51 protein-coding genes and 2 pseudogenes (2 of these 53 only partly in view) are annotated in these 57,671 nt (G+C 36.9%); 17 read left to right on the plus strand and 36 right to left on the minus strand.

Annotated features, from left to right (window positions below; translation table 11 throughout):
* The 7 genes from TX86_RS23385 to TX86_RS23415 form a co-directional block, all read right to left on the minus strand.
* On the minus strand, positions 1-1,352 hold the 5' portion of the coding sequence (locus tag TX86_RS23385) for a protoporphyrinogen oxidase (RefSeq protein WP_042352618.1). 49 nt of this gene lie to the left of the window's left edge; 1,352 of the gene's 1,401 nt are visible here — the first part of the coding sequence; it begins with the start codon at positions 1,350-1,352; its stop codon lies off the left edge, out of view.
* A gap of 199 nt (positions 1,353-1,551) precedes the next feature.
* Positions 1,552-3,039: an aldehyde dehydrogenase family protein gene (locus TX86_RS23390; RefSeq protein ID WP_042352619.1), complete on the minus strand. Its 1,488-nt coding sequence runs from the start codon at positions 3,037-3,039 to the stop codon at positions 1,552-1,554.
* Positions 3,040-3,067: 28 nt separating this feature from the next.
* Entirely contained in the window at positions 3,068-4,033 is a 966-nt protein-coding gene (locus TX86_RS23395) for a PDR/VanB family oxidoreductase (RefSeq protein WP_042352621.1), read from the minus strand.
* 42 nt (positions 4,034-4,075) lie between these two features.
* Positions 4,076-4,582, minus strand: coding sequence for a hypothetical protein (locus TX86_RS23400; protein WP_042352623.1), 507 nt, complete (start codon positions 4,580-4,582; stop codon positions 4,076-4,078).
* 27 nt (positions 4,583-4,609) lie between these two features.
* Positions 4,610-5,566 carry a heme-dependent oxidative N-demethylase family protein gene (locus tag TX86_RS23405; RefSeq protein WP_042352624.1) on the minus strand — a complete coding sequence of 319 codons (957 nt, stop codon included), beginning with the start codon at positions 5,564-5,566 and terminating at the stop codon, positions 4,610-4,612.
* Between the two features lie 66 nt (positions 5,567-5,632).
* Positions 5,633-7,054: a purine-cytosine permease family protein gene (locus TX86_RS23410; protein WP_042352626.1), complete on the minus strand. Its 1,422-nt coding sequence runs from the start codon at positions 7,052-7,054 to the stop codon at positions 5,633-5,635.
* An 84-nt stretch (positions 7,055-7,138) separates the two neighbouring features.
* On the minus strand, positions 7,139-7,339 hold the full coding sequence (locus TX86_RS23415; protein ID WP_042352627.1) for a hypothetical protein: 201 nt from the start codon (positions 7,337-7,339) through the stop codon (positions 7,139-7,141).
* Positions 7,340-7,495: 156 nt separating this feature from the next.
* Between TX86_RS23415 and TX86_RS23420 the strand changes: the two genes are divergently transcribed.
* On the plus strand, positions 7,496-9,406 hold the full coding sequence (locus tag TX86_RS23420) for a sigma-54 interaction domain-containing protein (RefSeq protein WP_439096882.1): 1,911 nt from the start codon (positions 7,496-7,498) through the stop codon (positions 9,404-9,406).
* A 142-nt stretch (positions 9,407-9,548) separates the two neighbouring features.
* Here TX86_RS23420 and TX86_RS23425 read toward each other — a convergent pair whose 3' ends face one another.
* Positions 9,549-9,995 carry a MarR family winged helix-turn-helix transcriptional regulator gene (locus TX86_RS23425; protein ID WP_042352629.1) on the minus strand — a complete coding sequence of 149 codons (447 nt, stop codon included), beginning with the start codon at positions 9,993-9,995 and terminating at the stop codon, positions 9,549-9,551.
* A 348-nt stretch (positions 9,996-10,343) separates the two neighbouring features.
* On the opposite strand from TX86_RS23425, the gene TX86_RS23430 reads away from it, so the two are divergent.
* Positions 10,344-10,970, plus strand: a complete 627-nt coding sequence (locus TX86_RS23430; RefSeq protein WP_042352630.1) for an FMN-dependent NADH-azoreductase — start codon at positions 10,344-10,346, stop codon at positions 10,968-10,970.
* A gap of 110 nt (positions 10,971-11,080) precedes the next feature.
* On the opposite strand, the gene TX86_RS23435 is transcribed toward TX86_RS23430, so the two are convergent.
* From TX86_RS23435 to TX86_RS23460, 6 genes are all read right to left on the minus strand, one after another.
* Positions 11,081-12,013 (minus strand): DUF7916 family protein, encoded by a 933-nt coding sequence (locus tag TX86_RS23435; protein WP_042352632.1) that lies wholly within the window; start codon positions 12,011-12,013, stop codon positions 11,081-11,083.
* 247 nt (positions 12,014-12,260) lie between these two features.
* Positions 12,261-12,968 (minus strand): ABC transporter ATP-binding protein, encoded by a 708-nt coding sequence (locus TX86_RS23440; RefSeq protein WP_042352710.1) that lies wholly within the window; start codon positions 12,966-12,968, stop codon positions 12,261-12,263.
* A 24-nt stretch (positions 12,969-12,992) separates the two neighbouring features.
* Complete coding sequence (locus TX86_RS23445; protein WP_042352635.1) at positions 12,993-13,769, minus strand: ABC transporter ATP-binding protein; 777 nt, start codon at positions 13,767-13,769, stop codon at positions 12,993-12,995.
* A 12-nt stretch (positions 13,770-13,781) separates the two neighbouring features.
* Complete coding sequence (locus TX86_RS23450) at positions 13,782-15,062, minus strand: branched-chain amino acid ABC transporter permease (protein ID WP_042352637.1); 1,281 nt, start codon at positions 15,060-15,062, stop codon at positions 13,782-13,784.
* 9 nt (positions 15,063-15,071) lie between these two features.
* Positions 15,072-16,058 carry a branched-chain amino acid ABC transporter permease gene (locus TX86_RS23455; protein WP_042352639.1) on the minus strand — a complete coding sequence of 329 codons (987 nt, stop codon included), beginning with the start codon at positions 16,056-16,058 and terminating at the stop codon, positions 15,072-15,074.
* A 149-nt stretch (positions 16,059-16,207) separates the two neighbouring features.
* A complete protein-coding gene (locus TX86_RS23460; RefSeq protein ID WP_042352641.1) occupies positions 16,208-17,413 on the minus strand; it encodes a branched-chain amino acid ABC transporter substrate-binding protein in 1,206 nt (401 codons plus the stop codon).
* Between the two features lie 321 nt (positions 17,414-17,734).
* Between TX86_RS23460 and TX86_RS23465 the strand changes: the two genes are divergently transcribed.
* A complete protein-coding gene (locus tag TX86_RS23465) occupies positions 17,735-18,058 on the plus strand; it encodes a MerR family transcriptional regulator (RefSeq protein ID WP_042352643.1) in 324 nt (107 codons plus the stop codon).
* Positions 18,059-18,263: 205 nt separating this feature from the next.
* Here the strand turns inward: TX86_RS23465 and mbcS are convergent, their stop codons facing one another.
* Positions 18,264-19,826, minus strand: coding sequence for an acyl-CoA synthetase MbcS (mbcS, locus tag TX86_RS23470; RefSeq protein WP_042352645.1), 1,563 nt, complete (start codon positions 19,824-19,826; stop codon positions 18,264-18,266).
* A gap of 660 nt (positions 19,827-20,486) precedes the next feature.
* Between mbcS and TX86_RS23475 the strand changes: the two genes are divergently transcribed.
* Positions 20,487-21,221, plus strand: a complete 735-nt coding sequence (locus tag TX86_RS23475) for an SDR family NAD(P)-dependent oxidoreductase (RefSeq protein WP_042352647.1) — start codon at positions 20,487-20,489, stop codon at positions 21,219-21,221.
* Positions 21,222-21,506: 285 nt separating this feature from the next.
* On the plus strand, positions 21,507-22,412 hold the full coding sequence (locus tag TX86_RS23480) for an AEC family transporter (protein WP_081707818.1): 906 nt from the start codon (positions 21,507-21,509) through the stop codon (positions 22,410-22,412).
* Between the two features lie 44 nt (positions 22,413-22,456).
* Here the strand turns inward: TX86_RS23480 and TX86_RS23485 are convergent, their stop codons facing one another.
* Complete coding sequence (locus TX86_RS23485; RefSeq protein WP_052343875.1) at positions 22,457-24,907, minus strand: excinuclease ABC subunit UvrA; 2,451 nt, start codon at positions 24,905-24,907, stop codon at positions 22,457-22,459.
* A gap of 180 nt (positions 24,908-25,087) precedes the next feature.
* Here TX86_RS23485 and TX86_RS23490 point away from each other — a divergent pair, with 180 nt between their 5' ends.
* Genes TX86_RS23490 through TX86_RS23500 form a run of 3 tightly spaced genes read left to right on the plus strand, consistent with a single transcriptional unit; the run spans position 25,088 to position 27,251 of the window.
* The gene (locus tag TX86_RS23490) at positions 25,088-25,753 is read left to right on the plus strand and encodes an ABC transporter ATP-binding protein (RefSeq protein WP_268258271.1); all 666 of its coding nucleotides are present in this window, start codon (positions 25,088-25,090) and stop codon (positions 25,751-25,753) included.
* Positions 25,750-26,487 (plus strand): ABC transporter permease, encoded by a 738-nt coding sequence (locus TX86_RS23495; protein WP_042352649.1) that lies wholly within the window; start codon positions 25,750-25,752, stop codon positions 26,485-26,487. The genes TX86_RS23490 and TX86_RS23495 overlap by 4 nt, the downstream gene beginning before the upstream one ends.
* An 11-nt stretch (positions 26,488-26,498) precedes the next feature.
* Positions 26,499-27,251, plus strand: a complete 753-nt coding sequence (locus TX86_RS23500) for a MerR family transcriptional regulator (RefSeq protein WP_042352651.1) — start codon at positions 26,499-26,501, stop codon at positions 27,249-27,251.
* A 42-nt stretch (positions 27,252-27,293) separates the two neighbouring features.
* On the opposite strand, the gene nspC is transcribed toward TX86_RS23500, so the two are convergent.
* The 6 genes from nspC to speD are packed head-to-tail and all read right to left on the minus strand — an operon-like array spanning position 27,294 to position 33,579.
* Entirely contained in the window at positions 27,294-28,421 is a 1,128-nt protein-coding gene (gene nspC / locus TX86_RS23505) for a carboxynorspermidine decarboxylase (RefSeq protein WP_042352653.1), read from the minus strand.
* Entirely contained in the window at positions 28,421-29,620 is a 1,200-nt protein-coding gene (locus tag TX86_RS23510; protein WP_042352654.1) for a saccharopine dehydrogenase family protein, read from the minus strand. The genes nspC and TX86_RS23510 overlap by 1 nt, the downstream gene beginning before the upstream one ends.
* A 21-nt stretch (positions 29,621-29,641) precedes the next feature.
* Positions 29,642-30,499, minus strand: coding sequence for an agmatinase (gene speB / locus TX86_RS23515; protein ID WP_042352655.1), 858 nt, complete (start codon positions 30,497-30,499; stop codon positions 29,642-29,644).
* Positions 30,489-31,340 carry a polyamine aminopropyltransferase gene (speE, locus tag TX86_RS23520; RefSeq protein WP_042352656.1) on the minus strand — a complete coding sequence of 284 codons (852 nt, stop codon included), beginning with the start codon at positions 31,338-31,340 and terminating at the stop codon, positions 30,489-30,491. Before speE ends, speB begins: the two co-directional genes overlap by 11 nt.
* A 4-nt stretch (positions 31,341-31,344) precedes the next feature.
* Positions 31,345-32,817: an aminotransferase class I/II-fold pyridoxal phosphate-dependent enzyme gene (locus TX86_RS23525; protein WP_042352658.1), complete on the minus strand. Its 1,473-nt coding sequence runs from the start codon at positions 32,815-32,817 to the stop codon at positions 31,345-31,347.
* On the minus strand, positions 32,818-33,579 hold the full coding sequence (gene speD / locus TX86_RS23530; RefSeq protein WP_230203712.1) for an adenosylmethionine decarboxylase: 762 nt from the start codon (positions 33,577-33,579) through the stop codon (positions 32,818-32,820).
* 685 nt (positions 33,580-34,264) lie between these two features.
* Between speD and TX86_RS23535 the strand changes: the two genes are divergently transcribed.
* Genes TX86_RS23535 through TX86_RS23555 form a run of 5 tightly spaced genes read left to right on the plus strand, consistent with a single transcriptional unit; the run spans position 34,265 to position 40,151 of the window.
* Positions 34,265-35,338, plus strand: coding sequence for a putative 2-aminoethylphosphonate ABC transporter substrate-binding protein (locus TX86_RS23535; protein ID WP_042352661.1), 1,074 nt, complete (start codon positions 34,265-34,267; stop codon positions 35,336-35,338).
* Positions 35,339-35,370: 32 nt separating this feature from the next.
* Positions 35,371-36,384, plus strand: coding sequence for an ATP-binding cassette domain-containing protein (locus tag TX86_RS23540; protein ID WP_042352662.1), 1,014 nt, complete (start codon positions 35,371-35,373; stop codon positions 36,382-36,384).
* 1 nt (position 36,385) lies between these two features.
* Positions 36,386-38,134, plus strand: a complete 1,749-nt coding sequence (locus TX86_RS23545) for a putative 2-aminoethylphosphonate ABC transporter permease subunit (protein ID WP_042352663.1) — start codon at positions 36,386-36,388, stop codon at positions 38,132-38,134.
* Between the two features lie 36 nt (positions 38,135-38,170).
* A complete protein-coding gene (locus tag TX86_RS23550; protein ID WP_042352664.1) occupies positions 38,171-39,361 on the plus strand; it encodes a saccharopine dehydrogenase family protein in 1,191 nt (396 codons plus the stop codon).
* Positions 39,362-39,380: 19 nt separating this feature from the next.
* Entirely contained in the window at positions 39,381-40,151 is a 771-nt protein-coding gene (locus TX86_RS23555; RefSeq protein WP_042352665.1) for a DeoR/GlpR family DNA-binding transcription regulator, read from the plus strand.
* Positions 40,152-40,266: 115 nt separating this feature from the next.
* On the opposite strand, the gene TX86_RS23560 is transcribed toward TX86_RS23555, so the two are convergent.
* The 5 genes from TX86_RS23560 to TX86_RS23580 all read right to left on the minus strand — a co-directional run bounded on the left by TX86_RS23560 (position 40,267) and on the right by TX86_RS23580 (position 44,343).
* A complete protein-coding gene (locus TX86_RS23560) occupies positions 40,267-41,145 on the minus strand; it encodes an EamA family transporter (RefSeq protein ID WP_042352667.1) in 879 nt (292 codons plus the stop codon).
* Between the two features lie 169 nt (positions 41,146-41,314).
* Entirely contained in the window at positions 41,315-41,614 is a 300-nt protein-coding gene (locus tag TX86_RS23565) for a hypothetical protein (protein ID WP_042352668.1), read from the minus strand.
* Between the two features lie 104 nt (positions 41,615-41,718).
* Complete coding sequence (locus tag TX86_RS23570; RefSeq protein ID WP_042352669.1) at positions 41,719-42,402, minus strand: DUF554 domain-containing protein; 684 nt, start codon at positions 42,400-42,402, stop codon at positions 41,719-41,721.
* 50 nt (positions 42,403-42,452) lie between these two features.
* The gene (locus tag TX86_RS23575; RefSeq protein ID WP_042352671.1) at positions 42,453-43,283 is read right to left on the minus strand and encodes a MerR family transcriptional regulator; all 831 of its coding nucleotides are present in this window, start codon (positions 43,281-43,283) and stop codon (positions 42,453-42,455) included.
* A 58-nt stretch (positions 43,284-43,341) separates the two neighbouring features.
* Entirely contained in the window at positions 43,342-44,343 is a 1,002-nt protein-coding gene (locus tag TX86_RS23580) for a zinc-dependent alcohol dehydrogenase family protein (protein ID WP_042352673.1), read from the minus strand.
* Between the two features lie 319 nt (positions 44,344-44,662).
* On the opposite strand from TX86_RS23580, the gene TX86_RS23585 reads away from it, so the two are divergent.
* Positions 44,663-46,042 (plus strand): catalase, encoded by a 1,380-nt coding sequence (locus tag TX86_RS23585; protein ID WP_042352674.1) that lies wholly within the window; start codon positions 44,663-44,665, stop codon positions 46,040-46,042.
* Positions 46,043-46,211: 169 nt separating this feature from the next.
* Positions 46,212-46,460: a hypothetical protein gene (locus TX86_RS23590; protein ID WP_042352675.1), complete on the plus strand. Its 249-nt coding sequence runs from the start codon at positions 46,212-46,214 to the stop codon at positions 46,458-46,460.
* Between the two features lie 341 nt (positions 46,461-46,801).
* On the opposite strand, the gene TX86_RS26905 is transcribed toward TX86_RS23590, so the two are convergent.
* From TX86_RS26905 to TX86_RS23605, 3 genes are all read right to left on the minus strand, one after another.
* On the minus strand, positions 46,802-46,978 hold the full coding sequence (locus TX86_RS26905) for a hypothetical protein (protein WP_154663220.1): 177 nt from the start codon (positions 46,976-46,978) through the stop codon (positions 46,802-46,804).
* 30 nt (positions 46,979-47,008) lie between these two features.
* Positions 47,009-47,212 carry a hypothetical protein gene (locus tag TX86_RS26910; RefSeq protein ID WP_154663221.1) on the minus strand — a complete coding sequence of 68 codons (204 nt, stop codon included), beginning with the start codon at positions 47,210-47,212 and terminating at the stop codon, positions 47,009-47,011.
* Positions 47,213-47,632: 420 nt separating this feature from the next.
* Positions 47,633-48,802: an MFS transporter gene (locus TX86_RS23605; protein ID WP_042352678.1), complete on the minus strand. Its 1,170-nt coding sequence runs from the start codon at positions 48,800-48,802 to the stop codon at positions 47,633-47,635.
* Between the two features lie 155 nt (positions 48,803-48,957).
* On the opposite strand from TX86_RS23605, the gene TX86_RS23610 reads away from it, so the two are divergent.
* On the plus strand, positions 48,958-49,716 hold the full coding sequence (locus tag TX86_RS23610; protein ID WP_042352679.1) for a TrmB family transcriptional regulator: 759 nt from the start codon (positions 48,958-48,960) through the stop codon (positions 49,714-49,716).
* A 107-nt stretch (positions 49,717-49,823) separates the two neighbouring features.
* Here the strand turns inward: TX86_RS23610 and TX86_RS27360 are convergent.
* Positions 49,824-50,115: pseudogene (locus TX86_RS27360) on the minus strand (IS3 family transposase); the annotation flags it as partial.
* Positions 50,116-50,176: 61 nt separating this feature from the next.
* Between TX86_RS27360 and mtnN the strand changes: the two are divergent.
* Positions 50,177-50,549 (plus strand): annotated as a pseudogene (gene mtnN, locus TX86_RS23615) (5'-methylthioadenosine/S-adenosylhomocysteine nucleosidase); the annotation flags it as partial.
* A 488-nt stretch (positions 50,550-51,037) separates the two neighbouring features.
* Here mtnN and glmS read toward each other — a convergent pair.
* The 5 genes from glmS to TX86_RS23640 all read right to left on the minus strand — a co-directional run.
* Positions 51,038-52,843: a glutamine--fructose-6-phosphate transaminase (isomerizing) gene (glmS, locus tag TX86_RS23620; protein WP_042352680.1), complete on the minus strand. Its 1,806-nt coding sequence runs from the start codon at positions 52,841-52,843 to the stop codon at positions 51,038-51,040.
* A gap of 524 nt (positions 52,844-53,367) precedes the next feature.
* Positions 53,368-54,714 carry a phosphoglucosamine mutase gene (gene glmM, locus TX86_RS23625; protein WP_042352681.1) on the minus strand — a complete coding sequence of 449 codons (1,347 nt, stop codon included), beginning with the start codon at positions 54,712-54,714 and terminating at the stop codon, positions 53,368-53,370.
* 167 nt (positions 54,715-54,881) lie between these two features.
* On the minus strand, positions 54,882-56,204 hold the full coding sequence (locus tag TX86_RS23630; RefSeq protein WP_042352682.1) for a CdaR family protein: 1,323 nt from the start codon (positions 56,202-56,204) through the stop codon (positions 54,882-54,884).
* The gene (cdaA, locus tag TX86_RS23635; protein WP_042352684.1) at positions 56,197-57,018 is read right to left on the minus strand and encodes a diadenylate cyclase CdaA; all 822 of its coding nucleotides are present in this window, start codon (positions 57,016-57,018) and stop codon (positions 56,197-56,199) included. The genes TX86_RS23630 and cdaA overlap by 8 nt, the downstream gene beginning before the upstream one ends.
* Before the next feature lie 160 nt (positions 57,019-57,178).
* Positions 57,179-57,671 carry the 3' portion of a zf-HC2 domain-containing protein gene (locus TX86_RS23640; RefSeq protein ID WP_042352685.1) on the minus strand. Its footprint extends 146 nt past the window's final position, so the window shows 493 of its 639 coding nt (coding positions 147-639); the start codon falls outside the window, past its right edge; its stop codon occupies positions 57,179-57,181.

Genomic DNA, 57,671 nt, shown 5'->3' on the forward strand with positions numbered 1-57,671 from the left:
ATACCATTTGTTATACATGATGGAATTCCCACACCATAGTAAGAACATCCAGCAAGAATAATATGTGGATAAATTGTGGATAGCTTTTCATTTAAAGACTGTATCGCATCTCCATGATCCAAATTATATGTTGGCATTAATTCCGTCCACTTCGTTACTTCTACTGTTTTCGGTTTTTCTGTAATACCAAAGCTTTTCTCCATATCTTTTAACGCTATTTGAACTAATTCTTCTTCAGTCATTTGATTTAGTTCGTCAAAATTAGGAAGAATGTTTTTATAGAAAAGACGCACTAATAGCTGACGGTTACTTGACGTATGCGTCCATTTGCGACTCGTCCACGTACAGGCATTACAAAGTAAATCCCCTTTACCAGAATTAATAAAACCTGTGCCCTCCTTTGGTAGTCTACTATCAGGAACATCGAAACCCATATACATTGTGATAACAGATGAATTCTGTAACTTATTAAAGGATGAGTTAAGTTCCTCATGATGCAAAACTTCTTGTGCTACATTAAACGGCGTACTTAACACAACATAATCAGCTTCAATTGTTTCATGATTCACAAACGATACATCATAATGCTCCTGATTTCTTTCCACACTATCTGTTTCTACACCTTTTAAAATTGTAACATCTGTTAGTTCTTGTTCAAGTCGATCAATAATTGTGGATAAGCCATTTTTAAAAGAAAGAAACTTTTTATTATTTGCTGTTGGAGCTGGCTTATGATGCTTACCTAAACCGCGAATGATACTACCGTACTTATTTTTGTAATCCAGAAGATAAGGAAGAGTAGATGAAATAAGTAAATCTTCTAATTTCCCTGAATAAACACCCGATAAAATAGGTGCAATTTGATTTTCGACATATTCTTTTCCTAGAAATGCCTCTAAGAACTCTCCAATTGAACTATCCTTCGTAAAGGTTTTATTGCGTGTTATTAAGTCTTTATGCGCTTCCAGCTTCCCTTTATATGACACGAGCGGACTTTTCATCAACGCTTCCATGCTTGTAGGTATACCAAAAACAGTATCTTCCGGCACTTGCATTAATGTATTGTGAAGATAAATATATGATTTTCCTGTTGCGTTATATACGACTTCATCCGTTAGCTTTAACTCCTCAATGAAAGGCATCACATTATCTTTATTCGCAACGATGGAATCCGCACCGGTTTCCATAATAAACTCTCCCTGATTTATAGTAGCGATTTTCCCCCCTAACTTCTCATTCTTCTCAACTAGAATCAACTTAATATCTAAGTTTTGCTCTCGTTTAATCTTTTGTAAATAATACATGGTTGATAAGCCGGTAATTCCACCACCAATAACCATAACTGTCTTCATAATATTCACTTCCCCATAAAGTTAAATCATATATTCATACACAATAGCTTATTAGTTTATTATAAATAAAAGCCGAAGGTCCTGTCGTCCCTCGGCTTTTATTTTTTCATGAAGATTTTGGATGACTGGACACAAACGCCCAAAAAGAGCTTGTATTCTAGTTTTACAAAAAAATCATTCTATTTAGTTAGTACTCTACTTATGATTGGAAATAACCTACTGGTCCAACTTCTAAATTAACGTTGATTTGTTTCACTTCTTGGAATTCATCTAAGCCGAATGTTCCTAAGTTACGACCAACACCTGATTGCTTGTAACCACCCCAAGGTGCTTCATTGTATGTCGGACCAAATGCATTAATCCATGTGATACCTGCTTTTAATTTCTTGATGACACGCATACCTCTTGCCCCATCATTTGTGAATACACCAGCTGCAAGACCATAAACAGTACCGTTAGCTAGGGCAATAGCCTCTTCTTCTGTGCTGAACTTTTGGATGACAACTACAGGTCCGAAGATTTCTTCCTGAACGATTCGCATGTCAGATGTTACATTTGTGAATACAGTTGGCTCAACGAAATATCCGTTTTCTAAACCGCCAGTTGTAATTCTGTTACCACCACAAGCTAATGTAGCACCTTCTTCTTTACCAATTTCGATGTAGCTAAGTACTTTCTCCATATGCTGTTGACTAACTAAAGGTCCTATTTCTGTACCTTCTGCATTTCCAAAGCCTACTTTAATTTTCTTCGCTCGCTCTACAAATCTTTCCACATACTTGTCATAGATTGTATCTTGAACAAGAATACGTGATCCTGCAGAACACACTTGACCAGTACCATAGAAGATACCGAATAATCCATGATCGACAACTGTTTCAAGGTCTGTATCATCAAAGACAATATTAGGTGATTTTCCACCTAGCTCTAGTGATACTTTCTTCACTGTGTCTGCTGCTGTTTTCATAATATGCTTACCAGTTTTTGTTCCGCCTGTGAATGAGATTAAGTCTACATCTGCACTTTCAACAATTGCGTTACCTACTTCTGCACCTGTTCCTGTTACCATATTTACTACACCTTTAGGGATGCCTACTTCCTCAAGGATTGCAATTAATTTTTGTGGTGTAACTGGTGTTACTTCAGATGGCTTGAATACGATTGTATTTCCAGCCGCTAATGCAGGAGCGATTTTCCATACGCTCATTAATAATGGGAAGTTCCAAGGAACAATCAATCCACAAACCCCAACTGGTTCACGAACAACCATTGCCTGCATTGGGTCACCAACATGGTATGTTTGGCCATCTGGAGCTTTAATTAAACCTGCATAATAGCGGAAACAAGCTGCCGCATCTGCTACGTCAAAACCAGCTTCTGTTAATGTTTTTCCGTTATCTTGTGTTTCTAACGGAACTAACTCATCTTGGTATTCTTCAATTTTGTCAGCGATTTTTAATAAATATGTTGATCTTTCTTGTGCAGAGATTCCAGACCATACACCTGAATCAAATGCTTTACGTGCTGCGTCAACCGCTTCCTTAACATCTGCTACTGTACCTTGCGGAAGTTGTGCAAATACTTCTCCGCTTGCAGGATTAATAACAGGAATTGTTGTTCTGTCTCCAGATGCTACCCATTCACCGTTAATATACATTTTCAAATCAATTGTTGTAGTCGTCGTCATTTCCTCTTCCTCCTATTGCTTCATTTTTTTAGATGTTTAAAACAAGCTTGCCTTCTTTGGCTCTAGAACAACAAGTTAGAATAGAATTAAGATCTTTACGCTCTTCATCGCGATAGAAAGAATCTCGGTGATCTACTTCACCATCAACGACCTCTAATTCGCAACTACCACAGCCTCCGATTTTACATGAATAAGGTGCATCTATACCTTCTTTCAATAATGTTTCTAAAAGCGTTGCACCTTCAGGAACTTGAATTTCCTTTTTGCTACTTGCTAGCTCTACTACGAAAGGATTTCGAGGTCCTTCTTCTGCTGCAGCAAATAATTCGAAGTGGATGGCTGGTATTGGATAACCATATCCTTCAGCGGCTTCACGATATTCATTTACCATCGATACAGGTCCGCAGAAGTATACATGTGATCCGATTCGATGCTCTGCCATAGATGCAGATGTCATTCGTGAAGACCCTTCTTCCTGTGAAAAATAGAAGGTGCACACTCCAGGATAATTTTCATTGATATAATCATAGTACGCACAAAGTTCTTTTGATTTAGCCGCATAATGTAATTCAAATGACTTACCTTCAGCTTTTAAATCAGCCATCATTGTTAAGAACGGTGTAATTCCTATACCAGCTGCATAAAATACATGATGTTTTGCTTCATAACTTAGTGGAAAATGATTCTTCGGAAAACTAACTTCTAAATGATCACCTTCATTTACATTGTCATGCCAGAAAATCGATCCGCCTTTCGATTGCTCATCTCTACGAATGGAAATAGCATATTGCGATCGATCAACAGGATTACTCACTAATGAATAATGACGTTCGATAACTTCGTTGCCGTTAGCAACAAACGTTGTAATATGTGATCCTCCAGTGAAAGCAGGTAAAGGCTTGCCGTCTACTGGTCGGAATTCAAATCGTTTAATAGTTTCTGTTACGGGTACGATTTTTTCTACGCACACTTTGATGTTTCCTGCAACTCTCATTCTCAGCATCTCCTAACCTATCTGATGTCTTGTCCTAAAGAATTACTCTTCTATAGGAATAAATGGATATCCAATATAGCCTTTTCTTACTTTTGAAAAGAAAGGACCAACTTCTAAATGCGCATGACACTGTGCACATTGAACTTCTTTCTCATCTTTAATCGAAGACAATGTGAAACATTTCATACAATAAATATGGCGTTCTTTCTCTCCATCTACAGCAAGCTGAATTTCTTCCTCTGAGTAGCCTACTTCGATTGCTAACGGGAAGATGATTTTTGCATTTTCCCAAGTAGATGCAATATAAAGCTGTGTCCCCATTTTTTGCTGCGCTAACACTTCTTTCGCTTTTGCTTCATCTGCCTTACCGTTCATAATAAATAATTCATAAGGCACTTCTTGGTTAATTTCACTTTGAAATCTTCCAACCGCTTCATTCATAGCAGAATCTGTAATAATTAAGCATTTTCTCTTTCTTTCCACCTTCGAGAATTGCTCTACAATACTTTCAGAACCATCGTATAGTACAGGACTTTTATATGTTGCCATTATGTTATCCTCCTCTTCAGTAGCTGCTTATTGTTTAGCTCCTTCAGCTATATTTTTTAAATATTCAACCGACTGAGGTAAGAAAGGCGCAATTCCTTTATATTCAGCCATCGCTTCAGGAATATCTTGTAAAACGCTATACGTTAAATCAAACCACTCTTGTCTTTTTTGTAAATCTTCTAAAGGCAAGAACTGAGTATTTAAAACGAATAATATGGTATTGCTACGTGGCATACGATAGAACTTTTGCTCTTCTACACGAAGGTGAACAAGCTCTCCTGCATTTTCAGGTGTTACCTTATAACGCTCCGGTCCCCAAATATCCATTGTTTCGTAGTTTACATCCCAACGGTCAGCCATTAGATTCCAGTTAATTCTTGTCCAAGGCTCACCTGGGTTAATACTTAATAAGAACTTGCGAATTCTAGCAATAAGATCCACTCCTGTACGTGAAACAAATGGTACTGGGGCATGGATTTCATCATATGACATACCTACATTCCAGTGAGCAGAGAATAGCGCCGCATAGGCAACCTGACCACATTCTAAGAAGAAATTATCATCTCTATGCACCATACAGATAAAGTCATTATGGAAATGTCTACCAATAAAATCTAGTGGTTCATGTGGAATACTACTTTCATCGCCAAATACAAAAGTCTCTTTTTCATTTAAAATATGATTTTCAAAAACCCAGTTATCTCCGTCTTTTTGCACACTGAAATCATTCGGATATTTATCAACAGCCATATCCACTAGCATTTCAAGAATCTCCCACTGCATTTCCATCGTATGTGGGAACGATTGAAAACGAACATCTGGCTCTGTATCTAGCATCTCGCGTTTTCTTTTAATTTGATCCTTATATTCAGGTGTAATTTCAATACAATTTATATCAGTTAATTTTTTAAGATCGTTGGAATAACGATAACTACCTTCTGTAAATGGAAATGGAAATTGATCTAAATTCGTAGATTTAAACATGATGATTCCTCCCTTAATAAACGTTTATGGTTACTATTTTTATTAATAAACTATTTCTCATATCAATTAGATTGCTTTTTTCACTATTTCAGTTGTACTATCCTTCTTTTCACGGTCTACGTTAAAAGAGAAGATATATTTCGATGACACATAGAAACTAATCGCGGAGGCGAAATAAGATGGAATTCCCGCTGTTGTAAAGTCAAACATGCCACTTGCAGAACCTGTAATTGGGTTATAAAGACACCAATAGACGACTGTACCAATAATGAAAGCGACAACAGCAGATGGATTAACGCCACGCCAATATCGATATTTCCCCTTTGTATCATATAAATCCCTTAATGAAATATTCTGCTTCTTTACAAAGAAGAAATCTGCAATTACTATTCCACCAATGACTGACATAATATATGAAATAATAGTGATGAATGAATTGAAAGCATCGTAGAAAGCAGAGCTTAACAATAAGAATACAGTTGGAACTGTTGTACACATCGCAAATAGCCAAGATTTCTTTGGCACAACTGTTTTAAAACTAATGACTTGTGAATACATCAAAAAGATTGTTGCTGTAAGATTACCGAGCGTCAATAGAATAAGACCAATCAATCCCACCCAAGGACCGCCGATAGCAAACATCCAATCTGTTGGGTCAAGTGAAGCCACTACTAACGCCGTTAGAGCACCTAAAATTGCCGCTATGTTAACAAACACACCGTAGCTTAAAAAACCTGCTTTAAATGCTGCCTTCTCATTTTTTGCAAGACGGCTGTATTGACCAAAATACGGAAGCCAAGAAAAACCTAACCCAATATTTAATTCAAGCGCTGTTGCCATTGAGCGAGCTAGTTCATCACTAGGTTCAGCTGGGTTTAAAGCAAAGATTTTATCTAAGCCTTGCCCAAATACTAAAATAGCTATTAATCCAACCATTACTAGTAAAATTGCTGGAACACCAATCATATTAAACTTTTTAATAAATACAGGTCCTCTAAATGTTACAAGGAAAGCTATTACGAATAGGAAAATCGCAAAGAAAGGAGCTCCTGTTGTTCTTGAAGTAAAGAATTCTGCGAAGTTAAAGAATGACGAGACTTCAACAAGGGCTTGCCCAGCCATAAATAAAGCAACAGACATATAGCCAATTGTCAAAACCATAAAAACATAATAAAAAATAGTGGAGCCTAAATATCCTAATGAACTACGAAATCCAATAAACGTATCAATGCCATAGCGAGCAAAATAAATAACAATCGGTACGATTAGCATAATCGGAATTGCATTTCCAAATAAGATTGCAGCAATTGATTCTTTCGCATCTACTAACATTCCAGTATTTCCACCAACTAATAAGCAAAAACAGGATACTCCAATACCGACTTGTATGAGAATTAAATCCCATAAACCAAAAACACGATCTGCTTTTTTAGCTGGAAGAAATCCAAAAGCAACATCTTTTGAAATAGATAATTGTTCTTTACTCACATATTGCCCCCCTAACCCCTATTAAGTTCTTGTAAACATTGTAAACTTAAGCCAAAAAATGTTATGATTCTTCTTATAAGTGTTTTACAAAATAACTGATGCTAGAAATAGAATAATGGCACCAACAATGATGATTGAACCCGTAGCATCCTTTAATTTGATTCTTTCAATTCTTGAATTACCATTTTCAAATTCTTGAATACGGCTATTAAGGTCACTGTACATACTTTTAATTAATGCATTGTCAGAGTTTACATGTTCTTCTAGTAAATTGTGCTCACTCATCGCCTTCACCTCCTAAAGGATCGTCACGTAAATATATTGCAATTATCGTGCCAAATGATTTTTCCTATTATAACAGGGATAAAGCATAATAATAAATTTAATATTCGAAATTTTATTTCATTTTTGAATTTTCACAAAACACGAATAAAGAAGGATGTGGAAATATTGCACAATCTTAATCAGCATTCTACTTCTTATGAGAAATTACAGAAGAACATTCAAGTATTACAAAATGTACTTCTATCTATTTATGATCAAATCACCATCACAGATTTAACAGGTCTCATCATTGGACAAGTCGGAGATATTGCGGAATTATGGGATACTCTAAATACCAATCTTAAGGGTCAAAATTTATTAGATCTTGAACAAAAAACATTTTTTGGTGAGTCATCGATTCTTTCAATCATGAAATCAAAGCAAAGAAGTTCACTTACAAAAACTTCGTGGCAAGGTAGAAACATACTCGTAACTGGCTTTCCAATTATCGATAATCAAACTGTAAGCCATTACGTATGGGCATATAAAAATATTTCAGAAGAAATTCCACACACCCCTGAACTAGAGTCATTGAATTATTCGAACATCATGAATACTTTATCAACAACACTCATTGTTCAAAGTCCGATTATGCTAGAAGTATTAGATAAAATCGAAATGGTGTCACAGGTTTCCTCTACAGTTCTTCTATTAGGAGAATCAGGAGTCGGAAAGGAGATGTTTGCTAGAGCGATTCACGAATTAAGTCATCGTCACTCAAAGCCTTTTATCGCAGTAAATTGTGGAGCAATTCCTGAGAGTCTACTAGAAAGTGAGTTATTTGGCTACGAAGAGGGAGCTTTTACAGGCTCAAGAAAAACAGGCTCACAAGGTAAGTTCGAATTAGCGAATAACGGCATACTCTTTCTCGATGAAATTGGAGAAATGCCTCTTAACTTGCAGGTGAAATTATTACGCGTTCTTCAGGACCGTGAAATTACTCCTTTAGGTGGGACTAAAGCTAAGAAAATTGATATTCAAGTCATTGCAGCTACAAATAAGTCTTTGCTACAACTCGTTAAAAAAGGTTCTTTCCGAGAGGATCTCTATTACCGCTTAAATGTCGTACCCATCGTTATACCAACCTTGAGAGAGCGCATTGAAGAAATTCCATACCTCGTGAATCACTTCCTTCAAAAATATAACAACTTATACAACCGAAATATTCAAATTACGCCAGATGCCATCGATTTATTGTCCATTTACCCTTGGCCTGGAAATGTTCGTGAGCTTGAGAATATTATGGAACGATTTGTCGTTACAAGTAGGAAGAAAACGATTGATTCATCCCTTATCCATCATACATTGCATGAGAAAACAAAGATGGTTAGTAAACCACCGATTATTGAGAACTTGATGCCTTTACAAGAAGCACTGGACCTTGTTGAAGAACAATTAATTTCAATGGCAATGGACCAATATAAATCAGTAAAGTTAGCTGCGAAGGTTTTGGAGGTTAGTCAGCCAACAATGAGCCGAAAGTACAAAAAAATCCGTGAGAAAACTGAGCAAACAAATCTCTCACCATCTAACAAAAGAAAAATACTAGAGGAACAATTAAATAAACAATTACGATCTATCGCAATTGTTACAGCAGCCGTTATTCAACCGGATGAAATTATTCAATTAATAGCTGACAACTCTCCAACCAATCCGATTTATCAAAAGCTACAAAAGAAACTGACTTTGATTCGAGAGCAAGAAGGCATTATAGAATGGGTATATATCTTTGAAGTTCGCGACAATAAAATGACGATTAATCTTTGTGCAGATGAAGATTTTGTTTTAAAACCTGGAGAGGTATACGATGGACCACCTGAAATTATGGATGTAGCATTTGCCGCTATGCGGGGAAAAGTAGGTGTCACACCATTATATAAAGATGCCTACGGTGAATGGAAAACTAGTTTTGCACCCGTATTCGATGTAAATGGAATTGTAGTGGCTATTATCGGCTATGACTATAGCAAATCGTATATATCATCAGAAATGCAAAAACTAGAAAAGCTATTGAACATTCATATTTAAATGAAAAATTATTCACACTCATAAAAATGATAAGTGTACTCACGAAACCCTTATTGAAAATTTAAAGGCGACCCCAAAAATGATCAAAAATCACTTTTAGGACCGCCTCTTTTTTACTAAACTAATTCGTTGCCTTTTGAAATTATGATTCTTTCTCAAAGTGACTCTCCGAATTTTTCGCCATCTTACTCAACAATTGTAAAGCCATTCTTTGCTCCTCACATGTTAAATTTTTTGTTAAAATTTGCGTCCAAGACATGAGAATGGATTTTAGAATTGGTTCAAAAGTATGTGCTTTTTCGGTCAAATAAATTTTCTTAACTCTTTTATTCACACTGAAAGTTTTCCGTTCAATATAACCGCTTTCTTCTAATTTACAGATTGCTCTTGCCGTTGTCCCTTTGTCCATCTTCAATAAGCAAGCAAGATCATCTTGAGACAGTCCTTCGTTTTGATACAATGCTGCTAAAAACTGATATTGTCCCGCTCCAATATTATATTCCTTCAATTGTTCACTCATATAATTACTACTATATCTATTTAGCAACGAAATCCAGCGTCCAACAGATTCTTCACTACATTCATGCATTCAATTTCTTCCTTCCCACTAGACTATATTTCAAGATTCACCGACTACCATCAATAACTTCTATAGCGTATCAATTTTCCAATCTATGAACAATAAAAACAAACTGAAAGCATATTGTTTGATTTAATGAAACAAACTTTATATTATTTAGTTGCAACAACAACAAAATTTAAAAACATAAGAAAAAAATATAAATTTAGTCAATTGCTTTTTATTGCATCAACAACAACTTTATATTTTTATCTCATTTAAACTAGCTCTAAGACACCCACTTGTATGTGGCATTGAGAGTCTTAGCACTAGGGAGAACAGAATCTTTACATCATCGTATTAACAGGGGGAACACATATGTCAAAAGTATTATTTATTAAAGCAAACAATCGTCCACTTGAACAAGCAGTAAGCGTAAAGCTATATCACGCTTTTGTTGATCGTTATAAAGAAATAAATCCAAGTCATGACATCACGGAACTTGATTTATTCGCTGAAAATCTACCATACTATGACAACACAATGATTACTGCTATGTATAAACTTGCAAACGGCTTCGAACTTACAGCTGAAGAAAAACAAGCGAACGATACTCAAGTGAAATATTTAAATCAATTCCTTGATGCAGAAAAGGTAGTCTTTGCATTCCCATTATGGAATAAAACGATTCCTGCCGTTTTACACACTTATATTGATTATTTAAATGTAGCAGGTAAAACGTTCAAATACACTGCAGAAGGTCCTGTTGGTCTAGCTCCAGATAAAAAAGTAGCCATCTTAAACGCTAGAGGCGCAGATTTCTCTATAGAGCCAGCAGCATCTGAAGAAATGGCTGTTACATTAATAGAAAAAACAATGCTACAATTCGGTATCAAAGATGTAACATCCGTTATTGTCGAAGGACATAATCAATACCCAGATCAAGCAGAAGTACTTATTTCTACAGGAGTTGCCAAAGCGCAAAAAGCTGCAGAAACATTTTAATCCCAAAAAGGGCTGTCTATTACAGACAGCCCTTTTACATTTTTCGCCATTCGAAATCGATGGTAAACACGAATGCCCCACCGATCAAATTTCACATTATTATTATCATTTTATCGCAATGCCGAAGCTGCCATGCGAATATATGTATGTCTCTTACCTCGAATTGCTATCGATAATGCTTGGATGTTTTCTGGAATAGCCATCCCCGAAAATCCTGAATCTCCAATATGAACCATATCTACCCCTGCTCTTTTTGCACTAAGTGCAATGGTACGAATAGTTTCTATATCCGCTCCTTCTTGGCTTGTCCCAATAGCTGCTAACGCAAGTGCGCCTTTGCTTTTCACAAGCTGAACAGCTTCTGCAAGTGTTCGTTCTCTTACACCAGGAACTGTACCCGGTGCTGGAAGTAGTACAATATCTGCACCCGCTTCAACAAATTGCTCGATTGCAGTTAAGTCCAATACCTTTCCTGTAGTACCCGCACTATGCATTTTCCCTGCTATAATTAATCCTTGGAAATGCTGTTTCGCCAATTGAATTGCGTGAGAAATTGCCTCATTCGTTACACCTGTTTTAGGATTTCCTGTTAAACAAATAAAGTCACAACCAAGCTCTTTCGCTTTAGCTAATGATTGAGCAGTAGCTGTTCGACCTTCAGGAAGTGAGTATAATTCTTCTGTTGCTTCAGCAGCCAAGTCTACTGGCTCAAGATTAATGCCCACTGGAAGACCTGTCAGCTTCTGAATGGTTTTAATCACAGAATCGTCCGCTGTCTCATCTTGTTCAGTTGGATGTAAAACATTATAAGATTTGATACCTTTTACATATGGATGAAACACATCAAAAATATTCAATAATATAAAATCTGCACCAAAAGCTTTCATCATTTCGGGATTAGACACTTCAGGAAATAGCGGCTGTGAGCTAACGATTGTTTCTGCCATAACCGTTCTTCCTTCAGAAGCTAATATAGCTTGCTTTAACTCGTCTTTTCCCATACGACGAAAATCTGACCCTCTGCAATCTAAAATCCTTTTCATTATGTAAACACGCCTTTCTTATAAATGCTTCCATTATTATAATTAACACAGATTTAGCTTTTATAGATAAAAAAACTATATAAAAATATTAAATTCTGGTGACATAACAAAATAGAACTCGACAAAAGAAAAACCGTCACTGGTCCTTTTTGCTTGATGCCTTTACTTCAAAGCAAAAAGAAGACACTTGGCAGGTGTAAGGTTAGACAGTAAGACTTTGCCCAGTTCTATCCATGCTTATTGACAATTATGCTAAGTACGCATCTCTAATTTCACTATTCTCAATTAACTCCGTACCTGTTCCACTCAGCACAATTTCTCCGTTTTGAATCACATAGCCTCGATGAGCAATACTTAACGCTTGGTATGCATTCTGTTCTACTAGCAGAATCGTAATGCCTTCTTCGTTTAACTCTTTTATGATTTCAAAAATCTGCTCTACAATGATAGGTGCAAGCCCCATAGATGGCTCATCGAGCATTAATAAATCAGGTTTCATCATTAATGCACGCCCAATGGCTAGCATTTGTTGCTCACCACCACTCATCGTCCCTCCCTTTTGCTCAAGTCTGTCTTTTAGCTTAGGAAAATATTTAAATACTAGCTCCATTCGCTCATCAATCACACTTTTTTTCTTAACAGAGAAAGCGCCCATTAGTAGATTTTCCTTCACTGTTAATCGTGAGAAAATCCGTCTCCCCTCTGGAACATGTGACATACCTAAGAGAGATGTTTCATGAGCTGGCTTTTTTGTAATATCATTTTTCTTGAACAATATATTACCTTGCTTAGCTTTAACTAAGCCACTAATTGTTTTCAGTGTCGTCGACTTACCAGCGCCGTTGCTTCCGATTAATGTAACAACTTCACCTGGTTCAACTGTTAAACTAATTCCTTTCAAGGCTTGTATGCCTCCATAATAGGTTTCAATATTTTCCACTTCTAGAATAGGCATCGTCCGCATCGTCCGCATCCCCCTTTACATTGCATGAATGGCTCCTGAACCTAAATAGGCTTCAATTACTTTTGGATTTGTGCGAATGTCTTCTGGATTTCCTTCTGCGATTTTCACGCCATGGTCAAGCACAACGATATGTTCCGAAATCTCCATAACAAGCTTCATATCATGTTCTATTAAAAGAATGGTTACATCAAATTCATGTTTCATTTTTTTAATAATATCCGTCAATTCCTTCGTTTCTTTTGGATTCATCCCCGCCGCAGGTTCATCTAGCAATATCAACTTAGGCTTCGTCGCTAATGCACGCGCTATTTCAAGCTTTCTTTGTGCACCATAGCTTAAATTACATGCTTTTTCATTTAAAAGTGATGCAAGATCAAAATACTCAAGCAAACGATAGGCGAGTCTTTCTGCCTCCAACTCTTCTTTTTTCGTTTTGCGTAAATTCATGAGAATACTAAATAAACCCGCTTGTAAATGTGTATGCATACCTACTAGCACATTTTCAATTACAGACATCTCAGCAAATAAACGAATGTTTTGAAACGTTCTAGCAATCCCTCTTTTTGATACTTCATGAGGCTTTAAACGTACAAGGGATTTTCCCTCTAGAGCAATCCCACCAGAAGTCGGCTGGTAAACACCTGTAATCATATTAAAGAAAGTAGTTTTCCCAGCTCCATTTGGTCCAATGACTGCTGTAATCGACCCTTTCTCTACATTCATCGTTACATCTTGATTCGCTGTTAATCCTCCAAATGTTTTCGTTAAGTTCGTTACTTCTAATAGTGACATGAAAGACACCTCCTATAACGGCATATTTTCCTGACTATTCGACACAGGTACTTGTTCATTTCGCTGACCTTTTAATTCTGCTTCATTAAAGACTTTATTTTTCGCCGGAATTAACCCTTTCGGTCGATACAGGGCAAATATAATGAGTAAAGCACCGAATATGAAGCGCTGCATCTTCGCTGGTGATAGCGCATCTGGAATCGTTAATACACCATCTAAACTGAGTTGATTCACCCAATTTGTTAATTCGGTTAATACTTGCAAGTTTAGAATAGTCATAACTGCCGCACCAAGAATGACACCAGGAACACTACCCATTCCACCTAGAATAACCATAACTAGAATTGTGATGGATTCAAGCAATGTGAAACTAGTTGGATCAACAAAGGCCTGTTTCGCAGCAAAGACAACGCCCATCATGCCTGAAAATGATGCACCAATTGCAAAAGCCATCAGCTTCGTTCTCACCAGTGGTATGCCCATGGATTGAGCCGCAATTTCATTTTCTCTTACCGCTTTCCATGAACGTCCTATTTTAGAATGTTCAAATCTACGAACTGTAAAAATCGTAAAGATTAAAATGACCAACACAACAAAATAAAACTGATTGGGAAAAGTAAATTCGAGACCAAATAATTTTGGAGCCGTAACCGATGGAATCCCCATTGCTCCGCCCGTTATATTAACGGGACGATCTAAATTATTAAAAATAATGCGGATAATCTCACCAAATCCAAGCGTTACAATTGCTAAGTAATCACCTTTTACACGCAATACAGGTATACCAAGCAAAACACCGAATAAAGCAGCTACTAAACAACCAATCACTAAGAAAATCCAAAAACTATTTCCATCTAACGGATAAGTCCCAAATGGCATAAAGTTTGCTGCTTGTGGAGTTGCAAATATACTATACGTATAAGCACCAACCGCAAAGAAAGCAACAAACCCTAAATCAAGAAGCCCTGCCATACCAACAACAATGTTCAGACCTAAAGCCATCGTGACATAAATCCCTACCATAGTGGCAACTTCCATATACGATTGGTAAGCAGCCCCGCCACTCGAAGCAAAAGGAATAAGAATAAATAATAATCCTCCACCGACCAACCATTTCACTAAATTTGATAGTTTCATATAATAAAGTAATAACAATGAAGAAAGTAATAATAGAAAGGAGATAACCGATTTCTGTGACAAATAAAGCGAGGTAGATGTTATTGCTACAAACAAAATAAATAGAATTACCTGTGCATTTTTATTTTGCAAAAATAAAGACCATTTCTTCTTCATAGACATCACCTATACTTTCTCAGCCACAGGTTTGCCTAACAAACCTTCTGGTCTAAAAATCAGTACAATTATCAAAATGGCAAAAGCAAATACATCTTTATATTCCGCACCGAAAACGCCACCTGTTAGTAAAGAAAGATTAGCAGAAGCGAACATTTCCATTAATCCCAAAATCAATCCCCCAAGCATGGCACCACGTATATTACCAATCCCTCCAAGAACCGCAGCTGTAAAAGCTTTCAATCCTAGAATAAAACCAATATACGGATCAACCGTTCCATATTGAACAGCAAACAACACACCTGTTGCTCCACCTAATGCTGAACCAACAAAAAACGTAATAGAAATAACTTTATTCACATTTACTGACATTAATGCAGCTGTATCACGATCAAGAGCAACGGCTCTCATAGCCATTCCCCATTTTGTTCTATTAACAAAGTAATCTAACGCAATCATCAAAATGACAGCTGTAACTAACACGATGATAAAGGATGACTTTATACTTGCATTATCAAAGACAGATAAAACAGCAGACGCTTCAATCTTAATTTGAGAGGTAAACAATGATGGACCCGTTACAATATAATTCCCTTTTGTTAATTCAGCGATAAAACGTACCAAGTCTTGAAGAAGAAAAGAAATACCGATTGCAGTAATGAGCGGTATTAATTTAGGAGCATTCCGAAGTGGTCGATAAGCAACTCTTTCAATTCCCATTCCAAGTAACCCCGTTAAAACAGCAGTAACAAGTAAAACAAAAATTAACATGACTATTGTAGGTAATGCTGATACCCAACCAATCCCGGTTAGAATAAGTAATAATGCCGTACCGATAAATGCGCCAGACATGAAGATCTCACCATGAGCAAAATTGATTAATTCTAGTATTCCATAAACCATTGTATAACCAAGGGCAATAACAGCATATACCGTTCCAAGTGTAAGTCCATCTATTAAAACTTGTGGTAAACTTTGCAATATCTCTTGAAACATTCCATCCTCTCCTTACACATTTCTTTATCCCGTTCAAACTAGCGCTAAGACCTCGATTGATTCAACTTTTGCCCTACTAAGCAAAGTTTCATTTTATAAGAAAAAGGAGTTGGTATACTCTTCAACACCAACACCTTTTTTCCAACCATTTATTTTCGACTAACTTCTCCTTCAAATACTGCTGGATAGCTTACTTTGTCAAATTTATAGAGATAAATCTTCGCATGCTCATTATCTCCTTTATCATTGAATGAAACTTCAGTAAGTGCTCCTTTATAATCTGAAATTGAACGAACAGCTTCTGCTACCTTTTCTTTTTCAGGTATTTTTCCACCATTGTCAGCAATTGATTTTTCAATACCTGCAAGGAGAGCGCCCATTGAGTCATAACCATAAATAGAGAAAGATTCTGGTTTCTTTTTAAACTTCGATTCATATGTCTTTACGAATTGTTGAGCTGTTTCTGTTTTCGAACTGTCACCCGCTACAGACGTAATAAATGTATTCTTAACCGCTTCTCCTGCAATATCAACAAGACCTGACGAATCCATTCCATCGCCACCCATGATCGGTACATCAATACCTTTCTCGCGAGCCTGCTTAATAATTAATCCGCCTTCTGCATATAGACCGCCAAAATAAAGTAAATCTGGTTTCTTAGAAAGTACTTGGTTAATAACACCATTAAAATCTTTTTCACCAATCGTAATACCTTCATATCCTACAATCGTTGCTCCTTGGTCTTCAGCAGCTTTCTTAAATGCATCTGCCAGACCTGAGCCATAAGCTGTTTTATCTTGAATAATAAAGATTTTCTTCGCTCCTAATTTTGTAATCGCATATTCTGCACCAGCAGGACCTTGGAAATCATCGCGGCCACAAATGCGGTTCACTGTTTTCAGACCACGCTCGGTTACTTCAACAGCTGTATTAGCTGGCGATACCATTGGTATTTTGTATTTCTCGTATACTTCCGATGATGGAATTGCAACACCTGAATTAAAGTGACCTACAACCCCATACACTTCTTTATCTGCTCCAATTAAGTTGGCGTTAGAAACACCTTTCTTAGGATCGCCTTGATCGTCATACGGTTGCAGCTGCAACTTATACCCTAACTTCTCAAACTTTGCTTTTTCCTCTTCCAATTTCAACTGAGCACCAAGCTTGATTGCCTCACCTATATTGGCACTTCCGCCAGAAAGCGGTGATTGCGTTGCAATTTTAATGACATTACTACCGCTTCCACTATCTTTGTCTTCTTCTTTTGACGTACTAGTGGATGAGCATCCTGCCATTAATCCGATGGCTAAAGAGCTCGATAATAAGAAAGAAAATGCCTTTTTCCACTTCATAGAAATCCCCCTAAAATTTTTTTAGTAGTTTCCTTACTCTCGTTGTCAAAGCCAGATTTATTTCAGTATATTGTTTAATAGGTAAAAGGACAGCATCCTTGTAAGATGTTCTAACATACTTTTTATATTTCGAGTTTTTCCGCTATTTTCACCGCAAAAAATGTCAATAAATATAACATTATTTTACGTTTTTTTAGTTGTACAACCTCCAAAAAGAACTGTAAAATAAAGTAAAACTCCCATTAATGAGTTCTTTTTACATACTAGACGAAATTTTAACGTGGTAAATAAAACTGTAAGATAAAAGAGGTGGACACTTCCATGTCATGGATTGATGGCTCTTACAAAGATAAGAAGGTTATGTCGATAGGAACTGTAAAAGAATTAACGGGGTTATCGGAAAGACAAATTCGTTACTATGAAGAAAGAAAACTAATCTTCCCCGAACGATCAAAGACCGGAATTAGAAAGTATTCATTTATAGATATTGAACTACTTGTTATGATTTCAAACAAAATTGAAGAAGGCGTTTGGACAAATGAAATAAAAAAAGAATTAAAGTATCGAGATCAACAGCCGTTAACGAATAAAGAAATCCGCAACTCCATGTTAAAAGGACAACTCAATGTACAATTCAATGTATAACACTCCTACTATTATTCTCCTAACAATCTTTCTCTAGAGTAAACATACTTATTTTTATATCCTCTTAGACTATAAACACAAACTATTCTCCACCCTATATAGAAGCAGCCAAAATATCATAAAAAAACGTTCAACAGGTGATTGTTCGTCACATGCTGAACGTTTTTTACTGCTATTGCTCATCCTATAACATCGATACTCAGAATTAAATCTCTCTTAATTCTACACGACGAATTTTCCCTGATGATGTTTTTGGAAGCTCATCGATAAATTCAATACTTCTCGGATATTTATATGGCGCCGTTAATTTCTTAACATGCTTTTGGAGCGTTGAAATTAACTGTTTATCAAAGCGATTAACACCTTCTTTTAACACTACAAATGCCTTGACGATATGTCCGCGTACTTCATCTGGACTTGCCACTACTGCACATTCCTTTACGGTAGGATGTTTGATTAAAGCATCCTCAACTTCAAATGGTCCAATTGTATAACCAGAGCTTATAATAATATCATCGCTACGTCCTTCAAACCAAAAATACCCTTCATCATCTTTTTTTGCTTGATCGCCCGTTATATAATAATCCCCTCTAAATTGCATAGCCGTTCTTTCTGGGTCTTTATAATACTGTTTAAAAAGAGCTGGTGAACTAACATGAACAGCTATATCGCCAACTTCTCCTATTTCACAAACCTCATTGTTTTCATTTAATATTTCTACGATATTACCTGGAGTTGGTTTGCCCATTGAACCAGGCTTTATCTCCATACCTTTCGTAACACCAATCAATAATGTACTTTCTGTTTGCCCATAGCCATCTCGTACTGTTACATTGAAATGTTTTCGGAAAATATCCATCACTTCTCTATTCAAAGGTTCTCCTGCCGAAACAGCACTATGAAGCTTCTCTAAACAGTATTGGTCCAAATTCTCTTCCTTTGCCATTAAGCGATATTCTGTTGGTGTACAGCATAATACATTGATTTGATATTTTTGTAAAAGCTCTAGAAACTTCTTCGGATTAAATCTACCATTATAAACAAATCCCGTTGCTCCCGTTCCTAACACGGATAGAAATGGACTCCAAACCCATTTCTGCCATCCAGGCGCTGCGGTTGCCCATACAAGATCTTGCTCTCCAATACAAAGCCAATTGACAGCCGCTGTTCTCAAATGCGCATACGCCCATGCGTGTGTATGAACAGCCGCTTTCGGTTTGCCAGTTGTTCCAGATGTATAAGAAAGAAATGCCATATCATCTCTCATTGTTTCCACGACTTTCATTTCTTCACTAGCAGGTAGCATTGCTTCTTCTAAAGATATCCATCCATCTTTACTTCCACCTATGCTATATTTCAATAAGCCTTGAGCTTCTGGTATCGCATCTATCTCTTCTAAAAAATCCGCATAACAAATAACAGCTTTTACATTGCCGTGAACCACACGATACTGTAAATCTGTTGCCTTTAACATTTCTGAGCATGGAATAATAACTAAACCCGCTTTTAATGCTGCTATATATACTTGATACGCCATAATCACTCTCGGAACAATGATCATGATTGCGTCTCCTTTATGTAAACCCATTTCACAAAATACATTTCCTAATTTGTTTGAAGCTTTTATCAATGCATCATATGTTATTTCTTTCGTTTCACCAGCTTCATTTTCCCACTTAATTGCTACTTTGTTCAATTGATTAGAGTGCTTCTCGATTTCATTAACCAAATTGTAATGCAACGGTGCTATTAATTCTTCTCTTTTCATCCTTTTGCCTCCTAAGTATTCCCCGAGCAGTTGAAAAATTCCGTCTTTTCAAACTGTGAATTAACGTAGATGTAAACAAATAGATTACAAGAACATTAACACTTGTCTTTAGTAACTGGTCTTAATTATAGGTTATAAATCTATAATTAACAATAAAAAATACTTTTCATTATATATGGTTTCAAAATTTTTTCATATTTTAACGAAGCCAAACATTTCTTTCATCTTCCCCAACATACGCTTTGCTCACGTTCATACATATAAGTAAAATTGACTACACTCCAATACCAATATAAACAAAAACTATTTTATCAAAATAGCATAACTCTTCTTGAACAATGATATCACCAATCTCTGATATGCTTAAATAAAAAGTAAAAAATAGCAATTACCTCCTAAATTACTACTCTAGCCAATTATCTAAGTAACTAAACTAGTAATTACTTGTTATTTTACAAGAATATTCAGATTATGTTTTTTTCGAGTCAGATTTCTTTCTTTTTTCCTACATTAGATTTAGACTAAAAGTAGGGATACAAAGGGAGATTCACTAATAGTATTCGATGGGAAAAGCAGTTTTAACCTATTATAGCCTCTTATAAAGGCGCTATATTAAGTTTTTACAATATTCAAAAAGTATAACAAAGGGGATGTTTTTAAATGGGTCGTTTAGAAAATAAAGTTGCTATTATTACTGGTGGAGCATCAGGGATGGGTGCTGCCATGGCTAAATTATTTGCTGGTGAAGGCGCAACAGTTATCGCTGCAGATATTAACGAAGCAAACTTAGCAAAAATCGCTGAATTAGACAACGTTGAAGGGATGAAATTAGACGTTTCTAATGATGAAAACTGGGCTGAGTTAACAAAAGCGGTTGTAGATAAATATGGTCGCATCGATATCCTAATCAACAATGCTGGTATCTCATCTGAAAAAACACCAGATCAAATCACTGATGCTGATTGGGCATTGTTACACAAAATCAATTCATATGGTCCATTCTTGGGCATCAAACATGTTTCTAAATATATGAAAGAAGCTGGTCACGGTTCTATCGTAAATACTTCTTCATACACTGCTATTATTGGATCCGGTTTCAACCACTATTCTGCATCTAAAGGTTCATTACGTGCAATCGCTCGTGCAGCTGCTGCAGAATTAGGTAAATTCAATATTCGTGTAAACACTGTATTCCCAGGTGTAATCGAAACACCAATGACTGCAAACCTTACACAATATAAAGAAGCAATGGCAATGCTAGTACGTGCTACTCCAATGCAACGTCTAGGTAAACCAGAAGAAGTAGCAAATGCTATTCTATTCTTAGCTTCAGACGAAGCATCATACATTACTGGTGGCGAACTAGTAATCGATGGTGGATATTCAGCACAATAATCTCTTTACCAAACAAGGCATCCCAAACGTAATTTCAATTACGTTTGGGATGCCTTTTACTCTGTATAGCCCCTTTTTGATAATCGAAGCACAGTTCAAAACATAGCCACTTAAACTGATTCCATTCTCTCATTATTAATTATAGAAAACACCGTTTTTCCTTTACATTTTCCCTCTCAAGCTCTAAAACTATAAAAATATACTTTTTTTGTTAAAATAAGCACTAAAGGAAAGATATACCTTCCTATATACAAGATACATTTACTGGATGGGAGATGAATCGTCTTGTCGTTATTAATGGTTGTATTACCGGCTTTCATGATATTTTTTGCTGGATTTATCGGACAAAAACTAATTGGTTTTGATATTCGGTCAGTTTCGAAAGTCGCATTATATATTATGTCGCCCTTTTTAGCATTTCGGACATTTTATGTAAATGAATTAACAATGGAATATTTCTATATCATTTTATTTTGCTTAGCTCTTTGTTTCGCTCTAATGTTCGTTGTATGGATTACAGCTCACTTCACTAAAGCATCTAAACAACAAATGTCCGCTATGATGCTTGGAGGAGCCTTCATGAATAGTGGTAACTACGGAGCACCAATCGTGCTATTTGCACTCGGTAAGGTTGGCTTTGATTATGCGGTTATCATGATGGTCTTTCAATCTTTTCTTATGAATACTATCGGGCTCTTTTTCGCTTCACTTGGCGGTGAAGAAGAAGCATCCGCCAAAGAATCCTTTAGTCGAGTCATTCGGATGCCCGTTATCCATGGAGCAATCGCAGGTATTCTCTTGCAATTATTATCTATTCAAATTCCGAAGCCTTTTATGGAAGCTGTCTCTCTAATTGCAGATGCCTCCATTCCAACTGTCATGCTCGTGCTTGGTATGCAATTAGCGGTCATCGCTAATAAGCGGGTTGCCTACCGCTATGTCTCTTGGGTTACTCTTATTCGGATGATTGCTTCACCAGTTATTGCTATTTTGATTGTGTCACTTATGCCAATATCAACGCTTTTAAAAGATGTATTAATCATCCAAGCAGCTATGCCAGCTGCAGCTAACACGACCATGTTTGCCATTCAATATGGAACAGAACCAGATTTGGTTTCCTTTACAACATTGATTACAACGCTACTAAGTATCGTTACCATTCCTATTGTGTTGTTTTACTTGGGCGTGTAAACAAGTGGAGCGGTCTCGTTATACGAGACCGCTCCTTATATTACTCAAATCATCCATTCACTTTTCAATAATTGCCCTGTTGCAGAGACCTCCGACATCGCTACCTCACATGGCGGTCCAAAAGCAATCACTTCTCCACCACGTTCACCGCCTTCTGGACCCAAATCAATGACCCAATCACTTTGTGCAATCCACCCTAAATGATGCTCAACGGTAATCACGGTATGACCTTGATGAACGAGCTCTCTTATACAACCTAGAAGAACATCTACATCTTGTGGGTGAAGTCCCGTCGTTGGTTCATCCAATAAGTACAGCGTGTGACCTTTCGTGTTCATGCTCAGCTCTTTCGCGATTTTAATACGTTGTGCCTCGCCTCCTGATAACGTTGGCGCTGGTTGTCCAAGTGGTAAATAACCTAGACCGACATTGTGCAATACTTGTAGCTTTGATGTAATCGCCTTTTGTCCTTTAAATAAAACAAGCGCTTCATCAACCGACATTTGCAGCACTTCATAAATATTGACACCCTTATACTGAACTTGTAAAACATGTTGCTGATATCGCTGTCCATTACACGTAGAACATGTTGTTTGCACATCTGGCATAAAGTGCATAACTGTCGTAATCGTTCCTGCTCCTTCACATGTTTCACAGCGTCCCCCAGCTACATTAAAAGAAAAATCCTTGGCAGTCGCATGGTATCCTACTTGCTTCGCAATTTTTCCATATAACATACGTATTGGTGTAAATACATCCGTATACGTGGCTGCATTCGATCGTGAATTCTTTCCAATTGGAGATTGTTCAATCATTTGAATGCTATCAAATTGTTCTAATCCTGTAATAGCGGTAGCATTTCTTTTCTTCGCAAGTACGTCAAATATTAAAGATGATTTGCCCGAACCTGAAACACCTGTAACTGTCGTCAAAGCATGAGAAGGAATGACTGCGTCAACTGCTTTTAAGTTATGACTTGTTGCACCTTGAATATGAATTGCTCCTGTCATTGTAGGTTTCGCTTCATTTACTTTCAGTGATTGTAATAAATATGGTCGTATGAGCGAATCATCATTTGCAAGTAAATCTTCTACTGTACTAGAAGTAATCACATGCCCTCCATCTTTTCCTGCCTGTGGTCCAATTTCAATAACCCAATCTGCTTGTTTAATCACATCAACATCATGCTCAATGACAATCACTGTATTGCCTAAATCACGAATTTTACGTAAGGATGCTACTAATTCATTAGTATCCTTTGAATGTAACCCCGTTGTTGGCTCATCTAAAATGTACAATACACCCGTTAAGCCTGATTGTAGCAATGAAGCTAAACGGAAGCGCTGAAATTCACCACCAGATAATGTAGAAACTACTCGATCTAATGTTAAATAACCTAATCGAATTGATAATAGCTTTTGTACCGTACTTTTTAACTCTTCAATAAGGGGCTGAACCTTTGACACTTCAAGTGTATTTGCCCATCTCCCCAATTGTTCAATCGAAAACTTCGATACTTCTCCAAGCTTTTTACCCGCTACTTCTACCGAACGGCTAACAGCATTCAGCTTCTCCCCTTCACACACTGAACAAACAAATAAATGAAAGTATTTCTCTAATTTGGCTCGTTTCGTGGATGATTCACCACTTTCCACGAAACGGCGGGTAATATTCGGTATTAACCCTTCAAAACGACCTTTTATAACGGTCTTTGCTGGCGCCACTTCTGGATAATACTTCGCGAATCGCTCATCAAGCGCTCCATATAATAAGAAGGCTTGCGCTTCTTGTGACCACATCTCAACAGGCTGTTCAAAATCATATCGAAAGCCATATAATTTACTCGCATGTTTGAACACTTCTCTATTTCGACTCACATAATGAAAATCCCATTCAAAAACAGAGCCATCTTCAACACTCTTCGACATATCTATAAGCTGTGTAACATCGACTTCATAGTTCTCACCAAGCCCTTTACACGCTTCACATGCTCCTTGCGGTTTATTGAAAGAGAAATATGGCAATGTTAAATTGCGCACTGGTTGATGACAATGCTGACATTCTATCATTTCATCTAATGTATCTTCACTTGCAGGTGTCCATTCTCCACAATGAGAACATTGCCGCATTCCTGCTTTTGTAAAAATCAATCGTAAATAGGAATATAAATCCGTCATCGTTCCGACCGTTGAGCGCGGATTTTTATTGTTATTTATCTGTGAAACACTAATTGCTGGAGATATTCCTGTCATTTTATCGTACTTCGGTTTTTCGAATTCTTCATTTAAAAGTCCAATCGACTCCATATATTGACGCTGACATTCCTTTTGTAACGTATCGAAAATGAGAGACGACTTCCCTGACCCTGATACGCCTGTTACAACAACTAGCTTATTTTTTGGAATGGCTACTGTAATGTTTTTTAAATTATTTTCATAGGCATTGATGATTTCAATTGTACCGTTCATTGTTTCCGCCTCACTTTCCTCTTTCATTGTAACAACCAACTATAAGGTTGGTGTGCAAGTGGAGGGTTTAAAAAAGAATCCTACCCTCCACTTAGACACCACTCTTCTATTCAGCTGCTATACTGTGAATCTAACACGAAGAAAGAAGGTGGATTTATCATTTTATCAGTCAAAAACCTTTCTGTCACATATGGCAATAAACAAGCCGTGAAAGGTTTATCATTCACTGTTAAGCAAGGAGAAGTGTTCGGTTTATTAGGTGCAAATGGTGCTGGAAAGTCAACGAGTATAACAGCCATTTTAGGTATTGAAAAGAGTACAAGCGAGGAGCTTCTTTTATTAGGTCAATCACCTTTTATCAATCGAAAGCAAGTTTTCGAGCAAGTAGGTGTACAATTCCAAGAAACAAATTTCCCCGATAAAATGACAGTCGAGGAAGCTTGTGTCCAATGGAAATCACTCTATAGGCAGCCTACCGATTATAAACCTTTGTTAACAACATTCGGTTTACAAGACAAAACGAACCAACTCATTAAATCCTTATCTGGTGGCGAGAAACAACGGCTTGCTGTTTTATTGGCACTCTTACCTAATCCAAAGCTCGTTTTTCTTGATGAGCTCACAACTGGGCTTGATACAAAAGCACGAAAAATGCTATGGAAGCAATTACTTCTCATGAAAGAAAAAGGATTATCCATCATCTTAACCTCTCATTACATGGATGAAGTAGAAGCGCTCTGTGACTATTTACTAATCTTAAAAAACGGTGAAACGATTGTGAACGGAACCATAGAAGACGTCATTCAAAAAAGTGGACAAAGCTCTTTAGAAGCAGCATATTTACATTTCGTTGGTGAGGAGGAATGGATATGAGTTTATTTTGGACGATGCTAAAAATCGAAGGAAAATTAGTATGGAGAGGTTTAGATATTCTCATCTTCGGCATACTTTTTCCAATTATACTTTCTGTACTATTTGGCTATCTTATGAGCAACAATCCAACTGATAATGGAACATCTATGTTTGAATTATCATATCCTGCTGTTGTTACAATCGGTGTTTTGGCGACGGGTGTCATGGGTGTCCCTTTAACGATTGCCTATTATCGTAATCGTGGCATTTTAAAACGATTTCAAGTTACTCCAGCATCACCTTTACACATTTTATTAGCACAAGGCTTTATACAGTTTGTAGCAGCTATTGTTTCATTAATTGGAGTGACGCTCGTCTATACAGGATTGTTCAATTATGACATGCAAGGTTCTTGGGCATTATTCCTATGTGCTTATTTATTCGTATTAATCGCTATGTACAGTATCGGGATTTTGATTGGAAGTATCGTTCCAGATCAAAAGTCAGCTAATCTTTGGAGTTCTATTGTCTATTTCTCCATGCTACTGTTTTCCGGAGCGACCATTCCATATGAAATCATGCCAATCTTTGTTCAAAAAATCATGGATTTACTCCCGCTATCACAGGGTATCCATTTAATGAAACAACAATCAATAGGAGAGCCTATTAGTAGTTCTCTTTTTGCTGTCACTGTTTTGAGTATTTGCATTATAGTAGGATTAGGATTAGCAAAGAAATTCTTCAAATGGAAGTAGAGGATTAATGAATGTATTTAACAACCGAAGTTGCTAAGCAAGTAAACATTCATCCAAATACAGTTAGACTTTACGAGGAATGGGGCTACATTTCCCCTGCACCTCGTTCTTCTAGTGGCTATCGTATGTTTTCGGATGTTCATTTATTTCAGCTCCAAGTGATTCGAACGGCTTTTCGCTGTGAAATTTGCCTGGGAAATATTCGTGCAAAAGCACGTGCCATCATTCGAGCGAGTGGCAACGAAGATTTTGATTTAGCTTACCAGCTTTCTAAGAGCTACTTAACTCATTTACAGAAAGAATATGCTCATGCCTTAGAAGCAATTGCTATTGTAGAAGAGTGGCTTGATGGTAGAGTAGTAACTTCTACCCAAACATACTCTAGAAAAGAAGCAGCACGAGCATTGGAAGTAACTCCTGAAGTGGTTCGAAACTGGGAAAGAAACGGCTTATTAATAGTCCCTCGCCTTGCCAATGGTTATCGAGCTTATACCGAGAATGAAATTAACACTATGAAAATCATCCGAACGTTACGAACGGCACACTATTCAATGAGTGCGATTCTTCGACTATTAAATAAGACTGAGCAATCGAAGATTTTAAACGTGAAAGACGTATTAGATACACCTGGTGATCATGAGGATATTATTAGCGTGACCGACCGACTCACACATTCGCTTGAAGAAGGCATTGAATCTGCTCATGAATTAATTCGACTTTTGAAACCTAAATCAAAAGAAAGCATGGATATACGTAAAGACTAATAACTACCTTTACGTCTCATCCATGCTTTTTTTATATACTACCTATGATAATCGCTCTTTAAAATCTTGGTAACCGAACGAGCGAACGATACGACAGTCACCACTTTTGTCTTTAATTGCAATGGCTGGTAACGCCATGCCATTAAAAGTATTATTCTTCACCATTGAGTAAATCGCCATATCACCGAAAACAAGACGATCACCACTCTCTAACGGTTTATCGAAGGAATAGTCACCAATCACATCACCAGTTAAACAAGTCGGACCACCTAATCGGTACGTATATGGTTTCTCATTCACTTCGCAAGAGCCAAGCAATGGTGGGAGATAAGGTACTTCTAACACATCTGGCATATGGCAAGAAGCAGATGTATCTACAATGGCAATATCCATTTCGTTTTGTAATGTATCTAACACTGTCGTTACAAGGAAGCCAGCATTTAAAGCAATAGCTTCACCTGGTTCAAGATACACAACCAATCCGTATGTCTCTTGCATACGTTTGATGCACGCTTCAAGCAACGGGATATCATAGCCTTCTTTCGTAATATGATGACCGCCACCTAAGTTAATCCACTCCAGCTCGTGAAGATACTGTCCAAATTTCTCTTCCACAGCATCAAGCGTTGTGGCTAGTGCATCAGCACCTTGCTCGCACAATGTATGAAAATGCAAACCAGAGATCATATGAAGCATGTCAGGACGGAAATGTTTTAACGTGACACCAAATCGTGAGCCTGCCACACAAGGGTCATACATACCATGACCAACTTGCGTCGAGCATTCAGGATTAATGCGCACACCAATGCTTTTACCCGCTTGCTGTGCTTTCTCGCCAAACTTCTCTAGCTGTGAGAAGGAATTAAACACAATATGATCAGAAATAGCCAGGATTTCATCAATTTCATCCTCACGGTAGGCTGGGGAAAAGACATGATTTTCTTTCCCCATTTCCTCATAGCCAAGGCGAGCCTCATATAACCCGCTAGCTGCCGTTCCGCTCAAATACTTGCTGATAAGTGGATAAGTTGCATACATTGAAAAAGCTTTTTGCGCTAGAAGAATCTTACACCCTGTACGTTCCATGACTCCGTTTAAGATTTTTAGATTCTTTTCTAGCAGTTCCTCATCCACTACATAGCAAGGAGTCGGTAATTCCTCGAATCCCATTAATCGACAAGCTCCGGATCAAAGCTTTCTTTCCATGGTAATCCCCATTTATTCAATGCTTCCATGAATGGATCCGGATCGAATTCTTCAATATTATATACGCCTGCTCTATTCCATTGTCCTGTCATAACCATCATTGCACCAATCATAGCTGGTACACCAGTTGTGTAAGAAATAGCTTGTGAGCCCACTTCTTTAAAGCACTCTTCATGGTCACACACATTATATACATAATATGTTTTGTCTTGACCATCTTTCTTACCACGGAAAATACAGCCGATATTTGTTTTCCCTTTCGTACGTGGTCCAAGAGAAGCTGGATCAGGTAATACTGCTTTCAAAAATTGAAGTGGAATGATTTCTTTTCCTTCATACATGATTGGTTCGATAGATGTCATTCCTACATTTTCAAGACATTTCAAGTGCGTTAAATAGCTTTGACCAAATGTCATGAAGAAACGAATTTGTTTTAAACCAGGAACGTTTACTGCAAGTGATTCAAGCTCTTCATGGTATAACAAGTACATATCCTTCTCGCCAACTTCAGGGAAATTATATACGCGCTTAATTTCCATTGGTTGTGTTTCTATCCACTCGCCTTCTTTCCAGTAACGACCGTTCGCAGATACTTCACGAATATTGATTTCAGGATTGAAATTCGTAGCGAAAGGATAGCCATGATCACCTGCGTTACAGTCTAAAATATCGATATATTCAATTTCATCAAAATAATGCTTTAACGCATATGCAGAGAATACACCCGTTACTCCTGGGTCAAAGCCACTTCCTAAAAGTGCCGTGATGCCAGCTTCTTCAAAACGCTCGCGGTATTCCCATTGCCATTTATACTCGAATTTCGCTGTATCTTCTGGCTCATAGTTTGCTGTATCCATATAATGAGTCTTCGTTGCTAGACATGCGTCCATGATTGTAAGGTCTTGATATGGTAACGCAAGATTCATAACAATATCAGGTTTTACTTCTTCAATTAACGCAATAAGCTCATCCACATTATCTGCATCAACTTGCGCTGTTGTAATCTTAGTATTACCACCGTCAAGCTTTGCTTTTAAAGCATCACATTTTGATTTAGTACGACTTGCAATGCAGATTTCTTCAAATACTTCACTGTTTTGTACACATTTATGAATAGCTACAGAAGCTACTCCCCCACAACCAATAATAAGCGCTTTTCCCATAATTCTATCTCCTATCTCAAATTATTTATTTAGAGCCAACAAAAATTCTCTAACAACCTTACAAGCAGTAGCTGTTGAAATCCCGCTAGCATCGTATGTTGGTGACAATTCATTCACATCACAACCAACTACATTCGCGTTACCACACACAGTGAAAATCGCATCAATCAATTCTGGAAAAGTAACACCACCAGCTTCCGGTGTACCCGTTCCTGGAAAAACAGATGGATCGAGTACATCAAGGTCTATCGTCACATATACAGGCTTATCACCAATTTCTTTTACGATGTTTTGGAGCCCTTCAAAGTTGAATTTATTCGTAAACACATGACCATCGTCACTCCATTCAAATTCAGAGCGATCACCAGAACGTATACCAAATTGGAAGATACGTCCGTCACCAAGAATATCGTGACAGCGACGAATTACAGATGCATGTGATAACTTTTCACCTAGATAATCATCACGTAAATCTGTATGTGCATCGAATTGAATAATATGCAAATCTGGAAATTTCTTCGCTATTGCACGAACAGTTCCAAGCGTCACAAGATGCTCGCCACCTATCATGAAAGGTAACTTTCCATCTTCTAAAATTTTGCTAGTGCACTCTTCAATATCACCAAGTACCCTCTCAGGATTTCCAAAGCAAAGCTCTAGGTCACCACTGTCAAAAACAGAGATATCCATTAAATCTTTATTTTGATAAGGACTATATGTTTCCAATCCAAAAGATTCAGAACGAATCGCTGAAGGACCGAAGCGTGTTCCTGGACGGAAAGATGTCGTTCCATCGAACGGAGCACCGAACAAGACGATATTGGCATCTTCATATGCCACCTCACATCCTATGAACGTTTGGACATTTTTATTCAACATCACGCAACAACTCCTCTACGTAAGTAGGTAAGGAAAACGCACCCATGTGCAGCTTCGGATTATAATAACGAGTCTTAATTCCGAGCTTATTCCATGCCTCATTTCTCAAATCATGTTTAGGATGATACTTCTTAGACGCAAATCCAAACAACCAATGTCCTGATGGATAGGTCGGAATATGTGCCTGATACACATAGCTAATCGGAAAACTTTCAACAATTCGCTTATGTGCTCGTTGCATAGCTGCAACATCCTCTGTATAAAAAGGACTTTCATGCTGATTCACCATAATGCCATCCTCATGGAGTGCTTTAAAACAACTACCATAAAACTCCTTTGTGAATAATCCTTCACCTGGACCAAACGGGTCGGTTGAATCAACGATGATTAAATCATATTTATTTTCACAAGAACGGATGAACTTCACGCCATCCTCGTAATAAATGTGTACTCGCGGATCATCGAAGCTACAAGCCGTCTGTGGCAAATGTGTTTTACATACATCAATGACCATTGCATCGATTTCCACTAAGTCAATATGCTCCACTTGTGAATATTGCGTTAGCTCTCGGACAACACCACCATCGCCTGCACCAATAATCAGTACGTTGCGCGGATTTGGATGTACCGCCATCGGTACGTGTGTAATCATCTCATGATAGATGAACTCATCCTTTTCGGTAAGCATCATGTAACCGTCCAAGGTCAAGAAACGTCCAAACTCTTGCGATTCAAACACATCAATACGTTGGAAATCACTTTGAGCACTATAAAGTTGTTTATCGACCTTAATGGATAATTTCACATTAGGTGTATGGCATTCGCTAAACCATAATTCCATCTTGTCACACTCCCTTTATTACATTTAGCCTTTCAATATCCAGGTCTTCTGGTCCTGTCATTGAGCAGCCTTTTTCTTTGGCATATTCGATATAAGTAATAATGTCCTCTGTAATTCGTTCACCTGGTGCAAGAATTGGAATTCCTGGCGGATAGCACATGACAAACTCGCTACATACCCTTCCTACCGTCTCACGAATCGGCAATGATTCCTTTTCGGCATAAAATGCGAACTGTGGTGTCGTAACCACCTCAGGGTCAATATACTCCTGTGTGACAAGACTGGATTTATCTATGCCAAATCGACGGCGAATTTCTGCGAGCGCACTAATTAAACGTTCCACATCTTGTTTACGATCCCCCACTGATACGTAAGCAAGAATATTGCCAATGTCCCCAAACTCAATTTGAATATCATATTCATCACGCAAAAGGTCATATACCTCAATTCCTGCTAGACCAATGTCTAGCGTATGAACCGAAAGCTTCGTCACATCAAAGTCATAAATACTATCGCCATTGATTAGCTCTTTTGAAAAAGCATAATAATCACCAATTTTATTAATTTCACTACGCACATACTCCGCTAGTTCTTTTACTTCCCTGAATATTCGCTCTCCATTTAATGCAAGATTGCGACGAGAAAGATCAAGACTAGAAAGCAATAAATACGAAGCACTAGTCGTCTGCGTTAAATTAACAATTTGTCGTGCATAACCCACATTTACAGCAGGTCCCATTAGCATAAAAGAGCTTTGTGTTAAGCTACCTCCCGATTTATGCATGCTCACAGCAGCCATATCCGCTCCTGCTTCCATCGCAGATACTGGAAGATCTTTTCCAAAAGACAAATGCGTCCCATGCGCTTCATCAACTAAAATGAGCATGTTGTGCTTATGAGCTAGCTGTACAATACTTCGCAAATCGGAACAAATCCCATAATAAGTTGGATTATTCACTAAAATCGCCTTAGACTCAGGGTTTTCTTTAATCGCTTTTTCCACCTGACTCAGCGACATCCCAAGTGCAATCCCAAGTCGTTTATCCATCTCTGGATTCACGTACACTGGTTCTGCTCCACAAAGTACGAGTGCATTAATCACACTGCGGTGAACGTTGCGTGGGAGAATGATTTTATCTCCTTGTTTACAAGCAGTTTGTACCATAGCCTGCACGGCCGATGTTGTACCATTGACCATAAAGAAAGCATTTGCCGCTCCAAAAGCCTGTGCCGCTAATTGTTCTGCTTCTCTAATAACTGATACGGGATGGCAAAGATTATCTAAAGGTTTCATAGAGTTAACGTCTATGCTGACACATCGCTCGCCTAAAAAAGCCGCTAATTCTGGATTGCCCCTTCCTCGTTTATGACCTGGAACATCGAAGGGTACAACTCTTTTTTTCTTAAACTGTTCCAAAGCTTCATAAATGGGCGCGCTTTTTTGAGAAGAACAATATGGTGTATCTTTTGTATCCAATTAGTAAACCTCCATTCCACTGAATATTTCGATCATTTCACGCCGCAAACTGTTACTAATATCAAGTCGCGTTTGAGGAGCTAACTCATATACATCCGTGTTAAAAAGATAGTTTTGCAGATCAATTTCCTTGATTAGCATTTTCGTATGAAATATGTTGGACTGATAAACATTTACATCCATAGCATCGTAGCGTTTTAATGTATTGGTATCAATGTAATCCTGAATAGAGGTAATCTTATGGTCCATATACAGCTTTTTACCTTCAACATTGCGAGTAAAGCCACGTACTCGATAATCCATTGTAATAATATCTGAATCAAAACTACCAATCAGGTAATCTAAGGTCGAAAGAGGTGTAATCTCTCCACATGTCGCCACATCAATATCTACTCGAAAAGTAGCAAGACTGTTAGCAGGATGGTATTCAGGGTACGTATGGACTGTTACATGACTTTTATCCAAATGTCCCAGTACCGTATCACTTTTGATAGATGGTATCTTTTCTTCTGCAATCAAGCACGTCACACTTGCACCTTGTGGATCATAATCCTGTTTAGCGATATTTAATACTTGGGCTCCTATCATCTCGGTGACATGTATCAATATATCGGTCAATCGGTCTGAATTGTATTGCTCATCAATATACTCAATGTAGTTCTTTTGCTCGCGGGGAGTTTTTGCATAACATACATCGTATATATTAAAGCTCAATGATTTCGTTAAATTATTAAAGCCGTAAAGTTTAAGCTTGTTCTCCACGTCCCATCCCACCTCAAAAATGACAATAAAAAAAGCAAGTAAATGTCGCATAAATAGCGCATCACTTGCTTGTTAGATATAAAGGCATAATTAAAAAACATAACGTAATAAACTAGACACTCGTTTTGTAAAGATCTCAAAGGATCATAACGACGTCTAATGACAGAAAGCTTTTCAATATCCAAATATACCTGAATAGGTTTCCTAGAGTCTATATAGCAAATAATTACTTTTACTACTCTTATTGACCGTTTCACAAGTTGATGTGCGCTTGCACGCATCGGTTATAAAGTAACCAACTTATAAAATTTGAGCTTCTAACTCAATCAATAAGGCAACGAAGTTGCCAATCGGCATTTGACCCGGCTGTCCGTATGGCCTTGACTTCCCATTTTGGTGGGTAAGTGGTCAAAAACTTATTTGCTTGGAAAGACCCTTATCTGAACATTTGCTTTCCAAAAATAATTTCTTAGATATATTAACAGCTTAAGGAAAAATTGGCAATAAAAAATTATAAATTAATTTAATTTTTTGTTTTTTCTTAACAACCTCCCGCTTCTTATTTCGATATATACATATTTTTAAAATTTTCTTAATATTCATTTACATCCCCTTAATACCACATCAATAATTTGGTTTTATATTGAACTTATAAGAAAAAAATTATAAAAAACGGGGGAAAACCATGAAAAGCCACATTACTAAAACATGTGTTGCATTATCAGCAGCCTTCATGTTAGCTGCTTGCAGTCAAGAAACAGACAAAGCTTCCACAAAAGAAAACAGTTCAAACAAACTATCAGGAGAACTAACCATTTACACAGCCATAGAAGAAGAATTAATTCCACAGTATTTGGAATCATTCGAGAAAGAATATCCAAATATCGACTTAAACATTGTCAGAGATTCTACAGGAATCATCACTGCTAAATTACTTGCTGAAGGCAAGAATACGGAAGCTGATGTTGTTTGGGGAACAGCTGCATCTAGCTTACTAGCACTAGATAAGAAAGATATGCTGGAAGGCTATACCCCAAAGGACAGCGAGAAAATACTTCCTCAGTATAAAGACAGCTCACAACCTGAGAAATGGGTTGGTAACACAGCTTTTATGACCGGAGTCATAGTCAATACTAAAGAGTTAGAGAAAAAAGGACTCGACATCCCTAAAACATACGAGGATTTATTAAAACCTGAATATAAAGGACTTATTGTAATGCCTCACCCTGCTTCCTCAGGAACTGGATTCTTAACCGTTTCCGCTTGGTTGCAAATGATGGGTGAAGAAAAAGGCTGGGCGTATATGGATCAATTACATAAGAACGTTGGAACATACACACATTCTGGCTCCAAACCTACCAAACTAGCGGCAGCTGGTGAATATCCAATCGGTATTTCACTCGTTTACACAGGAGTGAAGCAAAAAGAAGAAGGTGCTCCAATTGAAGTCATCCTGCCAGAAGAAGGTCTTGGTTGGGAAGTAGAAGCGAATGCTTTAATTAAAAAAGAAAACCATGAAAGTGACGAGCTAGCAAAAGTATTCCTCGATTGGGCTATAACAGATGACGTTATGAAGAAGTATTACGAAGCAAATGGTTTCTCTACCATGAAAAATAACTTTGAGAAACTGGCAAATTTCCCAGATGTAGCGGACAAAATGTACGTAAATAATGACTTTACATGGGCTGCTGAATCTCGAAATAGCATTCTAGAAAAATGGGAAAATAAATACGGAAAAAAAGCAGAACCGAAAGAATAAAATTCTACTCTCTCGAAAAGGAGTGCTTAACATTGGCTGATCCTTATTTAAAAATTAACTGCATCCACAAACAGTTTGGTTCATTTACCGCTTTACAGGACATTTCAATTGATATTCACAAAAATGAATTTGTTTGTTTACTAGGACCAAGCGGATGTGGAAAAACAACGTTACTTCGCATTGTTGCTGGATTAGAAGAAGCTACGTCAGGAAATATTTTATTAAATGGACAAGACATTTCGAAATTGCCACCAGCTAAACGCAACTTCGGGATTGTCTTTCAATCATATGCCCTTTTTCCGAATTTGACAGCGCTGCAAAATATCGAATTTGGACTAAAAGCTCGAAAAAGAAGCAAAAAAGAAGCAAAAGAAATTGCATTAGAAACACTTGCGCTCGTCGACTTATTGCATCATAAAGATAAATATCCCGCTCAGCTGTCTGGTGGTCAGCAACAAAGAGTTGCTCTTGCGCGAGCTATTTCACTATCACCTGATTTTTTATTACTAGATGAACCACTTTCAGCTCTAGACGCGAAGGTACGTGAAAAACTACGTCGTGAAATTCGAACAATTCAAGAAAAGCTTCAAATCACAACGATTATGGTTACTCACGACCAGGATGAAGCTTTATCAATGGCTGATAAAATTGTCGTCATGAATAACGCTGAAGTTATGCAAGTTGGAACGCCACAAGAAGTGTATCAAACACCTGCAAATCCATTCATTGCAGATTTTATTGGGTCTATAAACTTTTGGGAAGATGCGCAAACACTCAAAACTCAGCGTGCCATTCGTCCAGAACATATACGATTATCAAATCAAGAAGGTATTTTTGCAAAAGTAGAAGAAATGGAGTTTCGCGGTCCCATTTATCGAATCCAATTCAAGATTTTAGATCAATCATCTGATTTATACGGTAAATGCATTAAAGTAGATGTTTCTATTCAAGAGGTGCATACCTTTAATCTCTCTAGAGATGCGACCATCTATATCTCATTACTAGCAGAAAGAATCCTTACTTATAAGGAACAGGTGGTTGTTTAATATGGAAGTCATTCGTAAGACAAATCGCGTGGGATTCATGAACAGAATAAATCAAGAAACATGGCTTCAACGTGCTCTTTTACTCTCTATTATTCTCGTTTTCCTTGCCATATTAGTCTTACCGCTAGCCACATTATTTATAAAAGCCTTTCAAAATGAAGAAGGTGTATGGATTGGTTTAGCAAACTTTATCCAATACTTTTCAACACCTTCTTTAGTTCAATCGTTGCAAAATACGCTATTTGTCTCATCCATGACCACGTTCATTTCTGTGACAATGGCATTCACTTATGCTTATTGTTTAATACGGACCAATATAAAAGGAAAAATGTTTTTTCACTTTGTCGCACTCTTACCTTTATTTGCTCCAACGATGATGCATGGGATTGCACTTATGTATTTGTTCGGCAATCAAGGGCTTATTACAACAGGTTTTTTTGGTTCCCTTCCTGGCTTTCACGTGGAGCTATACGGGCCTGTTGGAATTATTATGGCAGAGGTAATTTATACATTCCCACAAGCCTTTTTAATTATGCTTATTGCATTAAAAGGATCGGATTACAGATTGTATGAAGCAGCAAACACATTAGGTGTTCACAAAGTAAAGCAGTTCACATCCATAACCCTACCTAATGTGAAATATGGTTTAATTAGCGCCATTTTTGTTGTATTTTCACTCAGCTTCACAGATTATGGAGCTCCAAAAGTAGTTGGAGGACAATACAATGTTCTAGCTACCGACGTATACAAGCAAGTAATTGGTCAACAAAAAATGGAGATGGGCGCTACGGTAGGAATTATTCTTATCATACCCGCACTAGTAGCCTTCCTCGTCGATCAAATCGCGCAACGGAAGCAAGGAAGTCTCATCTCTTCCAAATCAGTACCTTATCGCATTAAGAAGAATCATAGAAGAGATGTGTTTTCCTTTGCCTTTTGTTTCATGGTAGCAGCCAGTGTTCTAGCGATATTCGCAGCGGTTATTTTAGCTGCTAGCGTAAAAGTATGGCCATACGATATGGGTCTAACGTGGAAACACTTCGAATTAAAAAGCTACACAGGTGATGGATTAACAGCTTACAAAAATAGTTTACTAGCTGCAGCTCTAACTGCGATATTTGGAACGATTTTTACGTTCATATCTGCGTATGGCATTGAAAAGATTAGAAAAATGGTTGGTATAAGAAAGCTAGGAAACTTATTCTCCATCCTACCACTTGCCGTACCCGGTCTTGTTATCGGTCTAAGTTATGTGTTCTTTTTTAGCCAGCCTGAATGGAATCTATTTGGATGGACTCTTTCCAATCCATTGAATTTCTTATACGGCACCGTCGCTATTATCGTCATTGCGAATATTTTACATTTTTATTCCGTCGCTTATGTAACAGCTACAACGGCGCTCAAAAAGCTAGATCGCGAATTCGAGTTTGTATCAGAATCCATGGGAATTCCTTTCTATAAAACGTTTTGGAAAATCACATTACCTATGTGTTTGCCCGCTGTTTTAGAAATGACGATGTACTTCTTTGTTAATTCAATGGTTACGATATCAGCCGTCATTTTCTTATACACCGCTGATTTTAAACTGGCTGCAATCTCAATTGTAAATATGGATGATGCGGGCAACTTAGCCTCCGCTGCAGCAATGAGTGTATTAGTGATTGCTACAAATATTGTTGTAAGAATGTTGTATGAATGGGTAACAAAAATTCTCCTTAAGAAATATGGAAAGTGGCAAAGTAACTCTTAAAAATAGATGAATCTCAACTAAAAGGAGCGAATAACAATGAAAGTATTTTGTTTAGGTGGAGCAGGTAAAATTTGTCGTGAAGCAATTTTAGATTTAGTAAAATACTCTTCTTTCGAACAAATTACCGTAGGAGATTTTAATGAAGAAGAAGGTCGTAAAGTAGTCGAATGGTTAAATGATCCTCGCGTAGATTTTATAAAAGTAAATGTATTTAACCATGAAGAAACAGTCAAGCAAATGCGTGGATACGATATCGTTATGGATGGAACGACGATTACATTAAACGGGTATTCAACAGCTTGTATTGCGGAAGCTGGCTGTCATGGTATTAACTTGAATGGCTTTGGGGAAGAAGACCGCTCACATGATGTGTTCATAGAACATGGAAAAACATGCTTACCAGGCTTCGGCATGACTCCTGGCTTAACGCAAATGATGGCGATGCATGCTGCGAACCAATTAGATACCATTCATTCAGTGCGTGTAAGTCATGGTTCTTATCGTCCAATTGCCTTTTCTAAATCTATCACCGAAACAACAACTTACGAATATGATCCCACACTACCGACTCGTGTGGTGTATGAAAAAGGCGAGTTTATCCAAGTCCCGCCTTTCGCTCGTCCAAGGGAAATTCAATTACCAGAACCATATGGCAAAGCTGTTCAATATATCATTCCCCACTCGGAAACAAAAACGCTTGCTAAAGCATTGCACAATAAAGATGTGCAGCTTATCGAAGTTCGTGGAACATGGCCGCAAGAAAACATGGAACTTGTTCGCGCTCTTTATAATTATGGTTTCTTAAAAAACGAAGAAATCATGATTAACGGGCAACCAATTGGTATCATGGATTGCATTAGCGAATATTTGTACCAATGTGACAAAGGTCAAACAACCGAGCTGTATGGATACGCTCTTCATGTCGAAGTAACAGGAACAAAAGATGGTAACCATTATCATCACACATTAACACATACACATCCTGCTTCAGATGGCTCCGTAGAAGGGTGGGAAGGATTACGAGCGTATACGCGAAATGTCGGTATACCAATGGCAATTGCAACTGAGATAATCGCCAAAGGATTGGTAGAAAATCAAGGTGTCATCATTCCAGAAGAAGCATTCCTTGATCCACAAGTTATTTTTACAGAACTAGCTAAACGTGATATATTTGTCCAAGAAAAAATCGAAAAATTACAAACTTTAGAAGATTTCATATTAGCTTAACACACAAGGGGCAAAGATTATGTCAGTATTGGCTGAAGAACGAAAACGGATTATCATTGAAATGATTGCAAGAAAAGGCAAAGTAAAAGTAAATGATTTAGCGCAAAACTTTGAAGTTTCTACAGAGACCATCCGTCGTTATTTAGAGGATTTAGAAAGTGAAAATAAACTCAAAAAAGTTTATGGCGGTGCAATCAAAGTTAAAGTAGATGAAGAACCACCTATGTTCGAACGCAATATTCTACGAATCGAAGAAAAAAAACGAATTGGCACAAAAGCCGTCTCCTTTATTCAAAAAGACGATATTATTTTTATAGATGAAGGCAGTACAACCATTCAGATGGCTCATTCATTAACCCACTTATCAAATGTGACGGTTATTACCAATTCATTTCCTTTCGTTGCATTACTAATGAAATATGAGAACAACAGCCTTTTTACAGGAGACATTATTTTTCTAGGTGGTCATGTAAATAGTAACCATTTTCGTGCATCAGGCTCTTTAGCCGAACAAATGGCAAAAGATTTCTACGTAAACAAAGCCTTTATTTCCATAGACGGTATTCACCCTGACTTAGGCATCACAAGCTTTGATTTAGAAAAATGTATGCTATCGAAAATGTTCATGCAAAACTGTGACAAAGCCTATATCCTTACTGATTATTCTAAGTTACATATAAAAGCAACGTGTAAGATTGGGACACTAACAGACCAAAACACTTTCATTATTTCGGATGTCCCTCAACCAGTAGAATGGAATAATTGTAACTTAAATTGGATTTCATGTTAAAAAGACAGGCAAGTTCATAACGATGAACTTGCCTGTCTTTTATTCTATTAATAAACTACTTCTATCAATCAGCAGATCTTTTGATGTAATAGAAATATTCACATCAAAGTCCTTATTATATATTACTAGTTCTCTTCTTACGCTTAACTTGAGGTAGTTGTGGCAATATTAGAGCCATAAGTATTAGAAGCACGCCCATCCACTGAACGCCAGATACGTCTTCTTTCAGCACAAACATCGATAACAGAATAACAACTGGTAACTCAGCGGCCCCTAATATAGTAGCCAAGCCCGTACCGATTTTCGGAACGCCAGCAGCAAATAAGATCGGAGGTATAACCAACCCGAAAAAGCCAAGGAGTATACCATATTTCGCAAGACCCGTTACAGTTTCTATATGTAATAGAAAGGTAGGTGGAAAAACAATAGCAACTGCTATTAAAGCACCCGTCCCGATGTAATAACCCTTCGTAATACTTTGGAGATTAGGAGCAATAGCGCCATTAAAATAAATGGAAAAAGCGTAAGACACTGCTGAAATCAATCCGAATATTACGCCTGTTGCATTCCATTCTGCTTTACTACCAATTAACCCACCAGCTAAAGCTGTACCAAATAAAATGATAACAATCGTTATTATTTTTACGAGACTTGGAGGTTTTTTCATTGTAATACTTTCTAATAATAAGCCAATCCACGTAAATTGAAATAATAAAATAATGCCTAATGATGCAGATACGTGTGATAGTGAAATATTATAAGTAATACTTGTTACAGCCGTCATGATACCTGCCAGTAATAGCTGTATCTTTTCTTTTTTCGTTGTTGAAACACCCTTTTTCAACATAATGGCACTCATCATTAGCCAGCCAAAAATATATTGTGCTAAAACAACTTCATGAGGCTGATACCCCTCTCCATAAGCCAGTTTGACAATTGTAGATAAAACACCAAAACTACAAGAGCCTAGAAAAACATATATTGCGTATTTCATTTTGCCCCTCATTTCATGCTAAAAAGCCCATTTATACGAGATATATTATACGGTCTTCAAAATAAAAAGCATAGTATCCGCATTATGCTTTTCATACTCTCATTACAAAAAAACACGAAAAGCCGAATCCATAAAGATTCGACAGGCTAATCTAATTCCTGCTATATTTTTATGTTTCATGCGTCCATGTGACAGATTCTCCTGTAGTCGGGCAGCTCGGGAATTTTTCTCCTTGCTGTAACACTACATGTTCGCCATCTGCATCTATATAATGACCGGATTCCATAACTGTTTCTCCTGTTCGGTGCGAATGACTAGCATGGGCCCAAGTCGTATCACCATTTGTTGAAGGGCAGTTTGGAAATGTATCACCCTGTCTTAGTACTTGTGTTTCTCCAGTAGAACAAATATACGTCCCTGTTTCTGAAACAATGTCACCTGTATGATGATGATCTTTAAAGTGAGTCATAAAAAAAGCCTCCTGTTTGGTATTTTTACCTTTTTTAGCTTTCTCTCTGACCACTTAAATTATTCGATTCTTTCATTGAGCGAGACATGCTTCGTTTATCGTATTTACAAATTAAATATATTTATAAATAAAAATACGATAAATGGAAGTAACAATGCAGGTAATAAATTTAATGTTTTGAACTTTTTAATCCCCAAAATACTTAAACCTGTACTTAAAATCAATACCCCACCTACAATAGAGATTTCAGCCAGTAAGTCAGCTGTTAAGAAGTTCTCTATAAATTTAGCTCCTACATAAAAGAAGCCTTGCCACAAGAATAATACAATGGCAGCAGCGGAAATGCCAAAACCAAAAGTTGACGCTAAAACAATGGAAGTAATACCATCTAGTATGCCATTAGTAATTAAATATGTATAATTACCTTTCAAAGCCGCTTCCACAGGACCTAAAATAGATAATGATCCTATACAAAATAAAAGGATAGCCGTAGATAAGCCTTCTGCTAAATTCCCTTTTGAAAACTTATTAACAATTTCATTAAATCTTCGATCAAAATTGAGCTTTTGTCCAACTAACCCACCTATTGCGAGGCTCACAATAAAAAGAACTGGATAATTACTAGAAGGTAAATATTGAACAATCGCATTTATGCCTAGAGCCATCGCAGCCAGCCCCATCGCTTGCATAAGCGCTTCCTGATATTCATCCTTAATTCCTTTTTTAAACAAACTACCAATTGTACTCCCTGCGAGAATCATTATGCAATTAAATAATGTTCCAATCATCTTGACTCTCTCCTTACAAAATACTAAAGAAATAATAAACCCTCTAGTTACTAGAGGGTCAATGATTTTGTGATTGGAATTTGAATTTCCGTTACGAATTTACTCTTATCATTTGTAAATCCATAATCAATTAACGTAATTTCTATTGCATCATCTACTATTTCATATTGATTCTTCTCTATGTAATCAATAAGCTGGTCATAATAAGGACTTGCATCTTCATGTGTCCCTTCAAAACGAATCGACAGGTAGATTCCTTTAGATAATGTTCTCGCTTCTGAATAACGATACGATTCTGCATCTACAATGATAAATATAGAATTGTATTCATTAAACATTCGTTTTTTTAAGTTATCAGCTGCAATCGAAAATCCAACCTTCCCTAAAAATACAGCTGATTTCATATTTGCATTGTTTTCAAGTACACGAATTAACATTTCAAAATCATTCTTCATATAAATATTTTGCTTTAAATAAACAACGACACGTTCAGGTAATTCATGCTCACGAATGCGATATAATACATCCTGATGAGTGGCATCTTTGATTTGTTCGATTCGTTTGTCTATCTTCCGTTGAACTTGAGAGATTTCATACAGCCTTTTCTCTGTTTCTATTTTTTGTTTTTCTAGAAGAAATAAAATATTATCAACATCCCGATTCTCCAAAAACTCTTTAATATCCTTCAGTGGAACATGAAGAGATTTTAAATAAAGAATGGTATTTAATTGTTCGAATTGGTCGATTGTATAGTATCTATATCCATTATGTTCATCTACATATTTAGGCTTAAACAAATGGATTTTATCATAATATCTTAGTGTTCTAATATCTAATTGAAATAGCTTGGACACTTCACCTATTAAAAATGAATCTTTCATTATATTCACCTAAATCACCTTCATTTTACAGACGATGTTCCTGCATATATTACAACTTTTATGTTGCTTTATAACTCGTTAAAAATACTTTCCCTTTTGCTTTTTTAGTAGATTCAACTGCGTCCACCGCTTTGCTGACATCTTTCAAGTCAAATGTAGAATCTACCTTCATGAAACGTAATTTGTTAGCATCTATTAAGCGGATTAAATATTGAAAAGTCTCTTGCCATTTCACCGCTGACACATTTTTATTCCAATGTCGCAAGTGAAAAATATTCGCCTTTACTCCCGCTTTCTGTACAATATCCGCCCAATTCACTTGGATTCCAGATAGAAGACCGATTGTAATGAAATTTCCATTAGGACGAACACAAAAAGCCAATTCGTTTCCGTCCGGGCCGCCAATAGAATCAATCGCCGCGTCTGCACCCTTTCCATATGTTATTTCCATCACTGTTTCACGGAGTGGCATAGTAGACGTATCTATGACATAAGAAGCACCGAGATGTAGTAACTCTTCTGTATGTTTACTATTCCTTGTCACCGCAATTAATCGGAAACCAATTATCTGAGACATTTGTGCAAACAAATGACCAATTGCGGAACCACAAGCGTTAACCAATAAAACATCATTAGGCTTCAATTGTAGAGCTTCCGTACAAGCTACCCATGCCGTAACGGGATTGATATACATTTGTGCAGCTGTGAAATCATCGATTGACTCTGGTATAGAAATGGCTAACTCCGCTGTTGTTTTTACATACTCTTGCCATGTACCTTCTCCACGTAAAGGTAAAACACGTTTACCAATAAGATCTTTGGAAACGCAAGAGCCGACTTCTTCTACAATACCAACTCCTTCATAGCCAGGTATATTGGGCAAAGAAATTCGATGTGCATAGGAGCCTCTTACCGGAATTAAGTCGGATGGATTGATGGGTCTTGCTAGCATTCGGACTAATACTTCATTGCTTTTTGGTGATTCTATATGTTTATCTTCAATTTGTAGCACCTTTTGAGGAGTGCCGAACTCGTGGAATTTTATGCATTTGGCTTGCAATGTGTTTTCCCCCTTTTGCAGTTAGGAAAATTATATCATCTTCAATTAGTGCTGGTTTGGAATAAAGTCTGTTCAATAGTGTTTTACAAACCTTTAGTTAGAAAAAAGCAAAGAGAATCCATCTTGAAAAAAGAGTGACAAAAATGGATTCTTCTATACCATAACTAAATATGTTATTTATAAAAGAATTGATTATCCTTTTTTTCTCCGAAAAAGGATACTAACTTTAGTTGAAAATAAAGGTATAAGATACATATTCAAACCTTAAAAATCATATTTTGTAACGATTGATGGAATTTAAATTCGGGAGGCTATAAGAGTGAATGAAAAACATCATAAACAAAGGCATTCCTTATTAAAAGAAAGCCACTATGAGAATCGAGACATCTCCACTGAGCCAACTAAACTCCATTCCCAGACAATCGGCTCTAGGGGGCCTATACTGGAACAAGATAGTATACTGCACGAAACTTTACACGAATTTATTCATGAAAAGATTTTAGAAAGACCTGTTCATGCGAAAGGATTTGGTGCATTTGGTTATTTTCAAACGATATATCCGATGTCTGAACACACAAAACTAAGCTTTTTACAAAATTCTAATCAGAAGGTTCCTATTATGGTCCGCTTTTCATTAGCTGTCGGTACGAAGGGAACACCCGATACATCTAGAAATGTAAGTGGTTTTGCTACAAAGTTTTATACAAAAGATGGCGTTTTTGACCTTTTATGTAATCACATTCCTGTCTTTTCTATTCGTGATGCGATACGATTTCCGGAATTTATTAAAGCATTCTCACCTTCACCAAAAAATAATTTAATTGACCCTAATAGGTCTTGGGGGTTTGTAGCAAAATCTCCTGAATCGATCCATTTTATAGTACGTTTATACTCTGATGCTGGTACGATAAGAAGCCTTCGACACATTCCAGGACATAGTGTAAATACATATGTTTGGAGAAATGCACAAGGTATTAGAAAGTACGTTAAATACCATTGGTACCCCTTTGAAGGTATAGACTACATTAGTCGTGAAGAAGCCAATAGACTATCCGCAGAAAATCCTGATTACGCTGGTAAAGATTTATACGATGCAATTGCAAGTGGAAAACCGGTGGAATATGGTTTGTATGTTCAGCTCATGGACCCAAAGGATGAAGCCATTCTTGCTTATGATCCTTTAGACGATACAAAAGTATGGGATGAAAAAGCTTACCCCCTAATTCCAGTAGGCAAAATGGTACTAAATAAAAATCCAGATAATTATATGGAACAAGTAGAAAAAGTCGCCTTCTCCCCTACAAATTTACTAGATGGTGCAGAATTATCTGATGATAAAATACTCCAGGGCCGTGCCAATTTTTATAGTGAATCCCAAAGAAGAAGAATCGGAGCTGAATTTCGCAAATTACCGGTAAACCAACAGCGAAATTGGACGCCAGCCAATCAAATTACAAGTGGCGATGGAAGATATGTTAAAGGAAACTTAGAAAGAACTTCTATAAAAAAGCAAGACGATTTTGGGCAGGCTAGTGAATTCTATACGAGATTAACTCCATTAGAAAAGGAACATCTAGCCGATAATTTAGCCGGTGATTTGAAAGTCATATCTGATGATATTAGAAAGAAAGTTATGGAGTATTTCAATAAAGTATCACCGGACTTAGCAAAGAGAATTGAGATTGACATGAAAAAGTGATTAAAAATTGAAAAACAGTCATTACTAATCTTTATTCAGCTTCAAATGCATTATAAGGCGCAGAATGAACGTAATTTAGAAATACTGGAGCAATATTTAAAGGCAATAGGACAATCATTGATACTAAATTCCTTCAATATTGATACAATAAATCATCGGGGGGATTTTTATGATGTTTAATGACATGTTTAAAGAATTAATAAATTATGCGAAAGCTGCCCTTGACGAGGATGAAAACACACCTTTGTTTTTGTATTTGTATAAAAATCAGCTCTACATTACAACGGAAGCAGAACCCCCAACGGTAGGCAAAATTATCATTGCTCAACGCTATGAATTCATTGAATTACTTAATTCGCTTGATGAAAAACAAGCCATCGATACATTGAGTTACATGGTATATCAGCATTTAGTATAATTTTGCTCCGTTAGTAAACTAAAAAGAGGCTGGGACATAACTAGCTTCCTAAAACGAAAAACGTGAAATAGAGTTTGCTCCATTTCACGTTTTTCTGTTTTTCTTCTATGACTCCAGTTCTTAACTTCTTTGTTGGCCGTTAATTTCCGTAAATTAACGGCCATTAATGCGAAGCCCATTTCGTTTTCAACTTTTGATTTTCCTCGAACAGAAAATCGAGTGAAACGTAAATTAGCCTTCAAGAATCCTTCAATTGACCATTTTTCATATAGTCATCTTTCATGTGCATAAATGTAGCATCGAAATCTGTCTTTGAATAGCTATTTCGTGTACCGAAGATTTCAAAGTCCCTTTGATATTTCAATTTTTTGGTCATATTCAGAAGCGACATTGTCTACGTTTTGAACCATTTGTTTGAGCTCTTCCACAGTTAATTGTTCTGCACTTTCTCGTTCAATTTCAGGCATGATTTCTTTTTCTAATAGCTCATTGTAAGGTTGGTTTGATTTTTCAATCAATCCGTTATGATAGTTCTCGGTGGATTTCTTCTAAACGAACGTAAATTTATTCGCATTCGCTTCAATTTTTGTTCCATCAATAAAAATACCTTCTTGGCCAATCAGTTTCTCTTCTACTAATAGCGTGAGGAATTGGACAAAGCATTGACGAAGTAGTTCTTTTACTTCAGGTTGTACACGGAACCTATTAATGGTGTGATATCTTGGTTCATATCCTTGCGCTAGCCACATCATACGAATACTATCTTTTAAAAGAGCTTCTATTAGCTGATTTGTTGAATAAAGAAGTACATTTGAACACAATTTAATGCATGATAACGACCATCCCTTTGTTCTTTTCTAATATGGTCATACCTAAAAGTAATAGCAAATTCGTAAATTGACCTCCAGTTAATCACTATTAGTCCCCTTTTTCTTGATCCAATTCATCTTATTCTTCAACCCTCAAATACATTAAATTAATATTCATTGTTTAGTACACTGCATTTTTTCACTATCTCTAGGAATGACGGGGATAATAAAAAGGAGGTCTCTTTCCTTTACTTTGTTTTCCAATCCATAAGAACCATCCTGAAACTTTCTTGTAGGCAGATTGTAAAAACTCAGGTCCAACTTCATCTAATTATTTGTGGATTTTCTTATCTTTTCATTTATTTAGTTATTTTTTTGAGTTTTCTTACCTTTAATCATAGTTAAAGACACAACGAAAAGGGAAAATAATGAAAATACTGCACCAACTATAGGATTAATTTCGATTCTAGAATATTCAATTACAACTCCACCAATCATAGAACCCAGTGCAATACCAAAATGTGTGGCTGAGTTATTTATACTCTGTTGAATATCAGAAGTCTCTGGAGCAGAGACGATTAAGTAACTTTGTATGGCAGGTGATATTGCCCAACTTAGCATACTCCAAATCATCAATACAACAATAAATAAAGGGAAAAACTTTATTGAAAATGGAAGTGCAATAAGCGATATGGTGAAAACAATAATTATACCGATTATGCTTTTTTGAGGTCCGAAGCGATCAGATAAAACTCCTCCAAGGCCACCACCAATAATAGCAGCTACTCCAAAAATCAATAAAATGATGCTAATTCCGTAACCTTCTAATCCCAAAGTTGTTTCCAAATATGGAGTGAGATAAGAATAGAGTATTATATGTCCCGATATGAAGAAAAAGGATGTTAACTGTATCAATAAAATTTTCCTGCTTTTCAATGAGAGCAGCTGATCTTTTAGTTGTTTTTTTAATGGTATACATGATTTAGACTCAATTTTTTCCATGAAGAAATAAATTAAAATAATGGATATGACTGTAAGGATAACTATAAGTAAGAATGGTGCACGCCAGCCAAAAGAATTACCAAGCATTAATCCCAACGGAACACCAAGCACTAATGAGCCGGTTACACCCATAAAGACGACTCCTATTGCCCGAGCACGATATGCTTCCGATACGATATTTGAGGCAATGGTTACACATAAAGATATCAATAAGGATGCGCATATGCCCGATAACACTCGAGCAAGCAAAAGCATGCTGTAGCCTGTGCTTAACCAAGCAATTACATTCGCAAAAAGGAATACAAGCAATGTAATCAATATGAGTTTTTTTCTTTCAACTTTAGAAGTTGTTGATAAAAGAATGGGCCCAGAAATGGCATACATAAAGGAAAAAATTGAAATTAACATGCCTGCTCGTCCAAGTGAAACATTGAAATCTAGGGCAACTAAGTGAAGAATACCCCCTAAAATTAATTCTACTAAACCAACAACAAAAGAAACGATTGTTAGTAAGTACACTCGCTTATCCATAAAACACCTCGTTGTTTTTAAAATTATGTTACCACTAAAGAGGTAACATAATCACAAGTATATCATTTGAATTTATAAAAACAAGTGGAATTTACCTTATAGATTGGTTTATGCTAATGGAAAGAACTAAAATTATTTATAAAAGAGGAGATTTTATGCTTCAAAAATTTGGTTTTACACAGTATGAAAGTCAAGTGTATACATCACTTATTTCCGTTAATCAAGCTCTTGATGCGACGGCAATTGTAAAACGATCTGGCGTACCTCGTACAAAAATCTATGAAGTTTTAAATAGGCTTGTAGTTAAAGGAATTTTGTTAGAAACGACTGTTGAGAAGAAGCGCTTATACACTGCATTGCCGATGGATGCGTTAATTGAAAAATTAAAAATAGACTTTGATTCAGATATAGAAGAACTGAAAAAAATAGAGGTAGTGGAAATGGAAGTGGATGATCGAGTTTGGACATTAAAAGAGAATCAATCAATCACCTCTATGATAAAGGAGTTATCACAGAAAGCGACAAAATCTATTTTTATCTCCATGTGGGAAGATGATCTACAAAATCATTTGCCTTTACTTGAGAAAAAATATCAGGATGGTTTGGAAGTAGTTATTCACGTAATTGGAAAAGTCAATACTATTATCCCAACTGTCTACACTCTAATCCCTAATCAAAATCATGATATGTTGGAACGAGGCAGAATTTTAATTGTTGATGAGATTGAAATGTTGTTTGCGGGAATGGAAGAAGACAGTTGGCAAGCAATTCGAACTCAATCGCCGCCACTCGTAAAGTTTTTCACGGATTTTTTCCATCATGATGTCGCTCTAACTAAAATCACGCAGCGCTATCATAACATTTTAATAGAAGATGAAGACATAAAAGAAGCACTTCTGAAACTTCGTTATTAAACAAATTTGGCAGCATTACTATTAAAAAAGAACCTATAAAAAGAAACTTAGGAAATGATGTACAAAAGTAAAGTGTACCCTTTGTAAAGGACATTTTTAAAAAAGCTCTAAGCAACTTGAAGAAGATGATGTCTGTATTGTGTAGGCGTCATCTTCTTTAGGTTCCACTGACCTCGATAATGATTGTAATATAGCCTTTATTTTCCCTTTTTATATCTTCCAGTGTTTCACATGATTTTAAATCTGTTTCATCTTTAAAATACCCAAAGAACGATTCTTGAGGAGTGTTATCCCAACAATTTCCACCTGTAGGACATTGACTGTTCTAACTCCTTTTTCTTCACAAGCTTTTTGGAATCAAGGATTGGCATAGTGGAATCCTTGATCCGAGTTGATGAATGCACCATCCACTCGTTTGATACCATTCTTCTTTAAATTTCTTATAGTTTTCAGGTTGATATCTATCCTACTTGATCGATATCAACCTGATTGCATAATTAACACAGGTTCAGCTAGTGGTGTCCATCACTCATTAAATATTGGTGACGTTGTTATTTCAACAGAAGTTCGTCATCATGAAGTGGATGCAACTGCATTCAATTATGAATGGGGTCAAGAACCACAAATGCCAGCCGCTTATCTTCCAGATGAAAAATTAGTGAAAGCAGCAGCTGTGGCGCAAATTTGCTACAACTACAAAGTGCCATTCGTAATTGTTCGTGCGCTATCTGATATTGCAGGGAAAGAGTCAGGTATATCATTCGATAACTTCATACACAGCAGCGCTACACTCTACAAATCTTATTATGAAAATGTTACAAGACTTGAAATAATTGAAGCAGCAACGACTAATGTAATCCTTGGTTGACCTTTTTATTTAGGTTCTAGAATACTAATAGTAGCTGGGGTAGAACGACCGCACCCGTGGGATTTAATCCCGACAACTAAACCGTTCGCCCCTACTTATAGAAGCATGATTGAAGCTGGTTGGGACGTGGATCTCGTATAACAAGCAAAGCTATGACACTATAAGCAGCCATAAGGGTTACCAACGAATTGATTAATAGGAAGGGTAAACATGAATCCATTCATTGGTCTTGATGTAGTAAAAGGCGAAAGTCAGGTTTAAGCATTCTTGGAGAGAAAGAAACCTTACAAAAAGAGCTTTATTTTAAAGCCGGATATCTAGGGTCACCCTATAGACTACATCCTTAGCCAGACACACAAAATAAACACGAAGTGATAATTCCACTTCGTGTTTATTTAAGTTAGTTACCAACATTAATGTCGTTGTACACAGTTTGAAATTTAAATCCAATTCTTACTCAACCGTAACACTTTTAGCTAAATTACGTGGTTTATCAACATCGCAATCACGATGTAAAGCAGCGTAATAAGCAATAAGTTGTAACGGAATAACAGAGACAAGAGGTGTTAATAATTCGTGCACGGCTGGTAGAACAAAGCTATCATCTGCTTCTTCTAAGCCTTTCATTGAAATAATGCACGGATTTGCACCACGAGCAACGACTTCTTTTACGTTACCGCGAATGCTTAGGTTAACAGCTTCTTGAGTAGCTAGAGCGATAACTGGTGTGCCTTCTTCGATTAAGGCAATTGTACCATGTTTTAGCTCGCCACCTGCGAAACCTTCCGCTTGAATATAGGAAATTTCTTTAAGCTTCAAGGCACCTTCAAGACCTACGAAGAAGTCCAATGTACGACCAATGAAGAAGCAATTACGTGTTACAGATAAGAATTCGCGAGCAAGGCCCTCGAATTGTTCCTTTGAATCACATAATACTTCCATTGCATTCGCCACAATACCTAGTTCTTGCACTAAATCAAGTTGTGATTCTAATCCTTTTGCAGTCGCTGTAACGTTTGCTAGGATCGCTAGAACGGCAATTTGAGCAGTGTATGCTTTCGTAGATGCTACTGCGATTTCTGGACCAGCATGTAGAAGAAGTGTATAGTCCGCTTCACGAGAAAGCGTTGAGCCTGGAACATTTGTAATCGTAAGAGCTTTATGACCAAGTTCCTTAACAGATACAAGCACAGCACGGCTATCCGCTGTTTCCCCACTTTGTGAAATGAAGATGAATAACGGTTTAGCAGATAGAATCGGCATATTGTAGTTGAATTCTGAAGCTACATGTACTTCAACTGGAATACGAGACATACCTTCAATGAACTGTTTTCCAACAAGCCCAGCATGATAACTTGTTCCACAAGCTACGATATAGATACGATCTGTATCTTTCATCGCTTCTAGAATATTATCCGCAATTGTTAGTTCACCTTGCTCATTTTGGTATGCTTGAACGATTTTACGAGTTACAAGTGGTTGCTCATCGATTTCCTTCAACATGTAATGAGGGTATGTGCCTTTTTCAATATCACTTGCATCTAGTTCTGCTGTATATGCTTCACGCTTTACAATTGTGCCATCAAGCTTCTTAATCGTAACTGTTTCTTGTGTTACTATAACGATTTCTTTATCCATTAGCTCTACGAATTGGTCTGTTACTTGTAGCATTGCCATTGCATCTGAAGCAACAACATTGAAGTCTTCACCAATACCAATTAGAAGTGGACTTTTGTTCTTCCCTACGAAGATTGTTCCATTATTTTGCTCGTCTAGAAGAGCTAGAGCGTAAGATCCTTTTAGTAGCGATAGCGTTTTACGGAACGCTTCTTCAACAGTAGAATTGTCTTCTTGAGCGAATTTCTCAATAAGAGCAACGATTACTTCTGTATCTGTTTCACTTTTAAAAGTAACATCTTGTAAATACTCACGCTTTAAGATTTGATAATTCTCGATTACTCCGTTATGAACAAGTGTAAAGCGTGCTGAAGTGCTTTGATGTGGATGTGCATTAACTGTACTTGGTACACCGTGAGTTGCCCAACGTGTATGTCCGATACCTGTTTGTGCAAATACGGATGCATCCACTACTTCGCGTAGGTCTGCGATTCGACCTTTCTCCTTGAACACTTGTACGCCAGAATTATTCATAACAGCGATTCCCGCTGAATCATACCCTCTATATTCAAGCTTTTCTAAGCCTTTAAGCAAAATCTCTTTCGCATCTTGATTTCCTATATATCCAACGATACCACACATATTTGTTCCTCCTAATATAGAAAGAAGGGAACAAGTATGCCCGAGAGGGACAAACTTGTCCCCTCATCTCTGATCATTTAATATTTTAGTTTTATGCATTTTCCACTCTTTGTCGAAAAGGTTACCCTTTTGTTTTGGAGAAGAAATCTACAGCTGTGCATTTCAACTGGGAGGTACCCGCCGAAAAATCGATAAACCTCCACCTCGTCAACTAAACAGCCCCACCGGGTTTAGTTCAGGCGCTTATAATCATCATTTTATCTAACCTTACTACTTACTTAATCCTTTCTTAAAATTTGGAGCTTCGCTTTAGAGTGTGTAAACCAAAAGCAAAATAATCATACCTTAAGTTAATCAATTCGTCAACAATAGTGTAAATTTGTCCCAATATCTCACTTAAAGGTATTTTCCCCTTACAAACAAAATATGCATAAGAAGCAAATGTGTGCTTCTTATGCATATTCATGTACCTTATATTTCATTTTCTTAAACCTAAATTCAAGAAAAATATATGAACTAAACTCTTATAGCCCCATTTCTTTTTCTACAACTGCACAAATACGTTCTACATATTCGTTACATTGCTCTTGTGTTGGAGCTTCTGCCATTACACGCACAAGAGGCTCTGTACCAGAAGGACGTACAAGAATACGACCATTTCCATTCATTTCTGCTTCAACTTCAGAAATGATTTCAGCTACTTTCGCATTGTCCGTCACATGATATTTATCAGTAACTTTAACGTTCACAAGCTTTTGAGGATATTTCTTCATTTCAGCTGCAAGCTCAGATAGTGGCTTTTTCGTAGCTTTCATAATGTTTACTAATTGAAGACCTGTTAATAAGCCATCTCCTGTTGTGTTGTAATCAAGGAAAATAATATGACCTGATTGTTCTCCACCAAGATTATAATTATTCTTCTTCATTTCTTCTACTACATAACGATCTCCAACAGCCGTTTGTGCACTATTAATTCCTTGCGCTTCTAATGCTTTATAATAACCTAAGTTACTCATAACTGTAGAAACAACTGTACCTTGTTTTAGACGACCTTGTTCTTTTAAATACTTACCACAAATATAAAGGATATGGTCTCCGTCTACTATTTCACCGTTTTCATCAACAGCAATAATGCGGTCTCCATCACCATCAAATGCTAAACCAACATCTGCGCCTTTTTCTTTCACAAATGCTGCTAATGCTTCTGGATGTGTTGAACCAACGCCTTCGTTAATATTTAATCCGTTTGGAGCTGATCCCATTGTAGAGATGTCAGCCTCTAAATCAGCAAATAAATGCGTAGCCAATGAAGATGTCGCACCGTGTGCGCAGTCTAGAGCAACATGTAAACCAGTGAAATCTTCGTCTACTGTTTGTTTTAAATATGATAAATACTTTTGGCCACCTTCGAAATAATCGTTAACTTGACCTAAGTCCTTACCTACCGGTCTTGGCAATGTATCTTCAGATAAATCCATTAATTCCTCAATTTCAGCTTCTTGATCGTCAGATAATTTAAAACCATCGCTTCCGAAGAATTTAATCCCGTTATCTGCAACAGGATTGTGTGAAGCTGAAATCATAACACCTGCTTCAGCACTTAACGCTTTAGTTAAGTATGAGACACCAGGTGTAGAAATAACGCCAAGGCGCATAACCTCTGCTCCAATGGATAGTAAGCCTGCCACTAATGCTCCTTCAAGCATATGTCCAGAAATACGAGTATCGCGACCAATTAATACCTTTGGACGACGGTCCGTATGTTTTGTTAGTACGTACCCTCCGAAGCGCCCTAATTTAAAAGCTAACTCAGGCGTTAATTCGCTATTTGCCACGCCTCTTACTCCGTCAGTACCAAAATATTTACCCATTATAAAATTCTCTCCTTCATGTGTTTTATTGTGAAATTGCACAATAAAGTCATCCTAGCATCAGTGACTTATAATACACTGATATTTATATGAACCAATCATTTTTACTATCTTCTTCTCTACACTACTTTAAGATATTACGAAAGCATACTTCGTGGATTGGTATCTCAAAAAGTTTCTGCTGTTTTCTTCGTAATCGAAATTTTCACTGTTGAGTCAGATGCTTTTCCATCAATGTTTGCTGGCGTTTCTATTTTTATTGGTACGGTATGTTCACCTTCTTGCAAATCATCAACTTGGATTGAAACTTGAATATCAGATGCCTTTAAACTGTTAAGATCACTTTGCTTTCCTGTGACTGAAACACTTGTACTACCCCCGCTCGGTGAAATAAAAGCGAGGTCAAATTCATCTCCTAAATTCCCATAATGTATCGGAATGTTTGAGAATGTTTTCGATGCATTCGCTTCTTCACCATTCGGTTGTTCCTCTTCTGGCTTTTTGTCACCAGTAGTCTCGTCAGTATCCCCCTCACCTTTCTTAGAAGTGACGGATACCTTTACTTTCACCTCTTGAACAGAGGATGCCTTAATACCATCTGGAAGTTCAATGGCAACATTATACACCGTATTTTTCTCAATCTTACTTATATCGACAGGAATTTGAAAAGCATTCATAGCATCTAAAACTGATTTTTTCCCGAACAATGTTATTTCTTTCGGTTCAGTTGTAATACTTTCAATCTCGATTCCTTTTTTTGTATTTCCACTAGCAACTGGTTCAATCTTCATCGTTTTCGTAGGGCTCTTAATCGGAACTTCTACTTCTACAACATTTGGATTAATAGATACATCTAATTTATTCAGATCACGATCTAATGCTTGTACTCGTACTTCACGATAGATGGTATCATTAGCACCTGCTTTGATGTTAATAATAGCTTTAACATAAGCAATTTTTTCGATTACATCTTTAGCACCTGTAATTTTTACTTTTCCAGGTTTTACTTTTGGCTCTTCAGCAATATAACCTTCTGCTAAAAGAGTGCGGTCATACTCAGGTTCTACTGTAAATTCCTTTGTTAATTTCTCCTGTACTGATACCTCAACAGTAGCTGGTTCAATCGTATAGCTGATTTTTTCATTTAAGTCCTTAATTTTAAGGGAAACTCTTTTTGTTCCTAATTTTATTTCAGGATCCGATAAATCTACGTATACTTTAAAGTCACGTAGCGTTGCAGCCGGAATCATGATATTCTTTGGACCATTTAATTTAACATCAACTGTTTTTGGAACACCTGTAACTACTAAATTATCTCGATCATAATAAACTTCAACTGGTACGTTTTCCACAACTTGTGTATCTTTATCAGACGGTGTATTATAGGAATTTATTTTCTTACTATCAAAATTAACAGATATAAATAATAGAGCTGCTAATGATAAAGCTATTACTTTCATAAACCAAGGGGTTTCAATCAATTTATCCATTTTTCTTCACCCTCCAGTTCCATCGAGTCTGAGTTGGTGATTTATATACATCAACTAACTCTTTCATTAACATCTCTTTGAATTCTTCAGGGTTAAGGTTTCGGTGAAGCTCACCATTTCTAGCTAATGATATAGCTCCTGTTTCCTCAGATACAATAACAGTTAAACTATCTGTTACTTCACTGACACCAAGAGCTGCTCTATGCCTTGTCCCTAACTCTTTAGAGATGAATGGACTTTCTGATAGAGGTAAATAGCATGCCGCAGCTGCTACTTTATTCTTTTGAATAATCACAGCACCGTCATGTAATGGCGTATTTGGAATAAAAATATTAATTAATAGCTCTGAGGAAATCTTTGAATCTAAACTAATACCTGTTTCGATATATTCCGTCAAGCCAGTTTCTCTCTCAATTGATATAAGAGCTCCTATACGTCGCTTTGCCATATAAGCTGTTGCTTTTGCAATAGCTTCCACTGTAAGTTCTCTTTCATTTTCTTCTTGGAAAGCACTTCTAGAGAATAATTTCCCTCTACCTAATTGTTCTAGTGCTCGTCTTAATTCAGGTTGGAATAGAACGATGATAGCAATAAATCCCCAATCCATCGCTTGATCCATTAACCATTCAAGTGTATTCAAACCAAATAAACCACTTAAACTTCTTACAACAACAATAACAAAAATACCTTTTAATAATTGAACGGCTTTAGTGCCTTTAATAACCATTAATAATTTATATATAACGAACCATACTATGATAATATCCGCAACATTCGTAATGATATCAAAGAAAGTAAAGTTAGCTAATGACATGTTACTTCCTCCATTTTTTAAGTATGAAACTACCTTTTAAATTTTCGATAACTTCACTATTATATCATATAATAACCAAACACCCATAAAAAGCATACGCTCATTATCTAAAAAAACTCCGTTCTAAGCATATTAATTAAACACAAAAAAGCCATCCACACTAGTTGGATGACTGAACATCTTCAGGGTTTTTTATCATATTCATGAATTGTTTAGTACCGTCTTTAATCTTATACCAAAGCCATTCAAATATTTCATCTACCTCTTCAATCTCACCTGAAACATGACCTGCTGATGCAAGATATTTATCCCCATTAATGACGGTGACATTGCCATCAACTTCACCCTCTATTTTGATATTACCATTTCTGACAACAACATCTCCTGAAACAGTCTTTCCTGCCGGTACAATAACCGTATCATTTTCAACGACTAATTCAGGTTGCTTCGAAAATGAAAACTGATAATCTTCCTTCCAATGCGTTAGTAATGCACTTCCCATTAACACAACGAATAGTGAAGCTGCTGTTAAAAGCGGATGATTTTTAAACCATCTTGTCATTCCGACTTTTCTTTTCTCTTTCGGTAAATTCGCCATTACCTTTTGTGTGAAACCAGAAGGTGCTACCATATTAGACGTACTTTGGACAAAT

This window comes from Bacillus massiliigorillae (assembly GCF_000380245.2).
In the GTDB taxonomy this organism is placed as follows: domain Bacteria; phylum Bacillota; class Bacilli; order Bacillales; family DSM-1321; genus Bacillus_AD; species Bacillus_AD massiliigorillae.

Excerpts from the sequence above, each read along its gene's own strand:
- TX86_RS23510 (WP_042352654.1), bottom strand. The coding sequence starts at position 29,620 with ATGGGAAAAGCGCTTATTATTGGTTGTGGGGGAGTAGCTTCTGTAGCT.
- nspC (WP_042352653.1), bottom strand. The coding sequence starts at position 28,421 with ATGGGATTCGAGGAATTACCGACTCCTTGCTATGTAGTGGATGAGGAA.
- TX86_RS23405 (WP_042352624.1), bottom strand. The coding sequence starts at position 5,566 with ATGTTTAAATCTACGAATTTAGATCAATTTCCATTTCCATTTACAGAA.
- TX86_RS23400 (WP_042352623.1), bottom strand. The coding sequence starts at position 4,582 with ATGGCAACATATAAAAGTCCTGTACTATACGATGGTTCTGAAAGTATT.
- TX86_RS23570 (WP_042352669.1), bottom strand. The coding sequence starts at position 42,402 with ATGATTGGAACATTATTTAATTGCATAATGATTCTCGCAGGGAGTACA.
- TX86_RS23630 (WP_042352682.1), bottom strand. The coding sequence starts at position 56,204 with ATGGATAAATTGATTGAAACCCCTTGGTTTATGAAAGTAATAGCTTTA.
- TX86_RS23545 (WP_042352663.1), top strand. The coding sequence starts at position 36,386 with ATGGAAGTCATTCGTAAGACAAATCGCGTGGGATTCATGAACAGAATA.
- TX86_RS23550 (WP_042352664.1), top strand. The coding sequence starts at position 38,171 with ATGAAAGTATTTTGTTTAGGTGGAGCAGGTAAAATTTGTCGTGAAGCA.
- TX86_RS23555 (WP_042352665.1), top strand. The coding sequence starts at position 39,381 with ATGTCAGTATTGGCTGAAGAACGAAAACGGATTATCATTGAAATGATT.
- TX86_RS23450 (WP_042352637.1), bottom strand. The coding sequence starts at position 15,062 with ATGAAGAAGAAATGGTCTTTATTTTTGCAAAATAAAAATGCACAGGTA.
- TX86_RS23575 (WP_042352671.1), bottom strand. The coding sequence starts at position 43,283 with ATGAAAGATTCATTTTTAATAGGTGAAGTGTCCAAGCTATTTCAATTA.
- cdaA (WP_042352684.1), bottom strand. The coding sequence starts at position 57,018 with ATGTCATTAGCTAACTTTACTTTCTTTGATATCATTACGAATGTTGCG.
- TX86_RS23475 (WP_042352647.1), top strand. The coding sequence starts at position 20,487 with ATGGGTCGTTTAGAAAATAAAGTTGCTATTATTACTGGTGGAGCATCA.
- glmM (WP_042352681.1), bottom strand. The coding sequence starts at position 54,714 with ATGGGTAAATATTTTGGTACTGACGGAGTAAGAGGCGTGGCAAATAGC.
- TX86_RS23435 (WP_042352632.1), bottom strand. The coding sequence starts at position 12,013 with ATGAAAAGGATTTTAGATTGCAGAGGGTCAGATTTTCGTCGTATGGGA.
- TX86_RS23430 (WP_042352630.1), top strand. The coding sequence starts at position 10,344 with ATGTCAAAAGTATTATTTATTAAAGCAAACAATCGTCCACTTGAACAA.
- TX86_RS23590 (WP_042352675.1), top strand. The coding sequence starts at position 46,212 with ATGATGTTTAATGACATGTTTAAAGAATTAATAAATTATGCGAAAGCT.
- TX86_RS23465 (WP_042352643.1), top strand. The coding sequence starts at position 17,735 with ATGTCATGGATTGATGGCTCTTACAAAGATAAGAAGGTTATGTCGATA.
- TX86_RS23495 (WP_042352649.1), top strand. The coding sequence starts at position 25,750 with ATGAGTTTATTTTGGACGATGCTAAAAATCGAAGGAAAATTAGTATGG.
- TX86_RS23445 (WP_042352635.1), bottom strand. The coding sequence starts at position 13,769 with ATGTCACTATTAGAAGTAACGAACTTAACGAAAACATTTGGAGGATTA.
- TX86_RS23415 (WP_042352627.1), bottom strand. The coding sequence starts at position 7,339 with ATGAGTGAGCACAATTTACTAGAAGAACATGTAAACTCTGACAATGCA.
- glmS (WP_042352680.1), bottom strand. The coding sequence starts at position 52,843 with ATGTGTGGTATCGTTGGATATATAGGAAATCAAGATGCGAAAGAGATT.
- TX86_RS23560 (WP_042352667.1), bottom strand. The coding sequence starts at position 41,145 with ATGAAATACGCAATATATGTTTTTCTAGGCTCTTGTAGTTTTGGTGTT.
- TX86_RS23455 (WP_042352639.1), bottom strand. The coding sequence starts at position 16,058 with ATGTTTCAAGAGATATTGCAAAGTTTACCACAAGTTTTAATAGATGGA.
- TX86_RS23605 (WP_042352678.1), bottom strand. The coding sequence starts at position 48,802 with ATGGATAAGCGAGTGTACTTACTAACAATCGTTTCTTTTGTTGTTGGT.
- mbcS (WP_042352645.1), bottom strand. The coding sequence starts at position 19,826 with ATGAAAAGAGAAGAATTAATAGCACCGTTGCATTACAATTTGGTTAAT.
- TX86_RS23395 (WP_042352621.1), bottom strand. The coding sequence starts at position 4,033 with ATGAGAGTTGCAGGAAACATCAAAGTGTGCGTAGAAAAAATCGTACCC.
- TX86_RS23535 (WP_042352661.1), top strand. The coding sequence starts at position 34,265 with ATGAAAAGCCACATTACTAAAACATGTGTTGCATTATCAGCAGCCTTC.
- speB (WP_042352655.1), bottom strand. The coding sequence starts at position 30,499 with ATGTTGAATAAAAATGTCCAAACGTTCATAGGATGTGAGGTGGCATAT.
- speE (WP_042352656.1), bottom strand. The coding sequence starts at position 31,340 with ATGGAATTATGGTTTAGCGAATGCCATACACCTAATGTGAAATTATCC.
- TX86_RS26910 (WP_154663221.1), bottom strand. The coding sequence starts at position 47,212 with ATGATGTGGCTAGCGCAAGGATATGAACCAAGATATCACACCATTAAT.
- TX86_RS23485 (WP_052343875.1), bottom strand. The coding sequence starts at position 24,907 with ATGAAAGAGGAAAGTGAGGCGGAAACAATGAACGGTACAATTGAAATC.
- TX86_RS23425 (WP_042352629.1), bottom strand. The coding sequence starts at position 9,995 with ATGCATGAATGTAGTGAAGAATCTGTTGGACGCTGGATTTCGTTGCTA.
- TX86_RS23440 (WP_042352710.1), bottom strand. The coding sequence starts at position 12,968 with ATGCCTATTCTAGAAGTGGAAAATATTGAAACCTATTATGGAGGCATA.
- TX86_RS23460 (WP_042352641.1), bottom strand. The coding sequence starts at position 17,413 with ATGAAGTGGAAAAAGGCATTTTCTTTCTTATTATCGAGCTCTTTAGCC.
- TX86_RS23390 (WP_042352619.1), bottom strand. The coding sequence starts at position 3,039 with ATGACGACGACTACAACAATTGATTTGAAAATGTATATTAACGGTGAA.
- TX86_RS23500 (WP_042352651.1), top strand. The coding sequence starts at position 26,499 with ATGTATTTAACAACCGAAGTTGCTAAGCAAGTAAACATTCATCCAAAT.
- TX86_RS23610 (WP_042352679.1), top strand. The coding sequence starts at position 48,958 with ATGCTTCAAAAATTTGGTTTTACACAGTATGAAAGTCAAGTGTATACA.
- TX86_RS23565 (WP_042352668.1), bottom strand. The coding sequence starts at position 41,614 with ATGACTCACTTTAAAGATCATCATCATACAGGTGACATTGTTTCAGAA.